The organism is Mycolicibacterium stellerae, from assembly GCF_003719305.1.
GTDB classification, from domain to species: domain Bacteria; phylum Actinomycetota; class Actinomycetes; order Mycobacteriales; family Mycobacteriaceae; genus Mycobacterium; species Mycobacterium stellerae.
In genome coordinates, this window is record NZ_RARC01000002.1 from 227,925 (window position 1) to 283,886 (window position 55,962).

Below are 55,962 nucleotides of genomic sequence, written 5' to 3' on the forward strand. Positions count from 1 at the left end.
ATGTGACGCCCTCGGCGACGTGCCCGCCCGCCGCCAGCTTCGCCGCTTCCAACGACTCCCCCGCCCCGAGCCGGGAACCGAACGTCCGGTTGCGCGAATGCGGTGATGTGCACGTCGCGACGAGGTCACCGACCCCGGCCAGCCCGGCCAAGGTGGCCGGTTTGGCGCCCAGCGCGATTCCCAGCCGCATGATCTCGGCCAGCCCGCGGGTGATGATCGCCGCAACCGAGTTCTCGCCCATCCCGACGCCAGCCGCCATACCGCAGGCCAATGCGATGACGTTCTTGCATGCGCCGCCGACCTCGGCACCGATGACGTCTGCGTTGGTGTACGGGCGCAAGTACTTGGTGGAAAGCGCGCGCTGCAATGTCACCGCTCGCCCGGAGTCGGAGCAGGCGACGACCGTCGCCGCTGGTTGCTCTTCGGCGATCTCGCTGGCCAGGTTGGGGCCGGTGACGACGGCGACTCGGGACGGGTCGGCTCCGGTCACCTGAATCACCACCTGGCTCATCCGCATCAGCGTGTCCAGCTCGATGCCCTTGGCAAGGCTGACCAGCGTCACGTCGTCGCCGAGCTGGGTGGCCCAGTCCGCGAGATTGGCTCGAAGCGTCTGCGACGGCACCGCGAGCAGCACCGTGCACGCGCCGTCCAGCGCCGCGGCGGAGTCGCTGGTGGCGCGGATCGACTTGGGCAGTTCGACGTCGCCGAGGTATTCGAGGTTGCGATGGGTGTCGTTGATCTCGTCGGCCAGTTCCTGGCGGCGGGCCCACAGCGTGACGTCGTTGCCCGCATCCGCCAGCACCTTGGCCAGCGCTGTCCCCCACGCACCGGCCCCCATCACCGCCGCATTTACCACCGTTTCAGCCTAGCGGGGCGACGATCAAGCGGCGTGAGCCGCGTTGAGGAGGCCCGCCATCCAACCGAGCGGGGCGACGATCAAGCGGCGTGAGCCGCGTTGAGGAGGCCCGCCATCCCATGCAGCGGGGCGTGGTGGCAAGACGCCGCGGCAGCACAGCCGGCCGCGACTGGCAGGATGGAAACTTATGAGCGGCACGCATACGGGCGCGCCGGCCGACATTGGACTGGTCATCGCGGTCAAGCGGCTCGCGGCCGCCAAGACGAGACTCGCTCCGGTGTTCTCCGCGGCGACCAGGGAAGCCGTGGTGCTGGCCATGATGGTCGACACCATCAGGGCCGCGCTCGCGGTACCCGCGCTACGGTCGGTCACCGTCGTCACCCCGGACCAGGTTGCTGCCGACACCGCACTGGAGTTGGGGGCGCAGGCACTCACCGACCCAACGCCGGACGGTCACCACAATCCGTTGAACAACGCGATCGCCGCCGCCGAGGTGGTCGTTCGCGAGACGACACCGAATGTCGTTGCGCTGCAGGGCGATTTACCTGCCCTTCAACCACAGGAACTCGCCGACGCGATCGCGGCCGCCCGCAGCTACCCACGCAGTTTCGTCGGCGACCGGCATGGCACCGGCACCTCGGCGTTGTTTGCCTTCGACGTTCCGTTGGAACCTCAGTTCGGGGCCGACTCGGCCCGCAGACACCAGCACTCCGGAGCCATCGAGTTGACCGGCGCCTGGCCGGGTTTGCGCTGCGATATCGACACGCCCGACGACCTGATGGTGGCCCGCCGATTGGGCGTTGGCGCTGCAACGGTGCAGGCCATCGGGGGACGACCAAGGTAAACAGCACTTGAGGATTTGGCCGTCGGTAGGAGTTCCGCTCGCCGATGAGGAATGATCGAGGGAATGACCGAAGCCGAGGCACAAGTCCGACCCAGCGACACCGATATGGTGCCGGGTCATTCGGCGCCGGAGGCGCCACCCGCGGCGACGGCGCCGACCGTCGACAACGCATTGCCCGAGGAGCGGTACCTCAACCGCGAGCTGAGCTGGCTGGACTTCAACGCCCGGGTGCTTGCACTGGCCGCCGACACCTCACTTCCGCTGCTGGAGCGGGCGAAGTTCCTCGCGATCTTCGCCTCGAACCTCGATGAGTTCTACATGGTTCGGGTGGCGGGCCTGAAACGTCGAGACGAGATGGGTCTATCGGTGCGCTCGGCGGACGGGCTGTCCCCCCGCGAACAACTGCGCCGAATCAGCGAACGCACTCAGCAGATCGCCAGCAGGCAGGCGCATGTGTTCCAGGACTCGGTGCGCCCCGCGCTCGCGGACGAGGGAATTCTGATCGTCACGTGGCTGGAACTCGACGACGACGAGCGGGGCAGGCTGTCGACCTACTTCCACGAGCAGGTGTTCCCGGTACTGACACCGCTGGCCGTCGACCCATCACACCCGTTCCCGTTCGTGAGCGGGCTCAGCCTGAACCTGGCCATCACAGTCAAGCTTCCCGACGACGGCGGCCAGCATTTCGCCCGAATCAAGGTGCCCCCCAACGTCAACCGGTTCGTCGAACTGGACAGCCGCGACGGTGCGTTGCGCTTCCTGCCGATGGAGGAGCTGATCGCGGCGTTCCTGCCGGTGCTGTTCCCCGGCTTGGAGATCGTCGAACACCACGCGTTCCGCATCACCCGCAACGCGGATTTCGAGGTCGAAGAAGACCGCGACGAGGATCTGTTGCAGGCACTGGAGCGCGAATTGGCCCGTCGACGCTTCGGCTCGCCGGTGCGGCTCGAGGTCGCCGACGACATGACCGAGAACATGTTGGAGCTGCTGTTGCGCGAGCTCGACGTGAACCCCGGTGACGTCATCGAGGTGCCGGGGCTGCTGGACCTTTCGTCGCTGTGGCAGATCTACGGCGTCGACCGGCCGCAGTTGAAGGATCCGCCGTTCGTGCCAGCCACCCCACCGGCGTTCGGCGAGCGGGAAACACCGAAAAGCATCTTCGCCACGTTGCGCGACGGAGACGTCCTTGTCCACCACCCGTACGACTCGTTCTCGACCACCGTGCAGCGGTTCATCGAGCAGGCGGCCGCCGACCCGAATGTGTTGGCGATCAAACAGACGCTGTACCGAACGTCGGGCGACTCCCCAATAATCAATGCACTCATCGACGCCGCCGAGGCCGGCAAGCAGGTCGTGGCACTGGTGGAGATCAAGGCGCGGTTCGACGAACAGGCCAACATCAAGTGGGCGCGCGCACTCGAGCAGGCCGGCGTGCACGTGGCATACGGATTGGTCGGCCTGAAGACCCACTGCAAGACGGCGCTCGTGGTGCGACGGGAAGGCTCGGCGATCCGGCGCTACTGCCATATCGGCACCGGAAACTACAACCCGAAAACCGCTCGGCTGTATGAAGATGTCGGCCTGTTGACCGCCGCCCCCGATATCGGCGCCGATCTCACCGACCTCTTCAACTCGCTAACCGGCTATTCACGCAAGGACTCCTACCGCAACCTGCTCGTCGCGCCGCACGGCGTTCGCAGGGGCATCATCGAGCGCATCGAGCGCGAGGTCGCTGCCACGCGGGAGGGCGCCGAGGGCCGAATCCGCCTCAAAGCGAACGCGTTGGTCGACGAACAGGTCATCGACGCGCTTTATCGGGCCTCGCAGGCCGGTGTGCGGGTCGAGGTGGTGGTACGCGGCATCTGCGCACTGCGACCCGGGGTCGACGGCTTCTCCGAGAACATCGTGGTGCGCTCGATTCTGGGCCGATTCCTCGAACACTCACGAGTTATTCACTTCCGCGCCATCGACGAGTTCTGGATCGGAAGTGCCGACATGATGCATCGTAATCTGGACCGCCGCGTCGAAGTGATGGCGCAAGTGAAGGATCCGAGGCTGAAGACGCAATTGGACGAGGTATTCGATTCGACGATGAATCCGGCCACCCGGTGCTGGGAACTGGGAGCTGACGGAAGCTGGACCGCGAAACCTCATGAGGGCCAGACCGTGCGCGATCACCAGGTGTGGCTGATGGAACGCCACCGGCATCGCTGAGGTTCCCGCGGTTTCAATGAGCTGCAGGAGTTGAGGTGGGAAGCGATTCCTCCGCCAGTGACGTGGCGCCGCCGAAGAAGGTCGAGCTCGCGGCGGGCGCGGTCGTGTGGCGCCCCAGCGACGACGGCACGGAGCCCGAAGTCGCGGTCGTTCACCGGCCGCGCTACGACGATTGGTCCCTGCCCAAGGGCAAGGTCGAAGCCGGAGAGAGCGAGCCGGTAACCGCCGTGCGCGAAGTGCACGAGGAAACGGGTTACACCGCGCACCTCGGCAGACGGCTGACATCGGTGACCTATCGGATCGAGACGCAGGGCATCAAGAAGGTGCAGTATTGGGCGGCCCGCATCGTCGACGGCGAGTTCACACCGAACGACGAAGTCGATGAATTGAAATGGCTGCCCGTTTCGGCGGCGATCAAGCAGCTCCAGTACCCATCCGACCGGAAGGTGTTGCGCCGGTTCGCCAAGCTGCCCGCCGACACCAAAACCATGTTGATCGTCCGACACGGCACCGCTGGCAGCAAGTCCCGATACAAGGGCGACGACCGGTTACGCCCTCTGGACAAGCGCGGCCGCGCCCAGGCCGAGTCATTGGTGGGCCAACTGCTTGCGTTCGGCGCTGACACGCTCTATGCGGCCGATCGCGCGCGCTGCGAGCAGACCCTCGAACCGTTGGCTGAAGAACTCGGTGTCGCGATTCACAGCGAACCGCTGCTGACGGAGGAGGCCTACGCGGACGACCGCAAACCGGCCCGCCGCCGCATCCTCGAGATCGCCGCCGCGGGAGGCACACCTGTGATCTGCACCCAGGGCAGGGTCATACCGGATCTGATCGCGTGGTGGTGTGACCGCGAAGGTGTGCGTCCCGACAAGTCACGCAACCGCAAGGGCAGCACGTGGGTGATGTCATCATGGCAAGGCCATTTGGTGGCCGCCGACCACATCGGAAGTCCGCTCGCCTCCAGGAAGTAGCGCTGCGCGACGGGCCGCAGTCCGCGGATGCGGTCGCCGAGACCGTCGACGCGAATCCAGACGCCGTGTATCGACTGATGCGGCTACTCGCCAGCCGCGGGATTCGATGCGCGGCTATGTGTTGTTCGTCGGTGATCCGTTGCACTGGGAACACTGGGGCCAGCTGTCGCAGTCGGTGCGCACGGGCCGGTGGTCGTGTCCGCGTACGACTTTTCGCGGTTCGGCACGATCGTCGATGTGGGCGGCGGTCACGGCCTGTTGCTCTCGGCGATCCTGCGTCAATCACCGAACAGCCGTGGGATTCTGTTCGACGCCGAATCGGTTGTGGAGGGCGCACCCGCCGTTCTCCAGCCCGCAGGCGTATCGGATCGATGCACCGCTGTAGGGGATCTTTTTCGAGTCGGTGCCCGGCAGGCGGCGACGCTCATGTGCTCAAGCACATCATTCACGACTGGGACGACGAGAAATCGTTGCAGATCCTTCGCAATGTGCGCGCCGCGATGAATCCCGACGGAAAAGTGTTGATCGTCGGAACAGTGGTGCCCGACGACGATCATGAGCACCTCTCGAAACTGCTCGACCTGGAAATGCTCGTCGCGGCGAACGGCAGGGAGCGCACGGAAGCGGAGTACGCCAAGCTCTTGAGCGAGGCCGGCTTCCGACATACCCGAACCATCGGAACGGTCGGACCGGCATCGATCGTCGAAGCCGCAGGGGTCTAGCCGATCCCGCTACGCGCAGATACGCCGTGGGTCGCGAAGACCCACGGCGTATCTGACTAAAAACTAGCGACGGCCCTTCTTGGCCGGCGCACGACGCACGGCCTTCTTGGCCGGGCTGCGCTTCACTGCCTTCTTGGCGGCGGTGCGCTTGGTCGCCTTCTTGGCGGCGGCAGCCTTCACCGTCTTCTTGGCGGCTGCACGCTTCACCGTCTTCTTGGCGGCTGCACGCTTCACCGTCTTCTTGGCGGCTGCACGCTTCACCGTCTTCTTGGCGGCTGCACGCTTCACCGTCTTCTTGGCGGCTGCACGCTTCACTGCCTTCTTGGCGGCGGTACGCTTCACCGCCTTCTTTACGGCCGCCTTCTTGACGGCCTTGCGGGCCGTACCGGTTCCACTTCCACGCTTCACTGCAGGTCCTTCCGCCGAGAGGCGCTGTGCGCCAGAGACAACCGCTTTGAATTGAGCACCGGGCCGGAAAGCCGGCACGGATGTTGGCTTCACTTTCACTGTCTCGCCGGTACGCGGATTGCGCGCGACCCGAGCTGCACGGCGCCGCTGTTCGAAGACGCCGAAACCGGTAATGGTGACACTGTCACCCTTATGCACCGCACGCACGATTGTGTCGACCACATTTTCGACCGCGTCCGTTGCCGTCCGGCGATCAGTGTCGAGCTTCTTCGTGAGTACGTCGATCAGCTCTGCTTTGTTCATGCAAAACCTCCACACCAGTGATCCACCTTGGATCAACTAGTAGGACACGGTAATACGTCACACCACTGATTTCCAAGAGCCACGCGCAATTTCAAGCGTTGCTGGCACCATTTTTCGCAATCCGGTTGCCGCGCTTGACCGCTGGCGGGGGGGTCGGCGGAGCGGTTCGGTGACCCCTAATTTCGGTTGCTTTCGCCGCTATCCGCGGGCGGGCAGGGTGTGTGGTTTCCACTCCGGGCGGTTGGATTCATACAACTCGATTTTATCGAGTTTCCGCAGGCTAAGCCCTATATCGTCAAGTCCTTCGAACAATCGCCAGGCCGTGTAATCGTCAATCTTGAACGGCAGCATGACCGTTCCTGCGGCCACGTTCCGATCTTGAAGGTTCACAGTGATTTCCAGACCCGGCTGTTGCTCGATCAGCTTCCACAGCAGTTCCACATCATCTTGTGAAACTTCTGCCGCCAACAACCCCGCCTTGCCCGCATTCCCGCGAAAAATGTCGCCGAATCGAGATGAGATAACCACCCTGAAGCCGTAGTCCATGAGCGCCCACACCGCGTGTTCGCGCGACGAACCCGTACCGAAATCGGGTCCGGCAACCAATACCGACCCCTTGTCGAACGGGCTCAGATTCAAGACGAACGACGGATCGTTACGCCACGACGCGAACAGTCCGTCCTCGAAACCCGTTCGGGTGACCCGCTTCAAGTACACCGCCGGAATGATCTGATCGGTGTCGACATTGGACCGGCGCAGCGGAACACCGATGCCCGTATGCGTGCGGAACGGCTCCATGGTGTGTCTCCTTTTAAAGGTTCAAGTCTGCGGGCGAGGACAACGTGCCGCGCACAGCGGTCGCGGCGGCGACGGCGGGCGACACCAGATGCGTTCGCCCACCCTTGCCTTGGCGGCCCTCGAAATTCCGGTTCGATGTCGCCGCGCACCGTTGTCCCGGCGACAGCTGGTCGGGGTTCATGCCGAGACACATCGAGCAACCGGCTTGTCGCCACTCCGCGCCCGCGGCGGTGAATATCTCACCCAGACCCTCCGATTCGGCCTGAGCGCGCACCCGCATGGAACCGGGCACCACGAGCATCCGCACACCGTCAGCCACCTTGCGGCCGCGCAGTACGTCGGCCACCACACGCAGGTCTTCGATCCGCCCATTGGTGCACGAACCCACGAAAACAACGTCCACCGGGATATCGCGCATGGCCGTGCCGGGTTGAAGATCCATATACGCCAATGCCTTCTCGGCGGATTGACGTTCGTCGTCGGACAACATCAACTCGGGGTCGGGCACGGCTTCCGACAGCGGCACGCCCTGCGCAGGGTTGGTGCCCCACGTGACGAACGGGCTCAACGTCGCCGCGTCGAGATACACCTCGGTGTCGAATTCGGCGCCCTCGTCCGTGCGCAACCGGTCCCACGCCGCGACGGCCGCATCCCAGTCCGCACCAGTCGGCGCGTGCGGACGTCCGCACAGAAATTCATACGTCGTCTCGTCGGGTGCGACCATGCCTGCGCGCGCGCCGGCCTCGATGCTCATATTGCAGATCGTCATCCGGCCTTCCATCGACAGCGCCTCGATCGCACTGCCCCGGTATTCGATGACGTGACCCTGTCCGCCGCCGGTGCCGATCTTCGCGATCACCGCGAGAATGATGTCCTTCGCGCTGACTCCGGCAGGCAGCTTGCCGTCGACGTTGACCGCCATCGTCTTGAACGGACGCAACGGCAGCGTCTGTGTGGCGAGCACATGCTCGACCTCCGACGTGCCGATGCCCATCGCGATCGAACCGAATGCACCGTGGGTGGACGTGTGACTGTCACCGCAGACGATCGTCATACCGGGCTGAGTGAGACCGAGTTGCGGTCCGATGATGTGCACGATGCCCTGCTCGAGATCGCCCATCGGATGCAACCGGATGCCGAACTCTTCGCAGTTGCGTCGCAGCGTTTCGACCTGAGTGCGGGAGATGGGATCGGCGATCGGCTTGTCGATGTCGATCGTCGGCACGTTGTGGTCCTCGGTTGCGATCGTCAGATCCGGTCGCCGGACGCCGCGGTCGGCGAGCCGAAGCCCATCGAACGCCTGTGGGCTGGTCACCTCGTGGACGAGGTGTAGGTCGATGTAGATCAGATCGGGTTCGCGGGCCTCGCCGGTGCCCTCGCCCATCGCGACGACGTGGTCGTCCCATATCTTCTCCGCCATCGTGCGTGGCCGCGCGTCACTCGTCATACTTGACTGTCTCACAATCTGGAACGCTAGTATCTCCTTGTGAGACAGGATAGCGGAATCGGCGTGCTCGACAAAGCGGTGGGCGTGCTGCACACGATCGCCGAATCGCCGTGCGGACTTGCGGACTTGTGCGAGCGGACGGGTCTGCCGAGGGCCACCGCGCACCGACTCGCCGCGGGCCTGGAGGTTCACCGGCTGCTCGCCCGCGACGACGAGGGCCGCTGGCGGCTCGGGCCCGCACTCGTCGAGTTGGCCGGTCAGGTCAACGATCCGTTGTTGGCTGCGGGCGCCGCCGTGTTGCCGAGGCTGCGGGAGATCACCGGCGAGAGCGTGCAGCTATACCGCCGCGAGGGCACGTCGCGAATCTGCGTTGTCGCTTTGGAACCACCTGCGGGCCTGAGAGATACGGTGCCCGTCGGCACCCGCCTGCCGATGACGGCTGGGTCGGGAGCCAAGATCCTGCTCGCCTACAGCGATGCAGCCACCCAGCAGGCGGTGCTGCCAACGGCCAAGTTCACCGATCGCGCTCTTGCGGAGGTGCGCAAGCGCGGCTGGGCGCAAAGCGTCGCAGAACGCGAGCCAGGCGTTGCGAGTGTCTCTGCGCCGGTGCGCGACGGGCGCGGCCAGGTGATCGCGGCGGTGTCGGTGTCAGGTCCGATCGACCGGATCGGCCGCAGGCCGGGAGCACGGTGGGCGGCAGACCTGTTGGCGGCCGCCGACGCGTTGACAAGAAGGTTGTAAGAGTCTGCCCGTCGGCTTTAACTCTTGTGATCCTCGCGCGTTCTCCGAACGCGCTCGTCAACAAGCTCAATCGCCTCGGACACCGAGAGCAAGCTCTCGTGTCTCTCGGCTCACTCGCTTGTACCCCCGATGGGATTCGAACCCACGCTACCGCCGTGAGAGGGCGGCGTCCTAGGCCGCTAGACGACGGGGGCTAGAACTTTCGAAGGGTCAGCATAGCTCAGGAGCCAAAGCCGACCCAATTCGTTCGCGCTGCTGGGGTACCAGGACTCGAACCTAGAATGGCGGTACCAGAAACCGCTGTGTTGCCAATTACACCATACCCCATCGGCCGCCTGTAACCGCTGGTCACACGCTATTTTCCGACTCCGCAGACAGTTGAAGGGCAACATGCCTGTGATGCCGGGCCGACGTGCAGATTACCAAAGATTCCGGATCGGTTTTCTCACCCGTCGGCCGCTGCCGCCGCGGCACGTTCGCGACCTGCGGCGAGCCGGTGCAGGCTGCGGTCGCGGCCGAGCAGCTCGAGCGACTCGAACAGCGGCGGGCTGATCGATGCTCCGGTTGCGGCAACCCGGACCGGGCCGAAGGCCTTGCGCGGCTTGACCGCCAAGTTCTCCAGCAGCGCAACCTTGAGGGCCTCTTCGATTTTGTCGGTCTTCCACTCGTCGACGCCCCCGAGTGCGCTGATCGCGGCGTCGAGCACCGGGCCCGCCTCGGCGCGCAGCTCCTTGGCCGCCGCCTTCTCGTCGAGCGCGAACTCGTCGTCGTTGAGGAACTTCAACAGGTCCCACGCGTCGGCGAGCACGACGATGCGGGTCTGCACCAGCCGCGCGGCCTCGGCGAACTGTTCATCGTCGCATCCGGTGTCATACGCGTGGGCCTCGAAGTACGCCCTCAGCCGTTGGGTGAAGTCCTGCTCGCTCAGCAGCCGAATGTGATCGGCGTTCAGCGCATCGGCCTTCTTCTGATCGAAGCGGGCCGGGTTGGAGTTGACGTCGGTCACATCGAAGGCCGCGACCATCTCGTCGAGGCTGAACACGTCGCGGTCGTCGGCGATCGACCAGCCCAGCAGCGCCAGGTAATTCAGCAGCCCCTCGGGGATGAAGCCACGGTCGCGGTGCAGGAACAGATTTGACTGCGGGTCGCGCTTGGACAGTTTCTTGGTGCCCTCGCCGAGCACGGCGGGCAGATGCCCGAACTCCGGGATGCGTTCGGCCACACCGATGCGCATCAGCGCCCGGTACAGCGCGATCTGCCGCGGCGTGGACGACAACAGGTCTTCGCCGCGCAGCACGTGGGTGATCTTCATCAGCGCGTCGTCGACCGGGTTGACCAACGTGTACAGCGGATCCCCGCTGCCACGGGTCAGCGCGTAGTCCGGCACGGTGCCTGGCGCGAATGTCGTTTCGCCGCGGACCAGGTCGGTCCAGGTGATCGCGTCGTCGGGCATCCGCAGCCGCAGCACCGGCCTGCGGCCCTCCTTGCGCAGGGCGGCACGCTGTTCATCGGTGAGGTCGCGATCGAAGTTGTCGTAGCCGAGTTTCGGGTTGCGGCCCGCGGCGAGATGGCGGGCCTCCACCTCCTCGGGTGTGGAGTACGCCTCATACACCTCCCCCGCCGCAACCAGTCGCGCCAGCACGTCGCGGTAGATGTCGCGGCGCTCGGACTGGCGGTAGGGACCGTGGGGTCCACCGACCTCTGGGCCCTCGTCGTAATTCAGCCCAAGCCAGTTCAGCGCGTCCAGAAGCGCGAGATAGCTTTCCTCGCTGTCGCGTTCGGCGTCGGTGTCTTCGAGCCGGAACACGAAGTCGCCACCCGTGTGGCGTGCGTACGCCCAGTTGAACAACGCGGTGCGGATCAGGCCGACGTGCGGTGTGCCGGTCGGCGACGGGCAGAACCTCACCCGAACTGTCGTATCGCTGCGTGCTGCGTCCGCAGCTGTCATGGCTTCGCCTTGCGCACAACGGGATTGGTCAACGTCCCGATCCCCTCGATGGTGATGCTCACGGTGTCGCCGTCCTCGATCGGTCCGACGCCATCGGGCGTCCCCGTGAGGATGAGGTCACCGGGCAGCAGCGTCATCACCGCCGAGATCCATTCCACGATCGCGCCGACGTCGTGGATCATGTTCGACGTCCGGCTGTCCTGCTTGACTTCGCCGTTGACCTCGGTGCGGATCGCGAGGTCGCTCGGATCGACGTCGGTCGCGATCCAGGGCCCGACGGGACAGAAGGTGTCGTGGCCCTTGGCGCGAGTCCACTGGCCGTCCTTTTTCTGCTGATCGCGTGCCGAAACATCGTTGGCGATGGTGTAGCCGAGGATGTTCTGGGCCACCTGGGCTGCGGGCACGTCCTTGCACGGCCTGCCGATGACAGCCGCCAGCTCCCCCTCGAAGTGCACCGGGTTTGCGTCGGCGGGCAACTGGATCGGTACATTCGGCCCGACGATCGCGGTGTTGGGCTTCATGAAGATGATCGGGTCGGCGAACTCACCGCCGCCCATCTCCGCGATGTGTGCGGCGTAGTTCTTGCCGATGCAGACCACCTTGCTGGCCAGGATCGGCGCGAGCAACCGGACGTCGGCCAGCGGCCATTGCCGCCCCGTGAAGGTGGGGTTGCCGAACGGATGCTCGGCGATCTCCCTGACGACGGCTGCGGGGTCGTCGGGCGATCCCTCGACACTGACGAAGGCGACCCCGTCGGGGCTGGCGATTCGGCCTAGGCGCATCGTCCCAGCCTAGTGGGCGGCACCGCGGCCGTCGGCAGCCACTCCTTGCTTCGCTGTTCTCACTATTTGAGATTGCTGTTCAATATGCTGAGACGCTTATGCGACGATATTCGGCATGACGGTGGAGAACATCGGCACCGCGCGGCGCTGGTCGATGCTCGCGATCGCACTGACGGCGACGTTGTTCGCGAATGTGTTCATCAACGGTGCGGCATTTCTGATTCCGACGTTGCACACCGAACGCGGACTCGACCTGGCCGCGGCGGGCTTGTTGTCGTCGATGCCGAGCTTCGGCATGGTGTTCACCCTGATCGCGTGGGGCTATGTCGTGGACCGGATAGGCGAACGCGTCGTGCTGGCCGTTGGCTCCGCGCTGACCGCGGCTGCGGCGTTCGCGGCGGCATCTGCGCACTCGCTGGTCGGGGTCGGCGCGTTTCTGCTTCTGGGTGGAATGGCGGCAGCAAGCAGCAACACCGCCAGCGGCCGGCTGGTGGTGGGTTGGTTCCCGCCGCAACAGCGCGGCCTCGTGATGGGCATCCGGCAGACGGCCCAACCGTTGGGAGTAGGCCTGGGCGCCTTGGTGATTCCACGGCTGGCGGAGAACTACGGCGTTTCGACCGCACTGCTGTTTCCGGCCGTGGTGTGCGCGGTGGCCGCCGTGGTAAGCGCGGTGGCCGTGAAGGATCCGCCCCGCCCGCCGCGCGCGGAGGCCGCCGAGCACGAGCTCGCCAATCCGTATCGGGGCTCGACGACACTGTGGCGTATCCATGCGGTATCGGTGCTTCTGGTTGCGCCGCAGGTGGTGGTATGGACGTTTACGTTGGTCTGGTTGATGGTCGAACGCGGCTGGTCGGCGAGTTCGGCAGGCCTGCTTGTGACGCTCGCGCAGGTGCTCGGCGCGGCGGGCCGGATAGCGGCGGGCCGGTGGTCGGACGTCGCGGGCTCGCGGCTGAAGCCGATCCGCGTCATCGCGCTCGCCGCGGCCGCATCGATGGGCCTGTTGGCGGTGACCGACTGGCTGAACTCGCCGATCAGCGTCGCGATGGTGATCGTCGCATCGGTGATCACCGTGTCCGACAACGGGTTAGCGTTCACCGCGATCGCCGAGATCGCCGGACCGTTCTGGAGCGGGCGGGCCCTCGGCACGCAGAACACCAGCCAACTCCTGACCGCGGGCATCGCACCCCCGTTGTTCGGCGCGTTGATCGGCGTCGCGGGGTATGCCGCCGCGTTCGCGGTGTGCGCACTCTTCCCGGTGATCGCGATACCGCTGGTTCCCGTCGCTGCCGATCCGCTTAGCGATCGCGGCTAGGAGACCGGCGCGTCGGGACCATGTAACTGTCGCAAATAGTCCAAGGTTTGTGATCAGACTGCACACCAGCGTCGACACGATATGGCAGAGTGCTCCGCAAACGTAGTGGCAATAGCCCGCACTAGGAGGTAGCAATGCGGCGACTTGTCGGTTCGATGGCGTGGGCCGCTGCTGCGGTGGCGACCGCAGTGGCGTGCTCCTTCTCCGCCGGGAGCGGCGTCTCGGTGGACAAGAACGACCTCGCCAAAGAGATCTCGGCCCAACTCGAGAAACAGGTCGGGCGAGCGCCCGAATCCGTCGATTGTCCCGACGACCTCAAGGGCGAAGTCGGCGCCACGACCCGCTGCACCCTCAACGACGCGGGCAAAACCTACGGCGTGGACGTGAACGTGACCAAGGTCGAAGGCACCGACGTCAAGTTCGACCTCAAGGTGGACGACAAGCCGCAGTAGGACACGCCTACTCGGCCTCCAGGTTTTGAGCGCACCGGTCAAGGGATGCACTCAGTTGGCGTTGCGCACTCACCGAGATTCCCTCGAGCATGCGCGATTCCACCGCCATCACCGCGGTGTGGGCCGCGCTCAGCGCGTTGGCGCCGGTCGGAGTCAACTCAAGGGAGCGCGCGCGACCGCGCGGTGGCACCTTGGCATCCCTGACGAATCCCGACGACCTCAAGCCTGCGAGCAGATCCTGTAGCGATTGTCGCGTCACGAAGCACAGCCGAGCCAACTCAGAAGCCGATGCTTCCGGATGATCGGCAAGCGCACGCATCGCGGCGTACTGGGCCATCGAAAGTCCCGTTGGCCGCAGCGCGGCATCACATCGGCGGCGGACGGACTGTTGCACGCGTTTGACGAGATACCCGACTGCTCGTTCGGTATCGGACACCCTCATGACAGGAACCTTACATCAGTGGTACCGTGATGTTGTAAGGAACCTGACATAGGAGCGAGCATGACCACAATCCGCGAGAACAGCGACTGCGCAACCCTCATCAACGTTTTCACCGTCGATCCGCAAAGGGCAGACGAGCTGGCCACGTTGTTGGCGTCGGCGACCGAGGACGTCATGGCGCATCAGCCGGGGTTTCGGTCGGCCAACATCCACCTGAGCACCGATCGCACCCGTGTCGTCAATTACGCGCAGTGGGACAGTGCCGAGGCCTACCAAGCGATGTTGTCCGACGCCACCGCGCGCAAGCACATGGCGACGGCTGCCGCATTGGCGGTCAGCTTCGACCCGCACCTGTACACCGTCGAGTCCGTGCACGAGCGCTAGCGTCGGCCTGCGTCTTTGGGCTCAGTTCCTCGCGGCAGCACCTCCAGCGCCGCCACCAGGAAACACAGTGCACCGACGAAAGTGCCCGCGTTGGCCAACACCGCGTCCTCGGTCACACCGGAGTCGGTGACGAACGCGCCGAGCGCGGAGACGCCGAAGGCCACGCAGCCGATCATGTTGATCCACTCCGCTTGCCAGTCGCGGGATTTCAGCTCGATGTATCCGACGACCGCCGCCACCGCAACGACCCCGAGCACTCCGCTCACCAAGAAGGCGAACGAGCCGAACATGTCGGGCGCCCACACCAGTCGCCGTTCGGGTTCCACCGCGTGTGCCCACAGCGAAGCGCCGGTGCTGATGTTGAACAGGATCGTGCCGACGAATTGCGTTGCCGCCGAGAACCACCCGATCCCGAGCGCAGGCCGGGCCAATACCAGCTGCATCCATCCCGCCGTCGTGAAGAACCATGAGCCGATGAAACACAGCAGGTTGCACAACCCGGCACCCACAGTCGCAGACATCCCAGGCAGCGTGGCGATCGCGAACAACGTCGAACCGATCGCAAACAGCCAGCACTGTCGCCGCAGCGTCGCCACCGGCGCGCCTACAGGCTTGCGATGATCCGTTCGCTGACCTCCGTCGTCGACAACTTCGCGTCACCGCGAGTCGCCAGATGTTGCTCGACGGCCTTGTCGACACGCGCCGCGGCGTCGGCCTCACCGACATGCGATAGGAGCAGAGCCACCGATGTGATCGCCGCCGTCGGGTCGGCGATACCCTGACCGGCGATGTCGGGCGCGCTTCCGTGCACGGGTTCGAACATCGACGGATTGGTGCGGGTGGCGTCGATATTGCCGCTGGCCGCCAGCCCGATACCGCCGGACACCGCGGCGGCCAGGTCGGTGATGATGTCGCCGAAAAGGTTGTCGGTGACGATGACGTCGAACCGGCCCGGATCGGTCACCATATGGATGGTGGCCGCGTCGATGTGCTGATAGGCGACCTCGATGTCGGGATAGTCGCGGCCCACCTCGTCGACCACGCGCGACCACAACCTGCCCGCGAAGCTCAGCACGTTGGTTTTGTGCACCAGCGTCAGGTGCTTTCGGCGCGCAGCCGCGAGCGCGAAGGCGTAGCGGGCGACGCGCTCGACACCGAACGCGGTGTTCAGGCTGACCTCGGTGGCCACCTCGTGCGGTGTGCCGACACGGATGACGCCACCGGTGCCGGTGTAGGGGCCCTCGGTTCCCTCGCGCACGACCACGAAGTCGATCGGCGGATTACCCGCCAGCGGGCTGTCGACGCCCGGATACAGCTTGGATGGACGGAGATTCACGTGGTGGTCGAGTTGGAAACGCAACGTGAGCAACAACCCGCGTTCGAGCACACCGCTGGGCACGGAGGGATCGCCGATGGCGCCCAACAGAATCGCGTCATGAGCCCTCAGCTCGTCGACAACACCATCTGGCAGGGCCTCCCCCGTCGCGTGGTAGCGCCGAGCCCCGAGGTCGTACTCCGTCTTCTCGACGCCGGGCAGCACCACGTCGAGCACCTTGAGCGCCTCGCCGATGACCTCAGGTCCGATACCGTCGCCGGCAATCACCGCCAATTTCATGCCAGGTCCACCACTTCCAGCAGGTTGGCACCGACGGCGTCGGCGATCTCCGCACGCAGATCCGCAGGGACGTCCCGGTCGATGCGCATCAGGATCGTCGCGCTCTCACCCTCGGTGTCCTCGCTGAGCTGTGCGGCGTGGATGTTGACCCCGGCGGAACCGAGCAGCGTGCCGATCTTGCCCAGCGTTCCCGGTTGGTCGTCGTAGTTGATGATCAGGTTGATGCCCTCGGCGCGCAGGTCGAAGTTGCGGCCGTTGATCGCGACGATCTTCTCGACCTGCTGCGGACCCGACAACGTGCCAGCCACATTGGCGACCTGGCCGTCGGAGCACACGGCGCGCACGTCGACGACGCTGCGGTGATTAGGGCTCTCGGTGGCGGTGCTGATACTCGCCTCGACACCGCGCTCGGCGGCCAACGCGGGTGCGTTGACGAATGTCACCGGGTCCTCGATCACCGAGGAGAACAGCCCACGCAACGCTGAAAGTCGCAGCACCCCAACATCTTCGGCGGCAAGTTCACCGCGCACCTGAACCGAAATCGACACCGGCAACTCGGCCGAGAGCACGCCGATCAGGAGCCCAAGCTTGCGCACAAGGTCCAGCCACGGCGCCACTTCCTCGCCGACGACGCCGCCGCCGACGTTCACCGCATCCGGCACGAACTCGCCTGCCAGTGCCAGCTTCACACTTTCGGCGACATCGGTGCCGGCCCGGTCCTGCGCCTCGGCTGTCGATGCGCCGAGGTGCGGGGTGACGACGACCTGCGGGAGGTCGAACAGCGGGCTGTCGGTCGTCGGCTCGCTGGCGAACACATCCAGCCCCGCGCCACGAACATGACCGCTGGAGACCGCTTCGGCGAGCGCCTCCTCGTCGACGAGACCTCCGCGTGCGGCATTGACGATGATGACCCCCGGCTTGGTCCTAGCCAGGGCCTCCTTGCCGATGAGGCCGGCGGTCTCCGGCGTCTTCGGCAGGTGCACGGAGATGAAGTCCGACCGCGACAGCAGCTCGTCGAGCGACACGAGTTCGATCCCGAGCTGCGCGGCGCGGGCGGACGACACATACGGGTCGTAGGCCAGGATGTGCGTACCGAATGCCGCAAGGCGCTGGGCGACGAGCTGCCCGATCCGTCCGAGCCCGACTACGCCGACGGTCTTGCCGTAGATCTCGGTGCCCGAAAACGACGACCGCTTCCAGGTGTGTGCACGCAGCGACGCGTCGGCGGGGGCGATCTGGCGCGCGGCGGCCAGCATCAGCGCGAGCGCGTGCTCTGCGGCGCTGTGGATGTTCGACGTCGGCGCGTTCACCACCAGCACGCCGCGCGCGGTGGCGGCGTCGACATCGACGTTGTCCAGGCCGACGCCGGCCCGCGCGACGATCTTGAGTTTGGGCGCCGCGGCCAACACCTCGGCGTCGACGGTGGTTGCGGAGCGGACCAGCAGCGCGTCGGCCTCTGGCACCGCGGCCAGCAGCTTTTCGCGATCGGGGCCGTCCACCCAGCGGACCTCCACCTGGTCACCGAGCGCTGCCACAGTGGATTCGGCCAGTTTGTCGGCAATTAGTACAACGGGAAGACTCACCCGGCCAGCCTAATAGGCTCGAATCTTTGGTCGGGGGGCGGGAGAATCACAAGCGTGGACGTGACCGTCGTCGGCAGTGGACCCAACGGCCTGGCCGCGGCCGTCATTTGCGCGCGAGCAGGCCTGTCGGTGCGGGTGATCGAGGGACAGCCGACCGCGGGTGGTGGTGCCCGCAGCGCGCCCGACCCCGAATTCCCCGGCGTGCTCCACGACGTCTGCTCGGCGGTGCATCCGCTGGGGCTGGCCTCGCCGTTCTTCGCCGAGTTCGACCTCGCGGCGCGCGGCGTGCAGCTCGTCGCACCGGAGACGTCCTACGCCAATCCCCTGCCCGACGGGACCGCCGCGGTGGCCTACCGATCGCTGGATCGCACCTGTGAGGAGCTCGACGACGGCGCGTCGTGGCGACGACTCTTCGGCCCGTTGACCGAACACGTGGACGGAGTGCTGGGATTCTTCCTCGGCGACAAGCGGTCCCTGCCGCCGGATCTGCCGACGACGGTGCGCGCCGGTCTTCGGGTGCTCACCCAGGGCAGCCCCGCATGGAGTCTGCTGCGCGGCGAGGACGCCCGTGCACTGTTCACCGGCGTTGGCACGCACGCCATTTCGACGATGCCGTCGCCGGTCAACAGTGGTGCGGGGGTCATGCTGGGCACGTTGGCGCACACGGTGGGCTGGCCGGTGCCGGTTGGTGGAACGCAGATGATCCCCGACGCGTTGATCGCCGATCTGCGCTCCCACGGTGGCGAACTGGTGGTGGGTGAACCCGTCACCGCCCCGCCAGAGGGCGTGGCGATCTACGACACCGCACCAACGGCGCTGCTGGATATCTATGGCGATGCTGTTCCGTCACGGTATGCGAAGGCATTGCGCCGCTATCGATTCGGGCCCGGCGTATGCAAGGTCGACTTCGTGCTGTCGGGCGAGATCGGATGGCGTGACACGCGGGTCGGCCAGTCGCCGACCGTGCATCTGGGTGGGACGAGGGCACAGATGGCCCTTGCCGAACGTGAAATCGCGGCCGGACGGCACGCCGAATGGCCGATGACACTGGTCGCGCTGCCGCACCTGGCCGACCCGTCGCGCATCGACGATCAGGGCCGCAGGCCGTTGTGGACGTATGCACACGTGCCATCGGGGTCAACCGCCGACCTCACCGAGACGATCACCGGGATGTTCGAGGACGCCGCTCCGGGGTTTCGGGATCTGGTGGTTTCATCGCATTGCGTGCCCGCCTCCCAGATGTCGCATCACAACGCGAATTACGTCGGAGGCGACATCATCGTCGGCGGCGCTACCCTGTTCGCCGCGATGATCGGGCCGACGCTGCGCATGAATCCGTGGACGACCCCGATTCCGAAGGCGTACCTGTGCTCGTCGGCGACGCCACCCGGCACCGGCGTGCACGGCATGGCGGGCTACTACGCCGCGCGCACGGTGTTGCGGAAAGAGTTCGGTATCGGAGCACTGCCGAAGCTGGCACCGTGACGGCCGACCGGGAGGACCTGTCGTGGCAGTTGTTCGGTTCCGCCGCAGACGAATTGGCGGCAGGCGTGGCAGCAGACGGCTTCGCGCCCGACCTCATCCTCGCGGTCGCGCGCGGCGGACTTTTCGTTGCGGGCGCGCTCAGCTACACGTTGGGCGTGAAGAACGTCGCCGTCATGAACGTGGAGTTCTACACCGGGGTGGATGAGCGCCTTGACGTGCCGGTCGTGCTCCCACCGGTACCCAACACCGTCGACCTTGCCGGCGCGCGCGTGCTGATCGCCGATGACGTCGCCGACACCGGCGAGACGCTGCGTCTGGTGCGCGATTTCTGCGCCGACCATGTCGCCGACGCCCGCTGCGCGGTGCTGTACCAGAAGCCGCGGTCGAGCATCGACTGCGAATACGTCTGGCGCCACACCGACCGCTGGATCAACTTCCCGTGGTCGTCCCCCGCCTGATTGCGATTTCGGCGCGCTCATCGACGCTCAGCGCACGCGAGCGCGCCGAAATCGCTGAGACGGCTACGCGGTTTCGGTGATGGGGCGGTCGACCCAGCTCATCAGGTCGCGCAGCTTCTTGCCGGTCACCTCGATCGGGTGCTCGGCGTTCTGCTTGCGCAGCTCCTCGAGCTGCTTGTTGCCGCCCTCCACATTGGCCACCAGCTTCTTGACGAAGGTGCCGTCCTGGATCTCGGAGAGGATCTGCTCCATCCGCTTCTTGGTGTCGGCGTCGATGACCCGCGGACCCGAGAGATAGCCGCCGAACTCCGCGGTGTCAGACACCGAGTAGTTCATCCGGGCGATGCCACCCTCGTACATCAGGTCGACGATCAGCTTCAGCTCGTGCAGCACCTCGAAATACGCCAACTCGGGGGCGTATCCGGCCTCCACCATCACGTCGAAGCCGGTCTTCACCAGCTCCTCGGTGCCGCCGCACAGCACTGCCTGCTCGCCGAACAGGTCGGTCTCGGTCTCGTCCTTGAACGTGGTCTTGATGACGCCGGCGCGAGTACCGCCGATGGCTTTGGCGTAGGACAGTGTGAGCGCCTGGCCCTCGCCCTTGGGATCCTGTTCGACGGCGATGAGGCACGGCACGCCCTTGCCGTCGACGAACTGCCTGCGCACCAGGTGGCCCGGCCCCTTCGGCGCGACCATTCCGATGGTGACGTTGGCCGGCGGCTTGATCAGGTCAAAATGGATGTTGAGGCCGTGCCCGAAGAACAGCGCATTGCCGTCCTCGAGATTCGGCTCGATGTCGCTGGAGAAGATTTCGGCCTGCGCGGTGTCGGGTGCCAGCAGCATGATGACGTCGGCCCACTTGGCGACCTCGGCGGGGGTGTCCACGTCGAGGCCCTGGTCGGTGACCTTCGCCCGGGATTTCGAGCCTTCCTTCAGCCCGACCTTCACCTCGACGCCCGAATCGCGCAGGCTCAGCGAGTGCGCGTGACCCTGGCTGCCATAGCCGATGACGCCGACCTTGCGCCCCTGGATGATCGACAGGTCCGCGTCGTCGTCATAGAACATCTCAACTGCCACTGTATTTCCTTCTCTTCCAACTGATTTCGGGTTACTTGATGGTGCCGATGCCGCGCGGGCCGCGCGATAGCGACACCACTCCGGACTGCGCGAGTTCGCGGATACCGTATGGCTCCAGCACTCGCAGAAACGCTTCCAGCTTTGCAGGCGTGCCGGTCGCCTCGATCGTCAATGACTCCGTCGACACGTCGACGACCTTGGCGCGGAACAGGTTCACCGCTTCGATCACCTGGCCGCGGGTGGTGGCGTCGGCGCGCACCTTGACCAGGGCCAGTTCGCGCGAGACGTTGTTGTCATCGTCCTGCTCGACGATCTTGATCACGTTGATCAGCTTGTTGAGCTGTTTGGTGATCTGCTCGAGCGGCGACTCGTCCACGCTGACCACGATGGTCATCCGCGACATGTTCTTCTGCTCGGTGGCGCCGACGGCAAGCGACTGAATGTTGTAGCCGCGCCGCGAGAACAACGATGCCACGCGGGCCAGCACGCCGGGCTTGTCCTCGACGAGAACCGACAGCGTATGTGTTGGAGCTGTGCTCATGCCGCGACTCCCACTCGTCCTCGGGTGCTCATCACGCGTGCCCTTCTTCGGGATCGTCGAACAGCGGCCGGATTCCGCGGGCGGCCTGGATCTCGTCGTTGCTCATACCTGCGGCCACCATCGGCCACACCTGCGCGTCGGCGCCGACGATGAAGTCGATCACCACCGGCCGATCGTTGATGGCGCGGGCCTGGTTGATCACGTCGACGACGTCTTCGGCGCGCTCACAACGCAATCCGACGCAGCCGAGGGCCTCGGCGAGCTTGACGAAATCGGGGATGCGATGGCTGTGGGTGGCCAGGTCCGTCTGGCTGTACCGCTCTCCGTAGAACAGCGTCTGCCACTGGCGCACCATGCCCAGGTTGCCGTTGTTGATGATGGCGACCTTGATCGGAGCGCCCTCGACAGCGCAGGTGGCCAACTCCTGGTTGGTCATCTGGAAGCAGCCGTCCCCGTCGATCGCCCACACCTCGGCATCCGGGCGTGCGAACTTCGCGCCCATCGCGGCGGGAACCGCGTAGCCCATGGTGCCGAGGCCGCCGGAGTTCAGCCACGTCCGCGGATTTTCATACTTGATGAACTGCGCCGCCCACATCTGGTGCTGCCCAACACCTGCCACGTACACGGCATCGGGACCGGCGATCTTGCCCAGCTGCTCGATCACGTACTCCGGCGACAGGCTGCCGTCACTCTGCGGCCCGTAGCTCAGCGGGAACGTCGACTGCACGCCGCGCAGATACTCCCACCAGTTGTCCATCTTGATGGACCCGACGACCGTCCCGTCGCGACGCAGCGCCTCGATCAGATCGGTGATGACGGCCTTGACGTCACCCACGATCGGGACGTCGGCGTTGCGGTTCTTGCCGATCTCGGCGGGGTCGATGTCGGCGTGAATGACCTTGGCCTCCGGCGCGAACGAGTCCAGCCTGCCAGTGACCCGGTCGTCGAATCGAGTGCCGAGCGCAATCAGTAGATCGCTGCGCTGCAGCGCGGCCACCGCGGCGACCGTGCCGTGCATGCCCGGCATGCCGAGGTTCTGCGGGTGGCTGTCGGGGAACGCGCCACGCGCCATCAGGGTGGTGACCACCGGGATGCCGGTCAGCTCCGCCAGATCCATCAGCTCGTCGGTGGCTTCGCCACGGATGACGCCGCCGCCGACGTAAAGGACGGGCTTGCGGGCCGCGGCGATGAGCTTGGCCGCTTCGCGGATCTGGCGATTGTGCGGCTTGGTGTTCGGCTTGTAGCCCGGCAGCTCGAAGCGCGGCGGCCAGCTGAACGTGCACTGCCCCTGCAACACGTCCTTAGGAATGTCGACCAGCACCGGACCGGGACGCCCGGAGCGGGCGATGTGGAAGGCCTCGGCCATCACCCGCGGGATGTCGTCGCCGTTGCGCACCAGGAAGTTGTGCTTGGTGATCGGCATCGTGATGCCCGAGATGTCGGCTTCCTGGAAGGCGTCGGTACCGATCAGGGCGCGTCCGACCTGACCCGTGACCGCGACCACAGGAATCGAGTCCATGTGCGCGTCGGCGAGCGGCGTCACCAGGTTGGTGGCGCCGGGCCCCGACGTCGCCATGCACACACCGACCTTGCCGGTCGCGTGAGCGTATCCACTGGCCGCATGTCCCGCGCCCTGCTCGTGGCGGACGAGGACGTGACGGAGCTTCTGCGAGTCGAAAAGCGGATCGTAGACCGGCAACACGGCTCCGCCGGGAATGCCGAAGATGACCTCGACGTCGAGCTCCTCCAACGACCGGATGACCGACTGAGCTCCGGTCAGTTGTTGCGGGGCAACCTTCTTGGGCTGGCTTGACTGGCCGTGACCGGCTGCCTTCGCCGCGGATTGCGCAGCGTTGGCCTCGGCCAAATCCCCGTACGGCGGGTTCGCCGACCGATCCGGGGGTCGTGTGGTTGGTGCGCTCACGATGTCCTCATTTGCTGGAACTGCCTGGATTTTTTTGTGGACTCTCAAATCACTGCTGGGGCAACAAAAAACCCCCGTCAGCGAGGCCGCTGTACGAGGGTTGCGCGCTGATACTTGTGACTATGCCCGAGTCAGGGCTAGCGCGGTATCAACGCGCAACCCAATTACTACGAGCAAGCCCAGGTTCTGCACAACAGATGACCGTAGTCTCCGCACTGGTCAGCCGTCAAATTCCGTGCTGCGCGCGACGCAATGCGACGATGGCAGGCGTGACTTCGCAACCGCCGTCTGCATCTGTTGACCCGGTCGTGATCCGGATATCCCCGATGGCGCACTTCGCGGTCGGTTTCCTGGCGCTGGGCCTGCTGGTGATCGTGACGGGCGCCACCTGGACCGCGCCGCTTCTGATCATTCCCGTGATTCTGTCGGCCTACATCGTCCGTCTGCGCACCATCGCCAACGGTGACACCGTGACCGCGCGGGGCCTGCTCGGCGGCCGAACCGTGCGCTGGGAGGACATCGATGGCCTTCGATTCACCAAGGGTTCCTGGGCGCAGGCCCAGCTCAAAGACGGCGGCGAGCTGCTGCTTCCCGCGGTGACCTTCGCGACGCTGCCGCAGCTGACCGAGGTCAGTGCGGGCCGCGTGCCCAACCCGTACGACTGAGTGAGCCTCAGCCCAGTGGGTTGGCCCCGTTGAGGAACACCCAAAGCGCGATGCCGCCGCCGATGCCGATCAGCAGCGCGGCGAAGGAACCGACAAACGGTCGACGGGCCCAACCGCGGCCGGCGTCGAGCCCGTATCGGCCTGGCCCGGCGAGGATGATCGCGACGACCGCGGCGACCAGAATCACCCTGTACTCGTGTCCGTCGGTCAGGAAATCCGACAGCCGGGCGTCTTGGTGGGCCGCGCTCACTTCCACCAGCAGGCCGTTGAGCAGGTACGCCAGCGCGCCCGCGGCGGCCAACGGCGTGAACAGACCCAGGATCAGGAGCACGCCTGCGAGGATCTGGCCGCCGGTGGCGATGTAGGTCAGCATGTCTGCGTATTTGAAGCCGGTCGCGGTCAGCGAGTCCTCGAAGCCGTCGAGGCCGGGTCCGCCCCACCAACCGAACGCCTTCTGCAGGCCATGTGCGACCAACAGTGCGCCGACGGCCCAGCGGAGCAGCATCAGGCCGAGATCCTGGGTACCGCGCCGGTCGTCTGCGCGATGGTCGTCGTAGCCGGGCGTGATATCGGCAGGTCGGGCGTAGGTGCCCATGGAATGGCTGTCGCCCGACTGCGCGTACGGCAACGGTTCGGGGTCACCGATCAGGCCGAATCCGGGCTGGGAGCCGGTCTTGTAGTTGGGGATGGCGGTGGTTTCGAAGTCACCGGCGTAATTGGACGAGGGCAGATCGTCCTCGGGGTCGACCAGGCTTGCCGACGTGGGCCGGCCCAGGTCGTCGGGCCGCTGCCAATTGGGATTACTGGTCACCAGCTCAGGGTAAGTGCTGATGACCGGTGAATCGAGGATTGGCGCGGCGCTTCGCCCGCCGTGTTCGCGGGTCGACAAGGCAGGCACGAACGCACCGGCGTGGCGCGCACCGCGCAACAATCCGTAACCTGGCGGGCATGAGACTGCGCGGGCCCATGCGATGCTTCGCCGCATTGTCGTGTGCCGCGTTGCTCGCGGTGTCCGGGTGCGCGCGATTCGACAACGCCCAGTCGCAGCCGTTCACCACGCAGCCCGAGTTGCAGCGGGGGCCCAGCTCGACTCCCCCGCCGCCCCCTCCGCTGCCGCCCAAGCCGTTTCCCAAGGAGTGCCCGGCGCCCGGGGTGATGCAGGGTTGCCTGGAAAGCACCAGCGGGCTGGTCATGCTGCCCGACAGCCAGTCGGCGTTGGTCGCCGAACGCGTGACCGGCGCCGTCAAAGAGGTCTCCGTCCGGGCAGAACCCAAGATCAAGACCATGATCCCGGTCGACGGGAGCGGTGACGGCGGGCTGATGGACATCGTGCTGTCGCCGACGTACTCGCAGGACCGGCTGATGTATGCCTACATCAGCACGCCGACCGACAACCGGGTGGTCCGCATCGCCGACGATGACATCCCCAAGCCGATATTCACCGGCATTCCCAAGGGTGCGACCGGCAATATGGGCGCCCTCCAGTTCACCAGTCCCACCACGCTCGCCGTGCTCACCGGCGATGCCGGCGACCCCGCATTGGCGGCCGATCCGGCGTCGCCGGCTGGCAAGGTGCTGCGCATCGAGCAGCCCACGACCGTCGACCAGGCACCTCAGACCACCGCATTGAGCGGGCTGGGTTCCGGTGGTGGCCTGTGCATGGATCCGTCGGACGGCTCCCTCTACATCACCGACCGCACGCAGACGGCGGACCGGCTTCAGCGCATCACCAAGGACTCGAAGGTCTCCACCGTGTGGACGTGGCCCGATAAGCCCGGCGTGGCGGGCTGCGCCGCGCTGGACGGCACGGTGCTGGTCAACCTGATCAACACCAAGCAGACGGTGGCGGTGCGGCTGGCACCCGACACGGGTTCGGTCACCGGCGAGCCGGAAGTGGTCCGCCAGGACGTGCACGGCCACGCATGGGCCCTGCAGACGTCACCGGACGGCAACGTGTGGGGCGCGACGGTCAACAAGACCGCAGGTGACCCCGAGAAACTCGACGACGTCGTGTTCCCGGTGTTCCCGTCGGGCGGCGGCTTCCCGCGCAGCAACGCCGACAACACGTAGAGCCGCGCGCCGGCTGGGTCGATCTCGCAGAGAAACGGCGTGAGGTGGCGATTCCGCTAGCCGGCGCCGAAGTAGCGGACACGCGATACTCCAACTGCCGCACTGCGGATTTCACAGAAAACCACACCGCGTCCGGCCGGGGTTTCCACAGAGACGCTGACGGTGTCTCCGGTGGCGATCATCTTGAACCACCGGCCGCCGCGCACGCTGTCGACGAACTGACCGACCGCGATCGATGTGTCTTCGCCGAGGCTCACGACGGCGCCGTCGCACAACGCGCGCCTCGCCGCAAGCTCATCACCCGCGGCAGCAGCGTCGAGAAGCATTGCGACACAGCGCCTAACGCGACGTCCTGGCCGCCGAAAACCCGCCAGATATCCAGCGCTGCCACCCAGCCCTTGGTTTCGGAGCAGTTCACGGAGCAACCGCAGGGACGGCGGCAGCGACTTCACGCCGTGCCGCAGCATCGGAAACACCATCGTCGGTAGCTCCCAATACGCGCGCAATCGCTCGATGGCCCAATCCCCGTTGGACCGTCGAAGGTCATAGCGCAGATGCATCGCAACATCCAAAGCCACTTCGGGGGCCATCACGATTTCGAGCGTCAGGTCGCGCACCACCGCGGCGCCGACGGTCACGTCGACATCGCGGTGGAAGATGATCTGCCGCGGAGCGATGAAGGTGTCGTAGAACCGGCCGATCTCCTCATGCCCGACGTGGGGTTGGGACCCGTACGGGTCCTCGACACGAGCATCGATTGTGAATATCTCGACCCAGGCCGAGCGGTCGTGGGCGGCGGTTGCGGTTGGTGAGCGCTCCACCGCCGCAATCAGTTCAGCGTCGAGCGCCGCCACTAGGTGCAGGCCGCCAACACCAACTCGCGCACGCGCGCCGCGTCAGCCTGACCCTTGGTCGCCTTCATCACGGCGCCGACGATCGCACCGGCGGCTTGGATCTTGCCGCCGCGAATCTTTTCTGCCACATCGGGGTTGGCGGCAAGCGCTTCGTCAACGGCTGTCTGGATCAGCGAGTCGTCTCGCACCAGTTCCAGGCCGCGCGCCTCCATCACCTCGGCGGGCTCACCCTCGCCAGCGAGCACCCCCTCGATGACGCCACGGGCCAGCTTGTTGGACAGCTTACCCTCGTCGACCAGCACGACGACCGCGGCAACCTGTGCGGGCGTGATGTTCAGCCCGTCGAGCTCGACGCCCGCCTCATTGGCCTTCTGCACCAGGAAGTTTCCCCACCAGGCCCGCGCGGCCTCGCTGGATGCGCCCTGTTCGACGGTCGCGGCCACCAGGTCGATGGCACCCGCGTTGACGAGGTCACGCATGACCTCGTCGGAGATGCCCCACTCCTGTTGAATGCGATTGCGCCGCAACCACGGGTACTCCGGAATGGTCTTGCGCAACTTCTCGACGAACTCCGCGTCGGGTGCGATCGGCTCCAGGTCGGGTTCGGGGAAATAGCGGTAGTCCTCCGACGTTTCCTTGCTGCGGCCCGGCGATGTGTAGCCGTCCTCGTGGAAGTGCCTGGTCTCTTGGTGAATCTTGGCACCCGAGTCGAGAACCGCTGCCTGTCTGCGCATCTCGTAGCGGACGGCGACCTCGACACTCTTCAGCGAGTTCACGTTCTTGGTCTCGGTGCGGGTGCCGAACTCGGTCGCGCCGGTCGGTTTGAGCGAGACGTTCGCGTCGCACCGCATCGAGCCCTGGTCCATCCGCACATCGGAAACGCCCAAGGCGCGCAACATGTCCCGTAGCGCGGTCACGTAGGCGCGGGCGATCTCGGGCGCACGCTCACCGGTACCCTCGATCGGCTTGGTGACGATCTCGATCAGCGGCACGCCGGCCCGGTTGTAGTCGATGAGCGATGTTGTCGCGCCCGCGATCCGACCGGTGTCGCTGCCGAGGTGGGTGAGCTTGCCGGTGTCCTCCTCCATGTGCGCGCGTTCGACCTCCACCCGCCAGGTGGAGCCGTCGTCGAGCGGAACGTCGAGGTACCCGTTGATCGCGATGGGCTCGTCGTACTGCGAGATCTGGTAGTTCTTCGGCATGTCTGGGTAGAAGTAGTTCTTCCGCGCGAACCGGCACCACGGCACGATCTCGCAGTTCAGCGCGAGCCCGATCCGCATCGCCGACTCGACGGCGAGCTGGTTGAGCACAGGCAGCGAGCCGGGCAGGCCGAGGCATACCGGGCACACCAGCGTGTTGGGCTCGGCGCCGAAGCGGTTGGCGCAGCCACAGAACATCTTGGTCGCCGTCGACAGCTCGACGTGCACTTCGAGGCCGAGGACCGGGTCGAAACGTGCGACGACGTCGTCGTAGTCGACCAGTTCGGCCGTGGATGCAGCGGTCATGGTGGCGAGTTTAGTGGGACGGCCTAGACGAGTTTGGGGTGTACACCCGGGATCAGCCCTGCCGCCGCGGACATCCGCTGCAGGTCGCGCAGCACGATCTTGCGCTCTGCGGCGGTGAGCGACGCGGTGATCTCGTCCTCCTGGGCGCGCCCCTCCGCATCGAGTGCGGGCAGCAGCTTACGGGCCTTGTCGGTCAAGGTCACCGCAAACGCGCGCCGGTCCCCCGGGTGCGGCATCCGCTTCGCCAGTCCCTGGTCTTCCAGTTTGTCGATGATCGCGACCATCACGTTGCGATGGATGCTGAGCTGGCTGGACAGCTGACGCTGCGACTGCCCGTCGTCCTCGATCAACGCCTTGAGAACCGCATATGTGCGGGGTTCGACGCCGAACGGTGCCAGCCGGCGGACAAAATCGTCAGCGAGATAGACGCCCAGCTGAGACAGCAGAAACGGGATGCGCTGGTGCAACTCGGCGATGCCGGTCGGGCGTTCGGCCATCCGCAACTCTAGCACCGTGAATGATAGTCACGTAATGTGATAATCACTTACTGGGACTAATGAGGAGTACCTGATGCGGATAGTGATCTTCGGCGCCAACGGGCGCACCGGCCGACTGGTGACGCGACTGGCCCTCGAACACGGTCATCACGCCGTCGCCGTGACGCGGCGTCCGAATGAGTTCCCGTTCACCGACCATCGGCTGACGGTGGCAGGTGGCGACGTGCGGGATCCCTCGTCTCTGACCGGCATCCTCGACGGCGCCGACGCGGTGTTGTCGAGCCTGGGCGTGCCGTTCAGCCTTCGCCGCCTGGACACCTACTCGGTGGGTGCGGCCAACATCATCGGCGCAATGCGTGACACGGACGTGCGACGCGTGGCCGTCGTAAGCTCGACGGGCGCCTATCCCTATCCGAACCGCATCGATCCGCCCGCGGCTCTGCGATTCGTCGAACCCGTCATCACCCGCACGATCGGCAAGAGCACCTACGACGACCAGCGCCGGATGGAGGACGTCGTCCGCGGCAGCGGCTTGAACTGGACGATCGTGCGGCCGTCTGGACTGTTCGACCTGCCGAAACCAACGAATTACGTTGCAGGCGATGTCGATCCGGTTGGCGGCTATACCGCTCGGATCGACCTGGCGGACTACCTGGTCACGCTCGCTGCCGACAGTTCCTGCGCAGGCAAGACCGTCGTCGTCTCCACGACGAAAGACACCCCGACGATGTGGCAGATGATCCGTCGCGAAGCCTTCAGTACCGCGTGACGGCCGCTTGACTACCCGAAGAATTCCGCGGCGTCGTCGTATCGGCTCTGCGGCACCAGTTTCAGCTGGCGGACGGCATCGGCGAGCGGGACGCGGCCGATCTCCTGGCCCCGCAGCGACACCATCGTGCCGTATTCGCCCGCGTGGGCGGCGTCGGCGGCGTTGACACCGAAGCGGGTGGCCAGCACACGGTCATACGGGGTCGGCGTGCCGCCGCGCTGCACGTGGCCAAGAACGGTCACCCGCACCTCTTTGTTGATCCGCTTCTCGACCTCGTAGGCCAGCTGCTGGGCGACGCCGGTGAACTTCTCGTGCCCGAACTCGTCAACACCGCCCTCGCGCAACTTCATCGAGCCCTCAGAGGGTTTGGCGCCTTCGGCCACCACACAGATGAAATGCGCATCGCCGCGCACGAAGCGCTGCTTGATCAGCCGGCACACCTCCTCGACGTCGAAGGGCTGCTCGGGAATCAGTGTCATGTGCGCACCAGAGGCCAGACCGGCGTTCAGCGCGATCCAGCCGGCGTGGCGCCCCATCACCTCGACGAGCATCACCCGCTGATGAGATTCGGCCGTGCTGTGCAGCCGATCGATCGCCTCGCTGGCGACACCCAACGCGGTGTCATGGCCGAACGTGACGTCGGTGCAGTCGATGTCGTTGTCGATGGTCTTTGGCACACCGACGACGGGAACGTTCTCCTCGGACAGCCAGTGCGCCGCTGTCAGGGTGCCCTCGCCGCCGATCGGGATCAGCACGTCGATCCCGTTGTCGTCGAGCGTCTGCTGGATCTGCTCGAGGCCCGCCTTCAGCTTGTCGGGGTGCACCCGCGCGGTGCCGAGCATCGTGCCGCCCTTGGCGAGCAGCCGGTCGTTGCGGTCGTCATTGCGCAGCTGGATGCGACGGTCCTCGAGCAGACCGCGCCAACCGTCGAGAAAGCCCACCACCGAGGAGCCGTACCGCACGTCACACGTGCGGACGATTGCCCGTATCACCGCGTTCAGGCCAGGACAATCGCCGCCGCCGGTCAGAATTCCGATGCGCATGGTGTTTATCTTGCCCGGTAACCGGCGGCTTCACACGGCCGCGGGCAGTGGCCCGCGGGCCGCCTCGTATGCGGCGCCGACGCGGTAGAGCCGGTCGTCGGCCAGCGCAGGGGCCATGATCTGCAGTCCGACCGGCAGATTGTCGTCGGGTGACAGACCCGACGGCACCGACATCCCGCAGTGCCCGGCCAGGTTCAGCGGCAGCGTGCAGAGGTCGAACAGATACATCGCGAGCGGATCGTCGACCTTCTCCCCCAGCGGGAACGCGGTGGTCGGGGTCGCCGGTGAGACCAGCACGTCGACCTTCCGATAGGCCTCGTCGAGATCACGGGCGATCAGCGTGCGCACCTTCTGAGCCTGGTTGTAGTAGGCGTCGTAATAGCCCGCCGACAGCGCGTATGTGCCAATCATGATGCGGCGCTTCACTTCTGGACCGAAACCGGCCGCGCGCGTCAGCGCCATCACCTCCTCGGCACTGTGTGTCCCGTCGTCGCCGACCCGAAGGCCGTACCGCATGCCGTCGAACCGGGCCAGGTTCGACGACACCTCCGACGGCAGGATCAGGTAGTAAGCGGGCAGCGAGAAGTCGAAGTGCGGGCAGTCGACTTCGGACACCTCGGCGCCCAGCTCGGTGAGCTTGTCGACCGCTGCGTTGAACGACGACAGCACGCCTTCCTGATAGCCGTCACCTCGCAGCTGTCGGACCACGCCGACCTTGACACCGCGCAGGTCGCCGCCTGCGCCCGCCTTCGCCGCGGCAACGATGTCGGGCACCTCAGCGTCGATCGAGGTCGAATCCCTCGGGTCGTGACCGGCGATCACCTGGTGCAGCAGCGCGGTGTCGAGCACCGTGCGGGCGCACGGGCCGCCCTGATCCAGCGACGACGCACACGCGATCAGGCCGTAGCGCGACACCGTGCCGTAGGTGGGTTTGACCCCGACCGTCGCGGTCAGCGCGGCGGGCTGGCGGATCGAACCGCCCGTATCCGATCCGATCGCCAACGGGGCCTGGAACGCAGCAAGCGCCGCCGCACTGCCGCCGCCGGACCCGCCGGGCACCCGGTCGACGTCCCAGGGATTGCGCGTCGGCCCGAACGCCGAGTTCTCGGTGGACGAACCCATCGCGAACTCGTCCATGTTCGTCTTGCCCAGGATCGGGATCCCCGCGGCACGCAGGCGCGTCGCGACCGTCGAGTCGTAGGGCGACGTCCAGCCCTCGAGGATCTTCGACCCGCAGGTGGTCGGCATGTCGGTGGTGGTGAAGACGTCCTTGAGCGCCAACGGAACACCGGCGAGCGGTGACGGCAGCTCATCTCCGGCGGCGACGGTGGCGTCCACGTCGGCGGCCGCGGCCAGCGCCTGCTCCTGCGCGACGTGCAGGAAGGCCCGGTACCGGCCGTCAGTTTCGGCGATCCGGTCCAGGTAGGCCCTGGTCACCTCTACCGACGACAGCTCCTTTGCGGCGATCTTGGCCCCCAGCGTTGCCGCGTCGAGCCTGGTCAACTCGGTGCTCATGCCTCGACTCCCGCTCGCTCCGGTGCTCGCTGCGCTGCGATCCTCACTCGCGCTCGCCTTCGGGTGCTCATTCGGCCTCCCCCAGAATCCGCGGTACCGCGAATCGGCCCTCGGCCGACTTCGGCGCCTGCGCCAGCGCCTGCTCCTGCGACAGCCCAGGCTCGACGACGTCCGGCCGGGTGACGTTGACCGATTTCAGCGGGTTGTCGGTGGCCGCGACTCCGGTCACGTCGACGGCCTGGATCTGACCGACATGCTCGAGGATGGCGCCGAGCTGGCCGGCGAAGCTTTCCAGCTCGTCGTCGGTCAGGGCGAGTCGAGCCAGGCGGGCGAGGTGGGCTACCTCGTCTCGGGAGATCTGCACGACTCCCAAGCCTAGTCAAGCGCCGCGCACGGCTGTCGACTCCTCCCGCAAGCGGTCGTCGGCCGGAATGCCGACCCCGTGCCCCTGTGCAACAGTGTGCGCGTGCCTTCGTATCTGCTGCGGGTCCAGCTGGAGGATCGACCGGGCAGCCTCGGCTCGCTGGCCGTGGCGCTCGGCTCGGTAGGCGCCGACATCCTGTCCCTCGATGTGGTGGAGCGCGGCGCGGGCTTCGCCATCGACGACCTGGTCGTCGAACTGCCACCAGGGGCGATGCCCGACATGCTGATCACCGCAGCGGAGAACCTCAACGGGGTGCGGGTGGACAGCATCCGGCCGCACACCGGGCTGCTTGAGGCCCATCGGGAGCTGGAACTGGTCGACCACATCGCCGCCGCGCCGGACAGGCACGCGAGACTGCAGGTCCTTGCCGACGAGGCGCCACACGTGTTGCGTGTCGGCTGGTGCACCGTGGCGCGGCTGACCGAATCGGGCATCGAGCGCATCGTCGGCAGCCACGGCGCCCCGGAGACGCACACCGATGAAGTGCCGTGGTTGCCGATCGAGTCCGCCACGGCGCTCGACGGTGACGCCGATTGGGTGCCTCAGGTGTGGCGGGACATGGGCACGACGTTGGCCGCCGCGCCGTTGGGCGATCAGCACACCGCGGTGGTGCTTGGCCGGCCGGGCGGTCCGGCGTTCCGGCCGTCGGAGGTCGCGCGGCTGGGCTACCTCGCCGGGATCGTCGCGACTCTCCTGCGCTGAGCCGTCACACCCCGTCCGGGCCGCTCTCCAGCAATCGGGCGAAGCCGGCCTCGTCGAGGACGGGCACGCCGAGCTCGACGGCCTTGTCATACTTCGAGCCTGGCGAATCGCCTGCCACCAGGTACGCCGTCTTCTTCGACACCGAACCCGCCGCCTTTCCCCCGCGTGCGACGATCGCCTCCTTGGCGTCGTCGCGGGAGAACCCGGTCAGCGAACCGGTCACCACGATGGAAAGACCCTCCAGCGTGCGTTCGATGCTGGCATCGCGTTCATCGGCCATCCGCACGCCCGCGGCCTTCCATTTGTCGATGATGGCTCGGTGCCAGTCGACGGTGAACCACTCGGTGACGGCGGCGGCGATGGTCGGGCCAACCCCTTCGACCGCCGACAACTCCTCCTCGGAGGCCGCCATGATCGCGTCGAGGCTGCCGTATTCGGTTGCCAGCGCGCGCGCAGCCGTCGGGCCGACGTGCCGGATCGACAATGCGACGAGCACCCGCCACAACGGTTGCGCCTTGGCTTCGTGCAGGTTCACCAATAGGCGCTTGCCGTTGGCCGACAGGTTGCCGTCCTTGGTCGTGAACAGCTCGGTGCTCAGCAGATCCGCGCTGCCGAGGGTGAAGAGGTCCCCTTCGTCGGTGATGACGCCGGCCTGAAGTAGCGCGACCGCCGCTTCGTAACCAAGGCCTTCGATGTCGAACGCTCCGCGCCCCGCGACGTGGAAGACCCGCTCCCGCAGTTGCGCCGGGCACGACCGGGTGTTGGGGCAGCGGATGTCGGCGTCGCCCTCCTTGGCCGGGGCAAGCTTTGTACCGCACTCGGGACACGCTGTGGGCATGACGAATTCGCGTTCGGAGCCGTCGCGCAGGTCGACGACGGGCCCAAGCACTTCGGGGATGACGTCGCCCGCCTTGCGGATGACCACCGTGTCGCCGATCAGCACCCCTTTGCGCTTGACCTCCGATGCGTTGTGCAGGGTGGCCTGGCTGACCGTCGACCCGGCGACCTTGACGGGTTCCATGAAGGCGAACGGCGTGACCCGGCCGGTGCGCCCCACGTTGACCTTGATGTCGAGCAGCTTGGTGGTCGCCTCTTCCGGCGGGTACTTGTAGGCGATCGCCCACCTCGGCGCCCTCGACGTCGACCCGAGCCGCCGTTGCAGCGCCACCTCGTCGACCTTGACAACCACACCGTCGATTTCGTGTTCGACGTCGTGGCGATGTTCGCCCCAGTAGGCGATGCGTTCGGTGACGGCGTCGATGCCCTTGACCTTCGTGGTGTGATCCGACACCGGCAGGCCCCACGACTTGAGGGCCAGATACGCGTCGTGCAGCGTCTTCGGGCTGAAGCCCTCCGAATGACCGAGGCCGTGGCAGATCATCCTGAGCTTGCGGCGCGCAGTGACCGCGGGGTTTTTCTGCCGCAGTGAGCCGGCGGCACTGTTGCGCGGATTGGCGAACGGCGGCTTGCCCTCTGCAACCAAACCGGCGTTGAGGTCCTCGAAGTCGGCGACCCGGAAGAACACCTCGCCGCGCACCTCGAGCACCCGCGGTACCGGGAACTCCTTTGAGCCGCTCAGCTTCTCGGGTATGTCGTCGATTGTGCGGGCGTTGAGCGTGACGTCCTCACCGGTGCGGCCGTCACCGCGGGTCGCTGCGCGCTGCAGCTTTCCGCCTCGATACACCAATGCAAGCGCGACACCGTCGATCTTCAGCTCGCACAGGTAGTGGGCGTCGTCTCCGATCTCACCCCTGGTGCGCGCCGCCCACGCCGCGAGCTCCTCGGGAGTGAAGACGTTGTCCAGGCTCAGCATCCGCTCGAGATGGTCGGCGGAGGTGAATTCGGTCGCGAAGCCCGCGCCGCCGACGAGCTGCGTCGGCGAATCGGGGGTACGCAGCTCGGGGTGGTCGTCTTCGAGCGCCTGCAGTTCGCGCAACATCGTGTCGAACTCCGCGTCGGAGACGATCGGCGAGTCCCTGACGTAGTAGCGGAACTGATGGTCACGCACCTCATCGGCAAGTTCCTGCCAACGGCGGCGCAGATCGGCGTCGGGGGCGTCTTCGGACTGCTCGGCAAGTGCCTTGCGCGCGTCGGTTGCCTTGGGGCTCACCCTCGCAGGCTATCGGAGGACTGTGACACGAAAGTCCACCAGACCAGACGGCTCCACCTGCGCATTTGACATTATGCAGGTAAATACCTGCATAATGATCGGGTGGCGGACGACCAGATGGACATGGTCTTCAAGGCACTCGCGGATCCGGGCCGCCGGTTGCTGCTGGACCGGCTGCGTAAGGACAACGGCCAGACGCTTGGCCAACTGTGCGAGTACCTCGAAATGGCACGCCAGTCGGTGAGCCAGCATCTTGCGGTGCTCGAGTCCGCCAATCTCATCAGCAGCGTGCGGCGTGGACGGCTCAAGTTGCACTACTTGAATCCCGTTCCGCTGCAGGAGATTACATACCGCTGGATCCAGGAGTTCGAACACCAACGGCTTCACGCGCTACGCGCGCTGAAGCGACAGGCAGAGGAGGCGGAAATGGCCGCGACGGACGGCAAGCCATCGTTTGTGTACGTGACCTACATCCACAGCACCCCCGAGAAGGTCTGGGAGGCGCTCACCGACGCCGACCTCACCGCGGATTACTGGGGACACAGCAATGTGTCGGACTGGCAGCCCGGATCGCGTTGGGAGCACCGGCGCACCGACGGTTCGGGCATCGCCGACGTCGTCGGCGAGGTGATCGAGGCGACGCCGCCGCACCGTCTCGTCATGACGTTCGGCGGCTCCGACGAGTCGGGCGCGCCGTCGGTGGTGCGCTTCGACATCGAGCCGCACCACGACATCGTTCGGCTCACTGTGACGCATGACGGGCTCACAGACCCGTCCGACCTGCGGGCCGTGTCGGCAGGCTGGCCCGCGGTGCTGTCGAACCTGAAATCGCTTCTGGAAACCGGCCGGGTGCTGCCGCAGGCGCCGTGGGAGATGCACGAGGACATCCGCGCCGAGCAGATGTCGCGCAACGGGTAGCTTGTCGGCATGCCCCACCCGGTCATGTTCCGCGACGACGACCTCGGGCTGGCGCAAGTGCGGACCATCGCCCTTGGTTTCCCCGACGCGTTCGAAAAGGTCTCCCACGGCAGGCCCGCCTTCTTCGTGTCGAAGATGTTCGCCATGTACGGCGGCAGCGTCAAGCCCGAGACCAAGGGTGACTACATCCAGTACCCGCACTCGATCATGGTCAAGGTCGACGAGAGCGACCGCAGGGCACTCGAGCAGGACAAGCGATTCTTCTACCCGGCGTACCTTGGCCCGTCGGGCTGGCTCGGGCTGGATCTCAGCGCGACGAAGAAGGTCGACTGGGGCGAGGTGCGCGAGCTCATCGATGCGTCGTTTCGAATGGTCGCGCCGAAGAAGCTCATCCAACGGCTCGACGAAGTCTGAACCGGCGCACGGCCGACATGGTTCTATCGAGGCCATGAGCTTCGCGAGCCCGTTCCCCGACGTCGAGATCCCGGCAGCCAGCGTCTACGAATACCTGTTCGGCAACATCGACGACATCGACGCCGACCGCGTCGCGCTGGTGGATGCGAAGACCGGCAGCGAAACCAGCTACCGCGACGCAGTTGGCAAAATTGATTCATTCGCCGGTGCGTTGGCTGATCGCGGCATCGGCGTCGGCGACGTAGTCGGATTGCTGGCGCCGAACAGCACGGCGTTCGCGATCGCATTCCACGGCATCCTGCGCGCCGGTGCGACCGCAACCACGATCAATGTGTTGTTCACCGCCAAGGACATCGTCAAGCAGCTGACCGACTCGAAGGCCAAGATGCTCATCGTCGTCAGCGCGCTGCTCCCCCAGGCCAAGGAGGCCGCCGCGGCGTTGGGCATGTCCGACGACCAGCTGGTGGTGCTCGACGGCGCGGACGGCCACCCGAGCGCCGCGGACCTTCTCGGTGCGGGGGCGGCCGCGCCGGAGGTCAACTTCGACCCCGCGACCCACCTTGCCGTGCTGCCCTACAGCTCCGGCACGACGGGCAATCCCAAGGGCGTGATGCTCACGCACCGCAACCTGGTGGCCAACGTCGCTCAGACCCGCCCTGTGCAGGACGTCCAGCCCGACGACGTGGTGATCGCGATCATGCCGTTCTTCCACATCTACGGAATGACGGTGTTGCTCAACGCCGTTCTGCATGCGCGGGCACGCCTGATCATGATGGGAAGCTTCGATCTCGAGGAGTTCCTTGCCAACATCGCCAACCACAAAGTGACGGTTGCCTACATCGCGCCGCCGGTGGCGGTTGCGCTGGCCAAGCATCCGCTGGTGAACGACTATGACGTGTCGACGCTGCGCGCGGTGCTGTCCGGCGCCGCACCGCTGGACGAGGATCTCGGCCACGCCGTCGCCGACCGAATCGGTTGTCGCGTGGTGCAGGGCTACGGCATGACCGAACTCAGCCCCGTCAGCCACTGCACTCCGCTGGACGGCGGTCAACGTCTCGTCGGGTCCGTCGCCCCCATCGGCGCCGCAGGCTGGACCGCGGCGAACTCGGCCTCCAAGCTCATCGACCCCGACTCCGGCGATGAAATCGACCTTCCCGCAAAGGGTCTCAGCGAGACCGGCGAACTGTGGTTCAAGGGCCCGAACGTGATGGCCGGCTACCTCGGCAACGACGAGGCCACCAGCGAAACCATCGACGACGACGGTTGGCTGCGCACCGGAGATATGGCCCGCGTCGATTCCTCCGGCTGCGTCTACATCGTCGACCGGCTCAAGGAACTCATCAAGTACAAGGGCTACCAGGTGCCGCCTGCCGAACTGGAGGCGCTGCTACTCACCCATCCCGCGATCGCCGATTCCGCGGTGATCGGGGTGCGCGACCCCGAATCGGGTGAAGAGGTGCCAAAGGCGTTCGTGGTCAAGCAGTCAGGAGCCGAGCTGACCGAGGACGAGGTGATGGACTTCGTCGCCGCCGAGGTCGCACCCTACAAGAAGGTTCGTCAGGTGGCGTTCATCGACGCGATCCCCAAATCGGCATCGGGCAAAATCCTGCGCAAGGATCTGCGCCAAGACTCACGTGCGGAGTGAGTCCCGCAACGACTGGGCCGCCCTCGCCTGCCGGAAGCCGAGTACCGCCCCGATGGCCGGTAACAGGATCAACCCGGCGAGCCCAGCCAGCGGATCGGTCACCGTGTCGGTCGTCGAGGTACCCAACTGCCCGGTGACCATCTCGGCAGGTCCGATGAACTCAACCGGCGGCAGCGGTGGCGGCAGGGGCGGAATGTTGATCTCGATCGCGGCGGGCGCGGGTGGCGCGGCCGCCGGCGAAACCAGGGTGTCGTGCAGAAGTACCGCGCTTGGCGCGGGACCCGGCCGCCGAACGTGCGTACCGGGTGTACGGCCGTTGCCGATGGTGACCCGCGGTGCCTGGAACGACGTCACGGGCCGGCCCGAATAGCCGCCCCCAGAGCGCGGTGCGGCGGCGGCTACGTTATCGCCTGCTGGCGCCGCGACCACGGCCGCAGATCGCATGGCGATTGGCTCTTCGGCAGAGAAGCTGCTCACGGTGGGGACGTCCTCGAGAACGCTGCCGCCGGTTCCGAGATCCATCGGCGGAGGATCGAGATTCGGTTTCGGGTCTTTATCCCCGATCCCCAAAACGCTGGGGACGTCGTTGACCCAATTCGACACGGGACGTTTGAGGCCGTTACTTTGGCCGCTCGAGCCGATGTTCTGGTAGTCGTCGTTGGCGTACGGGCCTAGGGCGTGCCCGTCGGCCTGCGCCTGCGCGGGGTTCGGGCCGCCGATCAACAGAGAGGCGACGACGCCGGCTCCCGCCGCAAAGCGAACAGTCGAGTGCGCCACGATCCCTTTCCTGACCCACTGGGTTTTGCCAAACCCAGGTTCCCCGGTTGCATTGTCGCACAGACCTTTGCCTGGCAAACACTATTTCAAGATCGCGGCGGGGTCGTCTGCGATGGCGTCGGCCGCCTTCTGTGCGAGTTCGATCGCGGTGCGGGCCCATTGGGGGGTCGCGCCTGCCATCCCGCATGTCGGCGTGACGCCGACCCGGTCAGGCAGCGACGCACGGGGGAAGCCAAGTCGATCGGTGAAGTCGACCACCAAACCGGACACCTCCTCGGCGGACGGGCGGTTGCCGGGCGCAGCGGTAGGCACGACGCCGAGCATCACAACGCGACCCGATTCGACGAACTCGCCAACGCCGTCGAGGTCGGCAGCCGTAAGTGTCGACAGGTCGAACGACACCGCGCGCAGAGCGCTGCGCCCAAGCATCGGCCAGGGCAGCCCGCCCGAACAGCTGTGCAGCGCCACCTCGCCACCGACCACCGCCGCACATTCGTCGAGCAGCGCGGCCGCCACCGGTTCGTCGACCGGGTGCACCGGCGACAGGCTGGACACGCCGGTGAGCCTGCCCGCCAGCGCCGCGGGCAGTGACGGCTCGTCGAACTGGACGACGACGTGGCATTCCAGTCGGCGGGCAACCTCGGCGCGGTGTGCCGCCACGCCTTCGGCCAGCGACCGCGCCAGGTCGCGCACGGCGCCTGGATCCGTGATCGCCCGGTGGCCGCCGCTGAGTTCCAGGTGCGCGGCGAGCGTGATCGGCCCCGGCGCCTGCACCTTGATGGTGCGCTGCGCCCCGCGCAGGCCAGCCTTCTCCCACGCCTCCTCGAGTGCGTCGATGTCTTCGGCCAGCAAGCTGGCCGCCCGCCGGGTCACGGCACTGCGCCCTGCGGCGACGCGGTAACCACGGGGCACGGTGTCGATGGTGATGTCGACGAGCAAAGCACCGGCCCGCCCGATCAGGTCGGCGCCGATTCCGCGGGCCGGCAACTCCACCAGGTGCGGCAGTCGATGCAACTCACCGACCACGATCTCGGCGGCCTCCCGCGCCGATGCGCCCGGCCAGGATCCGATGCCGGTACCCGCGGCGAAGGCGTGTTCGGGAGGAGCGAGATCACGATCTTCAGTCACTTCACCAACACTATTCGCCACACGCGCCACACGCGTTAGTCTGCGAAACAGGAAGGAGCCGACTCCATGTCCTCTGCGGCAGCCCGACTGGCGGCGTTGAGTGCCGCCACCCTGCTGGCCGCCGGGTGCGCGCAGACCATCGCGGGCTCGGCAACGCGGGCCGCTCCCGGCATCGACGACGAATCGCATTCGCCCGTGGACGTCGAGTCGGTGATGCTCGACCAGGCTCAGATGCGGGCGATCACGGGCGCGGGCGAGAGCCTAACGATCGTGCCGAGCATGGACGGCAAGATCCCCGTCGACGTCAGCGACCTGATGAACGGCACGCCCAAGGAGTGCCAGTGGTACTTCGCCGAGACGCAGACGTTCGGCCAGGAGGTCGAGGAGTTTCACAAGACGACCTTCCAGAATCCGCCCGACGGCGGGCTGATCTCCGAAGGCGCCGCCGCATACCGCGATCCGGAGACCGCGCGGCACGCATTCGCCGATCTGGTCGGCCGGGTATACGACTGCGGGTCAACGGAACTCGGGTCGACATTCATCGGTGACTGGACAGCCGATGCCAACACGCTGCGGATGCGGTCTTCGGGTACGTGCGGTCGCGACTACCGAATCAAGAACGTGGTGCTGGCCGAGGTTTCCTTCTGTTCTTTCCCCGACTCGGTTCCCGACATCATCATGACGAACATCATGGACAAGGTGCCCGACTAGGCACTGCGCGCGATCGTGGCGCTGCCGATCACTTCGTCGCCCTCGACATCGGGGCGGTAGAGCACCATCGTCTGGCCCGGGGCAACACCAAGCAGCGGCGCGCGCAGATCGGCGACCAAGTCGCCGTCGCGCAGTTCGGCAACGGCGTCGGCGATGCCGCCGTGCGCCCGCACCTGCACCGAACACTCCACGGGTCCGCGCGGCGCGGCGCCCGAGGTGAACACGGGGTTAGCGCCGGTCAGGGCCCACACCTCGAGGTCGGCGGCGGCGCCGACGTGCACGGTCGCGGTGTCGGCGTCGATGGCCGTCACATAACGGGGCCGCCCGTCGGGGCCTGGGCCTGCAATACCGAGACCCTTGCGCTGGCCGATGGTGAAGCCGTGCACGCCGTCGTGTTCGGCGAGCACCGTTCCGCCCGCGTCCACCAATGTGCCGCGGCGCACGCCGATTCGGCTTCCGAGGAATGCCTTGGTGTCGCCGGACGGGATGAAGCAGATGTCGTGACTGTCGGGCTTCTCGGCGACAGCCAGGCCGCGGCGTGCGGCCTCCTCGCGGATCTGCGGCTTGGGCGTGTCACCGATCGGGAACAGGGCATGGCGCAGCTGCTCGGCGGTCAGCACACCGAGTACGTACGACTGGTCCTTGTCACCGTCGACGGCGCGCCGCAGCCTGCCATCCGACAGCCGCGCGTAGTGCCCGGTCGCGACGGCGTCGAACCCGAGCGCGAGCGCGCGGGCCGATAGCGCGGAGAACTTGATCCGCTCGTTGCACCGCACGCAGGGGTTCGGGGTCTCTCCGCGGGCATAGGACGACACGAAATCGTCGATGACGTCCTCTTTGAATCTGTCCGCGAAATCCCATACGTAGAAGGGAATTTCGAGAATATCGGCGACCCGGCGCGCATCGCCCGCGTCTTCTTTTGAGCAGCACCCCCGTGAGCCGGTGCGCAATGTTCCCGGCGCCGCCGACAGCGCCAAGTGCACGCCGACCACATCGTGGCCCGCGTCGACCATGCGTGCGGCGGCCACAGACGAATCAACGCCCCCACTCATCGCGACGAGAACCCGCACTACTCGACCGCCCCCGAGCTGGCCAGCGCCGCCTGCCGCGCCCGGTCCACCGCGGCGGGCAGCACATCGAGTGCGGCGTCCACATCCGACTCGATGCTGGTGTGGCCCAGCGAAAGCCGCAGTGATCCGCGGGCACTTGCCGGATCGGCGCCCATCGCGATGAGCACATGCGAAGGCTGCGCGACACCAGCCGTGCACGCCGAACCCGTCGAGCATTCGACGCCTTTGGCGTCCATCAGCATCAACAACGAATCACCCTCGCAGCCGCGGAACGTGAAGTGCGCGTTGCCGGGAAGCCGGTGCGCACCTGTCGCGCCGTTGAGCACTACATCGTCGATGCTCGACAACACCCCGTCGACAAGGCGGTCGCGCAGCGCCTGCACGCGGGCGCTGGTGGACTCCATGCTTTCGATCGCCACCTCTGCGGCCTTGGCCATCGCCACCGCGCCTGCAACATCCGGTGTGCCCGAACGGACATCGCGTTCCTGACCGCCGCCGTGCAGAAGCGGCACGCACGCGGTATCGCGTCGCAGCAGCAGCGCGCCGACACCGGTCGGGCCGCCGAACTTGTGCGCCGCGATGCTCATCGCCGACAACCCGCTCGCGGTGAAGTCGACCGGTATCTGGCCGACTGCCTGCACCGCGTCGCTGTGCATCGGAACATCGAATTCTGCGGCCACCGCGGCCAGCTCCGGTAACGGCATGATGGTGCCGACCTCGTTGTTGGCCCACATCACCGATACCAGAGCCACATCGTCGTGCTCCTGCAGGGCGTCCCGGAGTGCGGCGGGGGCGACCGATCCGTCGGATGCGATCGGCAGCCAGGTCACCTCGGCGCCTTCGTGTTCGGCCAGCCATTCGATCGAGTCGAGCACCGCGTGATGTTCGACGGCGGTGGTGATGATGCGCCGACGACGAGGTTCGGCGTCGCGGCGCGCCCAGTAGACGCCCTTGATCGCCAGGTTGTCGCTCTCGGTGCCGCCCGCGGTGAAGATCACCTCGGACGGCCGCGCGCCGAGCAGCTTGGCTAGCTTCTCTCGCGATTCCTCCATGCGCCGGCGCGCCGCGCGGCCAGTGCCGTGCAGCGACGAGGCGTTGCCGACCGTCGCGAGCACGCCCGTCATCGCCTCGATGGCAGCGGGATGCATCGGGGTGGTGGCGGCGTGATCCAGGTAGACCGGCGATGAGTCGCTTGCGCGAAGAGCATCGGGCCGAGTGTCGGTGGTCATAACCGTTCCATGCTAGCCGCCGCACGGCGACCGCCCTGACTCCCCGCTCAGGCGACCAGCGCGTGCCCGTGTGCCGGTCGCCCGGTGCCCCCGCGAACCGCGGCTTCGCAGCGGGTGGCCAGGTCACGTCGGTCCGTTCCCGGTAACTGCAGCGACTCGACCTGCACATGCACGATGGTGCGGCGCGCGGTGACGAGGCGGCGGATCGACGCAGGCAAGGTGTCATCGCCCACGTAGGCGGCCACCGTGGACGGCGTGCCGTCGCGGTGGTGGTAGGCCAGCCGCAGGGGCTGAACCGGCCTGCCCGCGTCGACGGCGGCCTGGAACATCGCGGGCCGAAACGATCCGTAGGCCAGGCCGCACCACGTGGTGCCCTCGGGGAACGCCACCACGGTCTGGCCCGCGCTCAGTCGCGTGGCGACCATCCCCACGACGTCGGGCAACCGCCGCAGGCTCGCCCGTTCGATCGGGATGACCTTCATCAACCGCGCCGCGACACCGAGGCCAGGCCAGCTGATCATCTCGGCCTTGGCAACGAACGAACCGGGCATCACGGCGCCGATCGAGAAGATGTCCACCCATGACACATGGCCGCTGACCACCAGCACACCGCGCAGATTGCGAATTGGCCCGCCGGACACCGTGATTCGAACGCCGAGCGCGCGCAGCATCAGCCGGCAGTAACCGCGCTGGATGTGTGACCGGCCGGGCATTGGGATCGCCAGCAGCGGAACCGCCGACAGCAGGACGACCGCGAGCGTGGCCCGAACCGCCACCCGTACCGCCACGACGATCGGCCTGCCGCTTGGCGCGCCGCCCGCGGCCACGCAACTGGCGTCGCATGTCGCGCGCGGCACCCATGGGCTGGTAACGGCGGTCACGACGCGAACCCGTCGGCCATCTCGCTCGCCGCGGCGACCGACCGCAGCCGTTTCAGGTATCTCGTGTCGGCCCTGCGTTTGTCGAGCAGTGCCGGGAAGTCGCCGACCCCGAATTCGGGGTCGTGAGCGGGTTCACCGCACACCTGGGCACCGAGGCGCAGATAGCCGCGCATCAGCGGAGGAACGGCCACCCGTGCGGGCGGATCGATGGCGTCGAGACCCTTGCCGCCGACCATCACCGGCCGGTAGGGGTGCACGGTGTACTCCGAAGGGGCGGCGTGCCTGCGCAGCACGAAATCCCTGACACCGCGGATCTGGCTGCCGGGGGCGTCCGAGCTGCCCGGTGCGTCCGAATCCTCAACGGGCACCGAGACGCAGCCGGTGACGTAGTCGTAGCCGCACCGGTCGAGATAGGCCAGGATGCCCGCCCACATGAGCAGCACCACGCCGCCGTTGCGGTGGTCGCCGCGGACCACGGCGCGGCCCATCTCGACCAGCGACGGCCGCAGCCCATCCAGCCCTGTGACGTCGAATTCGGTTGCGGTGTACAGCCCGCCTGCGGCGATGGCGCCCGGCGGCGGAAGCATCCGGTAGCAGCCGACCAGCTCGCCGGTGTTGTCCTCCCGGACCAGCAGGTGATCGCAGAACTCGTCGAACCGGTCAGCATCTCGGCCGTCGCTCGCTCCTGCGAGCGCGAAACCCGGTTCGGTGGTGAACACGTCATGGCGAAGGCGCTGAGCGGCTTCGATGAGCGCGGGGTCGGTGGACAGCAGCAAGGTGTAACGCGGCGCCGACGACGAGGTCGTCGGTCCGCTCGGTTGGTCAGCGGCTATCAGAACAGAGGCGGTGCTCACGACTGCACGGTCGCCCAGCCGCCTCTCGAAACGGCATCGTCGCGGTGACGTGTCCGTGCACGCTGGGTGACGAATTGAGGCGATCCGACGTCAGCTGTCCAGGAACACCACGTTGTTCTCGACGGGATTGCGCGGTACCGCGAGGTAGTTGCCGGGAAATGTGGGGTCCGGGTAGCCGATGGCAAGGCCGCAGAGCACGGTCAGCTCGTCGGGTATGTCCAGCTGTTCTCGCAGCGTCTCCGGGTAGGCGGCGATCGACACCTGTACGCAGGTGCCGAGACCGCGTTCGGTCAAGGCCAGCACCAGCGTCTGCAGGAACATGCCGACGCCGAGGCTGTCGACCGGTCCGAGATCGCGGTGCATGCACACGACGGCACCCACGGGCGCGCGAAAAAACTCCCAGTTGCGCAGCTGGGCCATCCGGCGTGCTTCCGCGTCGTGCCGCCGGATACCCATCGAGCCGTAGACCAGTGCACCGAGATCCCGCCGCAGTGGAAGGAATGCCTCCGGAAGGCCGGTAGTCACCGGCAATTCGACGGATGCCTCCTCGAGCAACGCTTCGACCAGCCGGTCGCGTCGAGGTCCCGATGTGATGAATATCCGCCACGGTTGGATGTTCGAGTTCGAAGGCGCGCGCATCGCGAGCGACACCGCTTCGTCGAGCAGCTCACGAGGCACCGCCTTGTCCCGCAGGAACATCCGCGTCGAGCGGCGTCCCCTCACGACATCGCCGAGTTCTGTCATGTCGAGGGTTGTCTCCGATCGGATTCAGGTCGGGTCAGCGCGATCCTCATACGCCCAGCCTGACGCGCGCAGCGCGCGGTCGAACCCTTGAAAGTCCTAGGCCTCGTCGGACGCTACGGGGCGATTGGCTCGTATCCGCGGATGGCCTCGACCTTGTCGGCCGACCTGCCCTGCGGGTCGAATTCATATCCCAGCCACTCGCGGGCGAGCCTGCGAGCCAACTCGAGGCCGATGACCCGCTGGCCGAGGCACAGCACCTGGGCGTCATTGGACAGCACAGATCGCTCGACCGAGAAGCTATCGTGCGCGGTGACCGCTCGGATGCCGGGCACCTTGTTGGCGCTGATGGCGACCCCGAGGCCGGTGCCGCAGACCAGCAGGGCCCGGTCGGCCTTGCCTTCGGCGATCAGCCGCGCCGCCGCGACCGCCACGTGCGGATACGCGGTGTCCTCATCGGCGCCGACGCCGACGTCTGTGACCTCGGCGACGCGGGAGTCGGCCCGCAGGTCGCCCTTGAGCGCTTCCTTGTATTCGTAGCCGGCGTCGTCGGAGCCGACGACGACGCGCAACCCACCCTGTGAGCTCATCAGCCATCTCCTTTTGCGGTCAGAGCGAAGCAGTCGGCGACGGTGTGCGCGCACATCGCCAGCGAGGTCGCCCCCGCATCGGGGGTACCCACGCTGCGCTCGGCCAGCGGGCGCGCCCGGCCCACCTTCGGACGCATTTCCGAGGTCGCGCGGGCCGATTCGGTGGCGACGTCGGCCGCCAACCGCCACGCCTCCTGCCACGGCTGGCCGTCAGCCACCCGTCGTTCGAGGTCTTCGACGAACGGCAGCAGTGCGTCGAGCATCGTTTTGTCGCCGGGCGATGCGCCGCCGAGCTGGGTCAAAGCGTCGTAACCGTCGCGCATACCCGCCGCGACGGTCTCGGAATCGGGCCTGCCGGTATCGCCGAGCCTGGCTCCGAGCGCAGACAGCATCGCCCCCCACAACACCCCGGATGTGCCACCCGCCTTCGCGGCCCATGCCTTGCCTGCGGCGGTCAGCACCGAGCCCTGTCCCGCACCCTCCTCGACGGCGTGCGCCGCCGCATCGCGCGCCGCCGCCGAACCCTTGACCATGCCGCGGCCGTGGTCTCCGTCGCCTGCGACGGCGTCGATACGGCCGAGTTCATCTTCTGCGTCGGCGAGCATGCCTGCCATCGCCTCGAGTGCGCGCGCGATCAGCTGGCCACCGCGACGGCCATCGTCGTCGGCGAGCTCCGCGACATCCCGCGACGGGGCGGCGGCCTCCGCTTCAGCATCGGAGCGTCGCTCCCCCTCCGCTGCAGAACTGGTCGCTCCCTTGCGGTACGCCGGGCTGTCTGCAGGCGCGCGCCAATACTTTTCCAGCTCCTCGTCCAGCCACATCACGGTCAGCGAACACCCGGCCATGTCAAGGCTGGTGACGAGCTCACCGACTTCGGGTTCGACGATCTCGTATCCGCGTTCGCGGATCAGTGCCGCTGCCGCACCCCATACGACGAAGAGTTCCTCGTACTTGGTCCGGCCAAGACCGTTGAGTATCACCGCGATTCGCGTGCTGTCGGTGCTGGGCTTGTCAGCGAAGACACCCTCGACAAGGGTGGCCGCCAACTCCGCCGCCGACGGCATGTCCTCGTCGGAGACCCCCGGCTCACCGTGAATGCCGAGTCCCACGCCCATCTGGCCGTCCGGCACCGTGAACAACGGCCCGTCGGCGCCGGGAAGCGTGCAGCCGTCGAATGCGACGCCAAGTGTTCGGGTTGCGGCGTTCGACGCCTCGGCGACGCGGATCACGCCTGCCAGATCGAGGCCGTCCTCGGCTGCCGCGCTGGCGCACTTGAACACGGTGAAATCACCCGCGATGCCCCGGCGTTTGGCTTCCTCGCCCTTTGGTGCGCTTGCGATGTCGTCGGTGACGGCGAAGTAGTGCGCTTCGATACCTTCGCTGCGCAACTGCGTGACGGCGAGACCGAAGTTCATCACGTCACCCGCATAGTTGCCCGTGGTCAGCAGCACGCCCGCATCACCGTGAGCGGCACGTGCAACGGATGCGGCCTCCTGCGCCGACGGAGAGGTGAAGATGTTGCCGACCACCGCTCCGTCGGCGAACCCGGCGCCCACGGTTCCACAGAACGCCGGGTAGTGGCCGGAGCCGCCGCCGATGACCACGGCAACCTTCCCGGGTGGGGTCTTGTTCGCGCGGACCACCCCGCCTGGGACACCGACGACGTATTGCGGATACGCGTCGAGGAACCCGACGAGCATGTCCTCGGTGAACCGGGCCGGGTCGTTGAACAGTTTTGTCATCGCAGACGCACTCCTGTCTCGACATCGAACAGGTATACCCGCTCGGGCGGAGCACTCACGACGACCTTCTGCTCGGGTTCATACGATTGCTGCGCGGGTGTCTGGACTACGACGCCCTCCTCCATACCCGCGACCGTGGTGGTGGCAAGACCGAACTCGAGCAGGTGCTCGAAGTAGGCGACGGTGGTGGAGATGCCCTCCGCCCCGGAGCCTTCGGCGCTCAGCGAGCAGTCCTGTGGCCGGATCCCGACCGTCACCCGCGTTCCGTCCGCGACCGAGGTCACCCCGGTCTCCAGAGATCCGCTGTCCGCGCCGATCTCGACGCGCGTCTTGCCGTCGGTGACCTTGGCGACTCCACGGATGACGTTGATCTGGGGTTCACCGACGAATTCCGCCACGAACAGGTTGGCCGGGTCGTCGAACACCTCGTCGGGTGTGCCGAACTGTTGCACCACCCCGGCATCCATCACAGCCAGCCGGTCGGCAAGCGACAACGCCTCAACCTGATCGTGGGTGACGACGATGGTCGTGTAGCCGAATTCGCGCTGCAGCACCTTCAGTTCACGCCGCACGCGCTGGCGGGCTGACGCATCGAGGTGGCTCAGCGGTTCGTCGAGCAGCAGCACGGGCGGGTTACGCACGAGTGCACGGGCCAACGCGACACGCTGCTTCTGTCCGCTGGACAGTCCGGCGGGCCGCAGCTCGAGCATGTCGTTCATCTCGAGCCGGTCGCAGATCGAGGCGACCATCTTTTCGGCGCCCTTGACCTTGCGGGCCTTGAGGCCGTACAGCAAGTTGTCGCGCACGGACATCGGCGGATACAGCGCATAGCTCTCGAAGCCGACCCCGATGCCACGCTTGGAGGCGGGGAGTTGCGAAACCTCCCGGTCACCGATCTTGATGGAACCGCTTGTCACCGTTTCGAGCCCGGCGATCATCCGCAGCGTGGTGGTCTTGCCGCAGCCGGACGGGCCGAGCAACGCAACCAGCTCTCCCGGTTCGATGGCGAGGTCGATGCCTTTGACGGCCGTGACCTGCTCGCGGCCGCGCGACGCATAGGTCTTCACCAGATCGGCCAGCGTGAGGCTCTGAGCCGTCTTCGGCCCCGCAGTGGGCTTGTGTGGAGCTTCTGTAGTCGTGCTCATTGTGCCGTCTCCAAAGTCTTGTCGGTCGCGGAACCGAGCCGCTCCGTGTCGCCGTCGCCGGGGGCGAATACGTGCACGTTGTCGTCGGCGACGCTCATGGTGATTTCGGTGCCTTCGTCGACGCCCTCGCGACCCGATGCCAGCACGATCACCTGCTCGCCGCCTGCCTTCACGGTCAACTCGACGTTGCGGCCCAACCGCTCGGCGAGCGTCACGGTCCCCGCCATGTGCGCCGATCCCGTTGCGGTTCCGACGTGGATGTCGCAGGGCCGCAGTCCTACTCGCACACGATCACCGCGATCACACGCGGTGCCCGCAGGGATCGGGACGTCCAGCGACCCGTCACCGAGGCGAATGCGGCCGTCGTCGACCACCCCGTCGAGGATGTTAATCTCGGGCTGTCCGAGCGAGCGGGCCACAAAGGTGTCGGCCGGTCGTCGCCAGATCTCGTCGGGCGTGCCGATCTGGACGAACCGCCCCTTGCGAAGCACCGCGATGCGGTCGCCGAGCGCCAGTGCTTCCTGGTAGTCGTGGGTGACGTAGATAGTCGTCGTGTTCGACATCGCGCTGAGCTGTTTCAACTCGGCGCGCATCGCGGCACGTAGCTTGGCGTCGAGGTGGCTGAGCGGTTCGTCGAGCAGATAGATGTCGGCAGGCCGGACCAACACCCGGCCAAGCGCCACCCGCTGGCGCTGTCCGTTGGACAGCTCACGAGGAAAGCGGTTGAGCAGGTGGTTGATTCCGAGCGTGGTGGTGACCTGGTCGATCCGTTCGGTGCGCTGTGCCTCTGAGTACTTACCTGTCCTGCCCGACTTCAGCGGCGACGCCAGGTTCTCAGTGACGGTTTTCTGCGGGTACAGCGCGTAGCTCTCGAACGCCATCGCCACGTTGCGGTGGTACGGCTCGACGAGGGTCATGTCGACACCGCCGATGTGCACCGATCCCTCGTCGATGTCCACTAGGCCGGCAACCGATTTCAGCGTGGTCGTCTTGCCTGCACCGCTGGGGCCGAGGATGACGAAGAACTCGCCGTCGGCGATGTCGACCGACAGGGCGTCCACTGCGACCGTTTTACCGAACGTCTTGCGCAAGTTGGCAAGAGAGACTGTCGCCATCAGGCTTTCACCGCCCCAAAGGAAAGGCCCCGAACCAGATACCGCTGAATAGTCAGGGCCAGTATCAGCGGTGGCAGGGCAGCTATGATCGCCGCTGCGGCGGTCAGGTTGTAGTACGCCTGGCCGCCACCGCCGAGGAACTTGGTGATCGCGACGGTGACCGTGCCCGCATTGCTGTCGGCCAGGATCAGGGGGAACACGTAGTTGTTCCAGGCGAAGATGAAGGCCAGCAGCGCAGCGGCCGCGATGCCAGGGCGCACGATCGGCAGTGCCACCATCACGAAAGCCTTTCTGCGGGTGTAGCCGTCGAGTAGCGCGGCCTGCTCGAGATCCTCAGGCAGATCCTCGAAGTAGGACCGAAGGATCCAGACCACCAGCGGCATGGTGACCAGCTGGAGCACCCAGATCATCCCGACCTTGGTGTCGAAGAGCCCGATCTGGTTGTAGATCACGAACAACGGCACGATCACCATCAGCTCGGGTGCGAACCGGAAGGACAGCATCTGGAACATCAGGTCGTTGCTGCCCTTGTACTTCCACCGGCCTGCGGCGTAAGCGGCTGGAATCCCGATCAGCAGCGAGACGATCACCGCGCCGCCACAGTTGATGAGGCTGGTCAGCAGCGAGGTCTTGAAGTCGACGCTGGTCATCTGAGTGCCCTTGTCGGACACCACGGTCGCGAAGTTCGACCACGTCGGGCTGAACTGGAAGTACGTGGTGGTCTGCTCCTCGGCGTTCTTGAGCGCCAGGATCACCATCCACACGATCGGGAACAGCGAAAAGATGAACCAGCCGATGAGGCCGATGTCGGCGGCCACCGGCCCGATGCCCAGCCTTCGCTGTCCCGGAAGGAGTTCGCTTCTGCGCAGTGAAAATGCCATGGCCTATGACTCCGCTCCGGCAGCACGACGCTGCGCCTTGCCGAGCACGCTCACCAGGTAGCGCGCGGTGATGAACACGATGATCCAGAGCAGCAACATGTAGGTACTGCCACGGGAATAGTCGAGGTTGATGATCGAGTCCTCGAAGGCGCCGATCTGCAGCGTCCTGGTTGCCACGCCGGGACCGCCTGCGGTCAGGACGTAGATGTGGTCGAACACCTTGAGGTTGTCCATGAATCGGAAGATGACTGCCACCAGGATGTAGGGCCACAGCATCGGCAGCATCAGCTTGCGGAACATGTAGAACCAGCTCGCGCCGTCGACCTCGGATGCCTCGAACGGCTCCTTGGGCAGCGAGCGCATGCCAGCCAGCACCAGGATCGCGACGAACGGCGTGAAGATCCAGAGGTCGACCAGGATCACCGACCACAACGCGGTCCCACTGGACAACCAGTCGAAGGTGTTTCCCAGTCCCAGAATGTGATTGAGGATCCCGAACTGCGGGTTGAACATCAGCTTCCAGATCACGCCCGCGATCACCGGTGCGATCATCAGGGGAAGGATCAACACCTTTTCGAAGATCTTTCCGACGATGGACGACCTGTTCAGCAGCAGCGCCAGGCCGACGCCGAGAACCGTCTCCACCGCGGTCGCCAACACCGCGAAGATCGCGGTAACCTTGACGCTCTGCCAGAAGACCTGGTCGCCGAGGACTGATTTGAAGTTGTCGAACCAGATGAAGTGCGGGTTCGGGTTCACCGCGGCGTAGTTGAGGAACGCGTAGTAGGCGCCAACCACGAACGGGTAGAGGATCCCGATCACGATCACCAGCGCGGGGATGGACAGTAGATAGGGCCGCAGCTTGCGCCGCCATCTCGGCACCTCGGGCAGCGTGCGGCGGGGCGCCTTCGGCTGCTGCTCCGGCGAGGTGGCCGTCGCCTTGTCGGTCTGAGTCGTCATGTGTGCCAGAGCTCCTAGAGGTTGACCTTGGAGGTGTTGGTCTTCGCGAGACTGCGCAGGCGCGAGGCGGCGTCATCTCCGCCGTAGATGTCCTGCAGTGCGACGGCCCAGTTCTGTGTGGTGTCGAAGAACTTCTTCTGCGGCGTGAACTGGATCTTCGACTGACCGATGACGGTCTCGAACGTCTCCAGGTAGCCGAACTGATCGGCGGCGACCTTCTTGAAGGTGGTGTCGAACACCGACTTCCGTACCGGGTCGGCGTAGGTACCGCCCTGGACGGCCTTGTTCATCGACTCCTTACCGGTGGCCCATTGGATGAACAGCCACGCGGGGAGCTTGTTGCGCGAGTTGGCGCTCATCGCCCAGCTCCATGTCCACAGGTTGGTCTTGTAGTTGCCATCTGGTCCTGCGGGCCCCGGATACCACGCCAGGTTGCCGGCTTCCTTGCTGGCGCCGGGCTTGTTCTTCGGGTAGGTCGCGCTGTCGGCGTCGAACACCATCATCGCCTTACCGTCGCCGAGATCGCCTGTGGCGTTGGGATAGTCGTAGGTGGTCCACGACGTCGGCCCTGCCTTGTGCTGCATCTCGATCCACTTCTCGGTGAACGCGATCGCCTTGTCGCTGTCCATCTCCGCGATCAGGTCGGATCCGTTGAACGTGTAATCCACCGCTCCCTCGCGGGTGTACTGCGTCATGAACCCGGGGTGGATGGTGGCCCACGATTTCGACCCGCGGGTCGAGATGCCGTACCGGTTCTGCGAACGATCGGTCAGGTCGACGGCCAGCTGGATGAAGTCGTCGAGCTTGTCGGGCAGCTTTGTGATGCCCTTCTCGTCGAAGATCCGCTTGTTGTAGGCCACCACGTTGTTCTCGAATCCCCACGGGATCGCCCACTGACCGCCGGTGCCCAGCGGGTTGCCGAGGGTGAAATCCCAGCGGGTGGAGGTACGCAGGCCGTCGAAGATGTCCTCGAAGTCATACTCGGCGTTGGTCGCAGAGCTGTTCTTCAGCCATGGGTCGAGATTCTCGATCCAGCCCGGTGGGCCGTACTGCCAGATGAAGTAGGCCCCGAGCATGAACGCGTCGTGCTTGCCTGATCCGCCTGCCAACTCGGTGTTGAGCTTGGTGAAGTAGTCCGCCTCCGGCACCAGGTCGACGTTGACCGTGATCCCCGTGAGCTCGGTGAACTCTTTGAGCAGCGGCTGATACGACAGCTGGTAGGGGTGCGGGGTCTGCAGGATGTTGATCGTCGAGCCCGATGCCTTCTTCCAGTCGAATCCGCCGGTGACGGCATCGGCACCGTTGGGCAGACTGGCTTTCCCACCTACGCCGCAGGAGCTCAGGATCGGGGCGCTCGCAGCGGCCGCGCCGGCAATGCCCAATGCCGCCAGCATGTTTCGCCGCGACATCTGCGGCCCGGAGAATCCTCGACTCATCTGCTTAGGCCCTTCGTATCGGAGGTCACGCCGGGATCAGCGAGACTTTGACCGATTCCTTGCCGCTGGCCACCAGATCGAGGCCTTGCTGGAATTCGGTGAGCGGAAGCTGGTGGGTGCAGATCTTGTCCATCGGCAGCACGCCGGATTCGATCATCTTGATGGCCGCGGGCCAGCAGTAGGGGCCGAGATGCGCGCCGAGGACATCGAGTTCCTTGTCGTCGCTGATGATGCTCCAGTCGACCGAGACGTCGCTGCCGAAGACGCCGTACTCGACGTAGCGACCCAGCTTGCGCAACGCGTTGAGGCCCTGGGGAACCGCTGACGGATGGCCGGTGCCTTCCAGGTAGACGTCGGCGCCGTAGCCGTCGGTCAGATCCTTGATCATCGCGACGGCGTCCTGTTCGGCGATGTTGATCGTGACATCCGCGCCGCAGCCCTTGGCCAGCTCCAACTTTTCAGGGGCCATGTCGAGCGCAACCACGCGCATGGGGTTCTTGGCCCGCGCGCCGGCAATCATGCCGAGGCCGATCGGTCCGCAGCCGGCCACCACAACGGTGTCCTCGAAGGTGATAATCGCCCGCTCGACGGCGTGCAGCGAGCAGGACAGCGGCTCGGCGAACGCGGCGTGCGCGGGCGGGATGTCGCCGGAGACCTTGTGCACCAAGGCTTCCACCGGATAGGTCATGTAGCTGGCCATGCCCCCGGGGGTGCGGCGCTTGAACCCGTAGAGGTCGTGCGGCTGGCACATGTGGTACTGCCCGCGCTTGCAGAAGCGGCACTCCCAGCAGGGCACGATCTGCTCGGACACCACCCGGTCGCCGACGGCGATCCCCCACCGGGATGCGGCCTCGTCGTCGAGTTCGACCACCCGGCCCGCGAATTCGTGGCCCGGTATCACCATCGTCTCCGCCCATGCGGGGCGGTTCTCGTCGCCCCAGAACTTCGCGGCGCCGTGGTAGCACTTGAGGTCGCTGGCACAGATGCCCACGGCTTCGACACGGACCAGCGCCTCGCCCGGTTTGCGCACCGGGACCGCCACTTCCTCGAGTCGGTAGTCCTCGGGCCCATGACAGACGACGGCCTGCATTTTTTCTGGGATCTGGTCGGTCATCAGCAGCTCCTTCGACTGTGGTTGGAGTCACACTATCGAGGCGTTGCACATTTGTCCAGAACGATTGTTCAGCAAGATTCTTTCCAGAACCGATGTTCAGATGCCATACTCACCTCATGCCTCGATCGGCCACGCCAGCTACGGGTGAACAGGCCCGGGACAGTGGCGCGGACACCGGCCTGGCCGAGGCCGAGGGCAGCCACTTCTCCGCGTCTCTGCTGTACACCGCCGCGCGCCTCTACTACGAGGACGACGCCACCCAGGCCGAGGTCGCCGCGAAGCTCGGCACCAGTCGGGCCACCGTCAGCCGGCTCCTCGCGGAGGCAAAACGGCAGGGCATCGTCCGGATCGAGGTGGTGCCACCGGCGGAGGCGCGCGCAGGCGATCTTGCCGATCAGCTGGCCAGGGCGCTGCATCTGGAGAACGTCTACCTCGCGCCTCCCCTCACCGCAGCGGGCGCGGGGCGATCATTGGCCGACGAGATGGGTCGCCCGCTGGCCCCCGCTGTTGGCCGCGCGCTCAGCGAAGCCGGACTGCTGCCCGGCGACATCCTTCTGGTGTCGTCGGGCCGCACCGTCTACGAGGTTGCCCAGCACGAACTGACCCCTTTGCCGGGCGTCATCATCGCTCCGACGGTAGGCGGCAACGATCAGGCCGAGGAGTGGTATCAGACCAACGAGATCACCCGACTGGTCGCCAATCGAGTCGGCGGCAGAGCGAATTACCTCTTCGCCCCTGCGTTGCCCGGACCCGAGCTTTACCGTTCGCTGCTCAACGATCCCAGCATCCAGCGCGTGCTCGACCTGTGGCCGCACGCGCGCTGCGCTCTGATGGGTGTCGGCGCTCCTCCGCTGATGCGGTCCGACATCCCAGGGTTCGTGCCGACCGCGTCGTCGTCGCTGCGATCCGCGGTCGGCGACGTGTGCTCGCGATTCTTCGACCGCAACGGAGAGCCGGTCAGCTTCGAGGGCGCCGAGCGGCTGATCGCGGTGGAACTCGAAGCGCTCAGACATATCCCGGTCACCGTGGGGGTGGCCGTCGGCAAAGAGAAGGTGGAGTCCATCATCGGAGCAGCGCGCGGAGGATACTTCAACCGTCTGGTCACCGACCCCAAGACTGCGGCCGACATCCTGGCCAGTCCGAACGTCGC

Annotated in this window: 55 protein-coding genes, 2 tRNA genes and 1 pseudogene (2 of these 58 running past the window's edge); 20 read left to right on the top strand and 38 right to left on the bottom strand. The window is 66.2% G+C overall.

Going from position 1 to position 55,962, the window contains the following annotated elements; genetic code table 11:
- Positions 1 to 838, bottom strand: the 5' portion of a protein-coding gene (locus tag D6M19_RS03925; protein ID WP_123024126.1) for an NAD(P)H-dependent glycerol-3-phosphate dehydrogenase. 143 nt of this gene lie to the left of the window's left edge; 838 of the gene's 981 nt are visible here — the first part of the coding sequence; the start codon lies at positions 836 to 838; its stop codon lies off the left edge, out of view.
- A gap of 205 nt (positions 839 to 1,043) precedes the next feature.
- Between D6M19_RS03925 and cofC the strand changes: the two genes are divergently transcribed.
- The 5 genes and pseudogenes from cofC to D6M19_RS35085 all read left to right on the top strand — a co-directional run bounded on the left by cofC (position 1,044) and on the right by D6M19_RS35085 (position 5,607).
- A complete protein-coding gene (gene cofC / locus D6M19_RS03930; protein ID WP_123023855.1) occupies positions 1,044 to 1,700 on the top strand; it encodes a 2-phospho-L-lactate guanylyltransferase in 657 nt (218 codons plus the stop codon).
- A gap of 63 nt (positions 1,701 to 1,763) precedes the next feature.
- On the top strand, positions 1,764 to 3,914 hold the full coding sequence (locus D6M19_RS03935; RefSeq protein ID WP_123024127.1) for an RNA degradosome polyphosphate kinase: 2,151 nt from the start codon (positions 1,764 to 1,766) through the stop codon (positions 3,912 to 3,914).
- A 35-nt stretch (positions 3,915 to 3,949) separates the two neighbouring features.
- A complete protein-coding gene (gene mutT1, locus D6M19_RS03940) occupies positions 3,950 to 4,885 on the top strand; it encodes an 8-oxo-(d)GTP phosphatase MutT1 (RefSeq protein WP_123023856.1) in 936 nt (311 codons plus the stop codon).
- Between the two features lie 237 nt (positions 4,886 to 5,122).
- A pseudogene (locus D6M19_RS35220) lies at positions 5,123 to 5,200 on the top strand (hypothetical protein); the annotation flags it as partial.
- 56 nt (positions 5,201 to 5,256) lie between these two features.
- A complete protein-coding gene (locus D6M19_RS35085) occupies positions 5,257 to 5,607 on the top strand; it encodes a methyltransferase (protein ID WP_407665290.1) in 351 nt (116 codons plus the stop codon).
- A gap of 63 nt (positions 5,608 to 5,670) precedes the next feature.
- On the opposite strand, the gene D6M19_RS03950 is transcribed toward D6M19_RS35085, so the two are convergent.
- From D6M19_RS03950 to leuC, 3 genes are all read right to left on the bottom strand, one after another.
- Positions 5,671 to 6,318 (bottom strand): HU family DNA-binding protein, encoded by a 648-nt coding sequence (locus D6M19_RS03950; protein WP_123023857.1) that lies wholly within the window; start codon positions 6,316 to 6,318, stop codon positions 5,671 to 5,673.
- A 198-nt stretch (positions 6,319 to 6,516) separates the two neighbouring features.
- Positions 6,517 to 7,116, bottom strand: coding sequence for a 3-isopropylmalate dehydratase small subunit (gene leuD, locus D6M19_RS03955; protein WP_123023858.1), 600 nt, complete (start codon positions 7,114 to 7,116; stop codon positions 6,517 to 6,519).
- A 13-nt stretch (positions 7,117 to 7,129) separates the two neighbouring features.
- Complete coding sequence (gene leuC / locus D6M19_RS03960; RefSeq protein WP_206428441.1) at positions 7,130 to 8,563, bottom strand: 3-isopropylmalate dehydratase large subunit; 1,434 nt, start codon at positions 8,561 to 8,563, stop codon at positions 7,130 to 7,132.
- Between the two features lie 39 nt (positions 8,564 to 8,602).
- Between leuC and D6M19_RS03965 the strand changes: the two genes are divergently transcribed.
- Positions 8,603 to 9,304: an IclR family transcriptional regulator gene (locus tag D6M19_RS03965; RefSeq protein WP_123023860.1), complete on the top strand. Its 702-nt coding sequence runs from the start codon at positions 8,603 to 8,605 to the stop codon at positions 9,302 to 9,304.
- A 121-nt stretch (positions 9,305 to 9,425) separates the two neighbouring features.
- Here the strand turns inward: D6M19_RS03965 and D6M19_RS03970 are convergent.
- The 4 genes from D6M19_RS03970 to D6M19_RS03985 all read right to left on the bottom strand — a co-directional run bounded on the left by D6M19_RS03970 (position 9,426) and on the right by D6M19_RS03985 (position 12,034).
- A tRNA-Glu gene (locus D6M19_RS03970) sits at positions 9,426 to 9,498 on the bottom strand.
- 61 nt (positions 9,499 to 9,559) lie between these two features.
- Positions 9,560 to 9,631, bottom strand: a tRNA-Gln gene (locus D6M19_RS03975).
- Between the two features lie 118 nt (positions 9,632 to 9,749).
- Positions 9,750 to 11,252 carry a glutamate--tRNA ligase gene (gene gltX / locus D6M19_RS03980; RefSeq protein ID WP_123023861.1) on the bottom strand — a complete coding sequence of 501 codons (1,503 nt, stop codon included), beginning with the start codon at positions 11,250 to 11,252 and terminating at the stop codon, positions 9,750 to 9,752.
- A complete protein-coding gene (locus tag D6M19_RS03985) occupies positions 11,249 to 12,034 on the bottom strand; it encodes a fumarylacetoacetate hydrolase family protein (RefSeq protein ID WP_123023862.1) in 786 nt (261 codons plus the stop codon). The genes gltX and D6M19_RS03985 overlap by 4 nt, the downstream gene beginning before the upstream one ends.
- A 115-nt stretch (positions 12,035 to 12,149) precedes the next feature.
- Here D6M19_RS03985 and D6M19_RS03990 point away from each other — a divergent pair, with 115 nt between their 5' ends.
- Both D6M19_RS03990 and D6M19_RS03995 read left to right on the top strand, forming a co-directional pair.
- Positions 12,150 to 13,346, top strand: coding sequence for an MFS transporter (locus D6M19_RS03990; protein WP_123023863.1), 1,197 nt, complete (start codon positions 12,150 to 12,152; stop codon positions 13,344 to 13,346).
- A 134-nt stretch (positions 13,347 to 13,480) separates the two neighbouring features.
- Positions 13,481 to 13,798: a DUF4333 domain-containing protein gene (locus D6M19_RS03995; RefSeq protein ID WP_123023864.1), complete on the top strand. Its 318-nt coding sequence runs from the start codon at positions 13,481 to 13,483 to the stop codon at positions 13,796 to 13,798.
- Positions 13,799 to 13,805: 7 nt separating this feature from the next.
- Here D6M19_RS03995 and D6M19_RS04000 read toward each other — a convergent pair whose 3' ends face one another.
- On the bottom strand, positions 13,806 to 14,240 hold the full coding sequence (locus D6M19_RS04000) for a MarR family winged helix-turn-helix transcriptional regulator (RefSeq protein WP_123023865.1): 435 nt from the start codon (positions 14,238 to 14,240) through the stop codon (positions 13,806 to 13,808).
- Between the two features lie 60 nt (positions 14,241 to 14,300).
- Here D6M19_RS04000 and D6M19_RS04005 point away from each other — a divergent pair, with 60 nt between their 5' ends.
- Positions 14,301 to 14,624, top strand: coding sequence for an antibiotic biosynthesis monooxygenase family protein (locus tag D6M19_RS04005; RefSeq protein ID WP_123023866.1), 324 nt, complete (start codon positions 14,301 to 14,303; stop codon positions 14,622 to 14,624).
- Here D6M19_RS04005 and D6M19_RS04010 read toward each other — a convergent pair.
- From D6M19_RS04010 to serA, 3 genes are all read right to left on the bottom strand, one after another.
- Positions 14,621 to 15,145, bottom strand: a complete 525-nt coding sequence (locus D6M19_RS04010; RefSeq protein WP_234834689.1) for a hypothetical protein — start codon at positions 15,143 to 15,145, stop codon at positions 14,621 to 14,623. The genes D6M19_RS04005 and D6M19_RS04010 overlap by 4 nt on opposite strands.
- An 83-nt stretch (positions 15,146 to 15,228) precedes the next feature.
- Positions 15,229 to 16,239, bottom strand: coding sequence for a 3-isopropylmalate dehydrogenase (locus D6M19_RS04015; protein ID WP_123023868.1), 1,011 nt, complete (start codon positions 16,237 to 16,239; stop codon positions 15,229 to 15,231).
- A complete protein-coding gene (gene serA / locus D6M19_RS04020; protein WP_123023869.1) occupies positions 16,236 to 17,822 on the bottom strand; it encodes a phosphoglycerate dehydrogenase in 1,587 nt (528 codons plus the stop codon). The genes D6M19_RS04015 and serA overlap by 4 nt, the downstream gene beginning before the upstream one ends.
- Before the next feature lie 54 nt (positions 17,823 to 17,876).
- On the opposite strand from serA, the gene D6M19_RS04025 reads away from it, so the two are divergent.
- Both D6M19_RS04025 and D6M19_RS04030 read left to right on the top strand, forming a co-directional pair.
- On the top strand, positions 17,877 to 19,307 hold the full coding sequence (locus D6M19_RS04025) for a phytoene desaturase family protein (protein WP_123023870.1): 1,431 nt from the start codon (positions 17,877 to 17,879) through the stop codon (positions 19,305 to 19,307).
- The gene (locus tag D6M19_RS04030) at positions 19,304 to 19,765 is read left to right on the top strand and encodes a phosphoribosyltransferase (RefSeq protein ID WP_123023871.1); all 462 of its coding nucleotides are present in this window, start codon (positions 19,304 to 19,306) and stop codon (positions 19,763 to 19,765) included. The genes D6M19_RS04025 and D6M19_RS04030 overlap by 4 nt, the downstream gene beginning before the upstream one ends.
- 63 nt (positions 19,766 to 19,828) lie before the next feature.
- Here D6M19_RS04030 and ilvC read toward each other — a convergent pair whose 3' ends face one another.
- The 3 genes from ilvC to D6M19_RS04045 are packed head-to-tail and all read right to left on the bottom strand — an operon-like array spanning position 19,829 to position 23,307.
- The gene (gene ilvC, locus D6M19_RS04035; RefSeq protein ID WP_206428450.1) at positions 19,829 to 20,830 is read right to left on the bottom strand and encodes a ketol-acid reductoisomerase; all 1,002 of its coding nucleotides are present in this window, start codon (positions 20,828 to 20,830) and stop codon (positions 19,829 to 19,831) included.
- Positions 20,831 to 20,873: 43 nt separating this feature from the next.
- On the bottom strand, positions 20,874 to 21,383 hold the full coding sequence (gene ilvN, locus D6M19_RS04040; protein WP_123023873.1) for an acetolactate synthase small subunit: 510 nt from the start codon (positions 21,381 to 21,383) through the stop codon (positions 20,874 to 20,876).
- 31 nt (positions 21,384 to 21,414) lie between these two features.
- The gene (locus D6M19_RS04045) at positions 21,415 to 23,307 is read right to left on the bottom strand and encodes an acetolactate synthase large subunit (protein ID WP_123023874.1); all 1,893 of its coding nucleotides are present in this window, start codon (positions 23,305 to 23,307) and stop codon (positions 21,415 to 21,417) included.
- Between the two features lie 260 nt (positions 23,308 to 23,567).
- Between D6M19_RS04045 and D6M19_RS04050 the strand changes: the two genes are divergently transcribed.
- Positions 23,568 to 23,972, top strand: coding sequence for a PH domain-containing protein (locus D6M19_RS04050; protein WP_123023875.1), 405 nt, complete (start codon positions 23,568 to 23,570; stop codon positions 23,970 to 23,972).
- Between the two features lie 7 nt (positions 23,973 to 23,979).
- Here the strand turns inward: D6M19_RS04050 and D6M19_RS04055 are convergent, their stop codons facing one another.
- Entirely contained in the window at positions 23,980 to 24,783 is an 804-nt protein-coding gene (locus tag D6M19_RS04055) for a DoxX family protein (RefSeq protein ID WP_234834690.1), read from the bottom strand.
- Between the two features lie 137 nt (positions 24,784 to 24,920).
- Between D6M19_RS04055 and D6M19_RS04060 the strand changes: the two genes are divergently transcribed.
- A complete protein-coding gene (locus tag D6M19_RS04060; protein WP_123023876.1) occupies positions 24,921 to 26,042 on the top strand; it encodes a PQQ-dependent sugar dehydrogenase in 1,122 nt (373 codons plus the stop codon).
- A 56-nt stretch (positions 26,043 to 26,098) separates the two neighbouring features.
- On the opposite strand, the gene D6M19_RS04065 is transcribed toward D6M19_RS04060, so the two are convergent.
- From D6M19_RS04065 to D6M19_RS04075, 3 genes are read right to left on the bottom strand one after another with little or no spacing between them, the layout of a single operon-like run.
- Complete coding sequence (locus D6M19_RS04065; protein WP_123023877.1) at positions 26,099 to 26,896, bottom strand: ketosteroid isomerase family protein; 798 nt, start codon at positions 26,894 to 26,896, stop codon at positions 26,099 to 26,101.
- On the bottom strand, positions 26,896 to 28,401 hold the full coding sequence (gene gatB, locus D6M19_RS04070) for an Asp-tRNA(Asn)/Glu-tRNA(Gln) amidotransferase subunit GatB (RefSeq protein WP_123023878.1): 1,506 nt from the start codon (positions 28,399 to 28,401) through the stop codon (positions 26,896 to 26,898). The genes D6M19_RS04065 and gatB overlap by 1 nt, the downstream gene beginning before the upstream one ends.
- A 23-nt stretch (positions 28,402 to 28,424) precedes the next feature.
- On the bottom strand, positions 28,425 to 28,898 hold the full coding sequence (locus D6M19_RS04075; RefSeq protein ID WP_123023879.1) for a MarR family winged helix-turn-helix transcriptional regulator: 474 nt from the start codon (positions 28,896 to 28,898) through the stop codon (positions 28,425 to 28,427).
- Positions 28,899 to 28,971: 73 nt separating this feature from the next.
- Here D6M19_RS04075 and D6M19_RS04080 point away from each other — a divergent pair, with 73 nt between their 5' ends.
- Positions 28,972 to 29,667, top strand: coding sequence for an NAD(P)-dependent oxidoreductase (locus D6M19_RS04080; protein WP_123023880.1), 696 nt, complete (start codon positions 28,972 to 28,974; stop codon positions 29,665 to 29,667).
- A gap of 11 nt (positions 29,668 to 29,678) precedes the next feature.
- Here the strand turns inward: D6M19_RS04080 and D6M19_RS04085 are convergent, their stop codons facing one another.
- From D6M19_RS04085 to gatC, 3 genes are all read right to left on the bottom strand, one after another.
- Entirely contained in the window at positions 29,679 to 30,710 is a 1,032-nt protein-coding gene (locus D6M19_RS04085; protein ID WP_123023881.1) for an ATP-dependent 6-phosphofructokinase, read from the bottom strand.
- A 30-nt stretch (positions 30,711 to 30,740) separates the two neighbouring features.
- Positions 30,741 to 32,225: an Asp-tRNA(Asn)/Glu-tRNA(Gln) amidotransferase subunit GatA gene (gene gatA, locus D6M19_RS04090; RefSeq protein WP_123023882.1), complete on the bottom strand. Its 1,485-nt coding sequence runs from the start codon at positions 32,223 to 32,225 to the stop codon at positions 30,741 to 30,743.
- A gap of 67 nt (positions 32,226 to 32,292) precedes the next feature.
- On the bottom strand, positions 32,293 to 32,589 hold the full coding sequence (gene gatC / locus D6M19_RS04095; RefSeq protein WP_407665291.1) for an Asp-tRNA(Asn)/Glu-tRNA(Gln) amidotransferase subunit GatC: 297 nt from the start codon (positions 32,587 to 32,589) through the stop codon (positions 32,293 to 32,295).
- Between the two features lie 102 nt (positions 32,590 to 32,691).
- On the opposite strand from gatC, the gene D6M19_RS04100 reads away from it, so the two are divergent.
- Positions 32,692 to 33,351 (top strand): ACT domain-containing protein, encoded by a 660-nt coding sequence (locus D6M19_RS04100; protein ID WP_123024129.1) that lies wholly within the window; start codon positions 32,692 to 32,694, stop codon positions 33,349 to 33,351.
- A 4-nt stretch (positions 33,352 to 33,355) separates the two neighbouring features.
- On the opposite strand, the gene ligA is transcribed toward D6M19_RS04100, so the two are convergent.
- A complete protein-coding gene (ligA, locus tag D6M19_RS04105; RefSeq protein ID WP_123023884.1) occupies positions 33,356 to 35,461 on the bottom strand; it encodes an NAD-dependent DNA ligase LigA in 2,106 nt (701 codons plus the stop codon).
- A gap of 123 nt (positions 35,462 to 35,584) precedes the next feature.
- Here ligA and D6M19_RS04110 point away from each other — a divergent pair, with 123 nt between their 5' ends.
- The 3 genes from D6M19_RS04110 to D6M19_RS04120 are packed head-to-tail and all read left to right on the top strand — an operon-like array spanning position 35,585 to position 38,438.
- Positions 35,585 to 36,379, top strand: a complete 795-nt coding sequence (locus tag D6M19_RS04110; protein ID WP_206428451.1) for an ArsR/SmtB family transcription factor — start codon at positions 35,585 to 35,587, stop codon at positions 36,377 to 36,379.
- Positions 36,380 to 36,388: 9 nt separating this feature from the next.
- On the top strand, positions 36,389 to 36,793 hold the full coding sequence (locus D6M19_RS04115) for an MmcQ/YjbR family DNA-binding protein (RefSeq protein WP_123023885.1): 405 nt from the start codon (positions 36,389 to 36,391) through the stop codon (positions 36,791 to 36,793).
- 34 nt (positions 36,794 to 36,827) lie between these two features.
- Positions 36,828 to 38,438 (top strand): 4-coumarate--CoA ligase family protein, encoded by a 1,611-nt coding sequence (locus D6M19_RS04120; protein WP_123023886.1) that lies wholly within the window; start codon positions 36,828 to 36,830, stop codon positions 38,436 to 38,438.
- On the opposite strand, the gene D6M19_RS04125 is transcribed toward D6M19_RS04120, so the two are convergent.
- Together D6M19_RS04125 and D6M19_RS04130 are read right to left on the bottom strand one after the other, a co-directional pair.
- A complete protein-coding gene (locus D6M19_RS04125) occupies positions 38,424 to 39,215 on the bottom strand; it encodes a hypothetical protein (RefSeq protein ID WP_123023887.1) in 792 nt (263 codons plus the stop codon). The two genes, D6M19_RS04120 and D6M19_RS04125, sit on opposite strands and share 15 nt — an antisense overlap.
- Positions 39,216 to 39,296: 81 nt before the next feature.
- A complete protein-coding gene (locus D6M19_RS04130) occupies positions 39,297 to 40,343 on the bottom strand; it encodes a uroporphyrinogen decarboxylase/cobalamine-independent methonine synthase family protein (protein ID WP_206428458.1) in 1,047 nt (348 codons plus the stop codon).
- 66 nt (positions 40,344 to 40,409) lie between these two features.
- On the opposite strand from D6M19_RS04130, the gene D6M19_RS04135 reads away from it, so the two are divergent.
- A complete protein-coding gene (locus D6M19_RS04135; RefSeq protein WP_123024131.1) occupies positions 40,410 to 41,054 on the top strand; it encodes a sensor domain-containing protein in 645 nt (214 codons plus the stop codon).
- On the opposite strand, the gene mnmA is transcribed toward D6M19_RS04135, so the two are convergent.
- The 13 genes from mnmA to eltD form a co-directional block, all read right to left on the bottom strand.
- Positions 41,051 to 42,124, bottom strand: coding sequence for a tRNA 2-thiouridine(34) synthase MnmA (mnmA, locus tag D6M19_RS04140; RefSeq protein ID WP_123023889.1), 1,074 nt, complete (start codon positions 42,122 to 42,124; stop codon positions 41,051 to 41,053). The two genes, D6M19_RS04135 and mnmA, sit on opposite strands and share 4 nt — an antisense overlap.
- A complete protein-coding gene (locus tag D6M19_RS04145) occupies positions 42,124 to 43,353 on the bottom strand; it encodes a cysteine desulfurase family protein (RefSeq protein WP_123023890.1) in 1,230 nt (409 codons plus the stop codon). The genes mnmA and D6M19_RS04145 overlap by 1 nt, the downstream gene beginning before the upstream one ends.
- Before the next feature lie 47 nt (positions 43,354 to 43,400).
- A complete protein-coding gene (locus D6M19_RS04150; protein ID WP_123023891.1) occupies positions 43,401 to 44,234 on the bottom strand; it encodes a lysophospholipid acyltransferase family protein in 834 nt (277 codons plus the stop codon).
- Entirely contained in the window at positions 44,231 to 45,088 is an 858-nt protein-coding gene (locus D6M19_RS04155) for a GNAT family N-acetyltransferase (RefSeq protein WP_123023892.1), read from the bottom strand. Before D6M19_RS04155 ends, D6M19_RS04150 begins: the two co-directional genes overlap by 4 nt.
- A 90-nt stretch (positions 45,089 to 45,178) precedes the next feature.
- On the bottom strand, positions 45,179 to 45,832 hold the full coding sequence (locus tag D6M19_RS04160) for a nitroreductase (RefSeq protein ID WP_123023893.1): 654 nt from the start codon (positions 45,830 to 45,832) through the stop codon (positions 45,179 to 45,181).
- Between the two features lie 113 nt (positions 45,833 to 45,945).
- Complete coding sequence (gene derI1 / locus D6M19_RS04165; RefSeq protein ID WP_123023894.1) at positions 45,946 to 46,419, bottom strand: D-erythrulose 4-phosphate isomerase DerI1; 474 nt, start codon at positions 46,417 to 46,419, stop codon at positions 45,946 to 45,948.
- Entirely contained in the window at positions 46,419 to 48,161 is a 1,743-nt protein-coding gene (gene derK / locus D6M19_RS04170; RefSeq protein WP_123023895.1) for a D-erythrulose 4-kinase, read from the bottom strand. The genes derI1 and derK overlap by 1 nt, the downstream gene beginning before the upstream one ends.
- On the bottom strand, positions 48,158 to 49,306 hold the full coding sequence (locus D6M19_RS04175; protein ID WP_123023896.1) for an ABC transporter ATP-binding protein: 1,149 nt from the start codon (positions 49,304 to 49,306) through the stop codon (positions 48,158 to 48,160). The genes derK and D6M19_RS04175 overlap by 4 nt, the downstream gene beginning before the upstream one ends.
- Positions 49,303 to 50,421: an ABC transporter ATP-binding protein gene (locus D6M19_RS04180; RefSeq protein WP_123023897.1), complete on the bottom strand. Its 1,119-nt coding sequence runs from the start codon at positions 50,419 to 50,421 to the stop codon at positions 49,303 to 49,305. The genes D6M19_RS04175 and D6M19_RS04180 overlap by 4 nt, the downstream gene beginning before the upstream one ends.
- Positions 50,421 to 51,302 carry a carbohydrate ABC transporter permease gene (locus tag D6M19_RS04185; RefSeq protein WP_123023898.1) on the bottom strand — a complete coding sequence of 294 codons (882 nt, stop codon included), beginning with the start codon at positions 51,300 to 51,302 and terminating at the stop codon, positions 50,421 to 50,423. The genes D6M19_RS04180 and D6M19_RS04185 overlap by 1 nt, the downstream gene beginning before the upstream one ends.
- A 3-nt stretch (positions 51,303 to 51,305) precedes the next feature.
- A complete protein-coding gene (locus tag D6M19_RS04190) occupies positions 51,306 to 52,262 on the bottom strand; it encodes a carbohydrate ABC transporter permease (protein ID WP_123023899.1) in 957 nt (318 codons plus the stop codon).
- A 14-nt stretch (positions 52,263 to 52,276) separates the two neighbouring features.
- Entirely contained in the window at positions 52,277 to 53,698 is a 1,422-nt protein-coding gene (locus tag D6M19_RS04195) for an extracellular solute-binding protein (RefSeq protein ID WP_123023900.1), read from the bottom strand.
- Positions 53,699 to 53,723: 25 nt separating this feature from the next.
- Complete coding sequence (gene eltD / locus D6M19_RS04200; protein WP_123023901.1) at positions 53,724 to 54,812, bottom strand: erythritol/L-threitol dehyrogenase; 1,089 nt, start codon at positions 54,810 to 54,812, stop codon at positions 53,724 to 53,726.
- Between the two features lie 116 nt (positions 54,813 to 54,928).
- Here eltD and D6M19_RS04205 point away from each other — a divergent pair, with 116 nt between their 5' ends.
- Positions 54,929 to 55,962, top strand: partial view of a sugar-binding transcriptional regulator gene (locus tag D6M19_RS04205; protein ID WP_123023902.1) — the 5' portion only. The gene runs 16 nt beyond the window's last position; the window shows 1,034 of its 1,050 coding nt (coding positions 1–1,034); it begins with the start codon at positions 54,929 to 54,931; the stop codon falls past the right edge of the window.

Coding starts and splice junctions, on each gene's coding strand:
- D6M19_RS04135 (WP_123024131.1), top strand. CDS start 40,410: ATGTCCTCTGCGGCAGCCCGACTGGCGGCGTTGAGTGCCGCCACCCTG.
- D6M19_RS04185 (WP_123023898.1), bottom strand. CDS start 51,302: ATGGCATTTTCACTGCGCAGAAGCGAACTCCTTCCGGGACAGCGAAGG.
- D6M19_RS04175 (WP_123023896.1), bottom strand. CDS start 49,306: ATGAGCACGACTACAGAAGCTCCACACAAGCCCACTGCGGGGCCGAAG.
- D6M19_RS04190 (WP_123023899.1), bottom strand. CDS start 52,262: ATGACGACTCAGACCGACAAGGCGACGGCCACCTCGCCGGAGCAGCAG.
- ilvC (WP_206428450.1), bottom strand. CDS start 20,830: ATGTTCTATGACGACGACGCGGACCTGTCGATCATCCAGGGGCGCAAG.
- D6M19_RS04120 (WP_123023886.1), top strand. CDS start 36,828: ATGAGCTTCGCGAGCCCGTTCCCCGACGTCGAGATCCCGGCAGCCAGC.
- D6M19_RS04145 (WP_123023890.1), bottom strand. CDS start 43,353: ATGACCACCGACACTCGGCCCGATGCTCTTCGCGCAAGCGACTCATCG.
- D6M19_RS04110 (WP_206428451.1), top strand. CDS start 35,585: ATGGTCTTCAAGGCACTCGCGGATCCGGGCCGCCGGTTGCTGCTGGAC.
- D6M19_RS03950 (WP_123023857.1), bottom strand. CDS start 6,318: ATGAACAAAGCAGAGCTGATCGACGTACTCACGAAGAAGCTCGACACT.
- D6M19_RS03990 (WP_123023863.1), top strand. CDS start 12,150: ATGACGGTGGAGAACATCGGCACCGCGCGGCGCTGGTCGATGCTCGCG.
- ilvN (WP_123023873.1), bottom strand. CDS start 21,383: ATGAGCACAGCTCCAACACATACGCTGTCGGTTCTCGTCGAGGACAAG.
- gltX (WP_123023861.1), bottom strand. CDS start 11,252: ATGACAGCTGCGGACGCAGCACGCAGCGATACGACAGTTCGGGTGAGG.
- cofC (WP_123023855.1), top strand. CDS start 1,044: ATGAGCGGCACGCATACGGGCGCGCCGGCCGACATTGGACTGGTCATC.
- gatA (WP_123023882.1), bottom strand. CDS start 32,225: ATGAGCACCGAGTTGACCAGGCTCGACGCGGCAACGCTGGGGGCCAAG.
- D6M19_RS04015 (WP_123023868.1), bottom strand. CDS start 16,239: ATGAAATTGGCGGTGATTGCCGGCGACGGTATCGGACCTGAGGTCATC.
- D6M19_RS04060 (WP_123023876.1), top strand. CDS start 24,921: ATGAGACTGCGCGGGCCCATGCGATGCTTCGCCGCATTGTCGTGTGCC.
- D6M19_RS35085 (WP_407665290.1), top strand. CDS start 5,257: ATGCACCGCTGTAGGGGATCTTTTTCGAGTCGGTGCCCGGCAGGCGGC.
- leuD (WP_123023858.1), bottom strand. CDS start 7,116: ATGGAGCCGTTCCGCACGCATACGGGCATCGGTGTTCCGCTGCGCCGG.
- D6M19_RS04005 (WP_123023866.1), top strand. CDS start 14,301: ATGACCACAATCCGCGAGAACAGCGACTGCGCAACCCTCATCAACGTT.
- D6M19_RS03985 (WP_123023862.1), bottom strand. CDS start 12,034: ATGCGCCTAGGCCGAATCGCCAGCCCCGACGGGGTCGCCTTCGTCAGT.
- D6M19_RS04010 (WP_234834689.1), bottom strand. CDS start 15,145: ATGTCTGCGACTGTGGGTGCCGGGTTGTGCAACCTGCTGTGTTTCATC.
- D6M19_RS03935 (WP_123024127.1), top strand. CDS start 1,764: ATGACCGAAGCCGAGGCACAAGTCCGACCCAGCGACACCGATATGGTG.
- leuC (WP_206428441.1), bottom strand. CDS start 8,563: ATGACGAGTGACGCGCGGCCACGCACGATGGCGGAGAAGATATGGGAC.
- D6M19_RS04115 (WP_123023885.1), top strand. CDS start 36,389: ATGCCCCACCCGGTCATGTTCCGCGACGACGACCTCGGGCTGGCGCAA.
- D6M19_RS04180 (WP_123023897.1), bottom strand. CDS start 50,421: ATGGCGACAGTCTCTCTTGCCAACTTGCGCAAGACGTTCGGTAAAACG.
- eltD (WP_123023901.1), bottom strand. CDS start 54,812: ATGACCGACCAGATCCCAGAAAAAATGCAGGCCGTCGTCTGTCATGGG.
- D6M19_RS04160 (WP_123023893.1), bottom strand. CDS start 45,832: ATGACAGAACTCGGCGATGTCGTGAGGGGACGCCGCTCGACGCGGATG.
- D6M19_RS04080 (WP_123023880.1), top strand. CDS start 28,972: ATGCGGATAGTGATCTTCGGCGCCAACGGGCGCACCGGCCGACTGGTG.
- D6M19_RS04075 (WP_123023879.1), bottom strand. CDS start 28,898: ATGGCCGAACGCCCGACCGGCATCGCCGAGTTGCACCAGCGCATCCCG.
- D6M19_RS04195 (WP_123023900.1), bottom strand. CDS start 53,698: ATGAGTCGAGGATTCTCCGGGCCGCAGATGTCGCGGCGAAACATGCTG.
- D6M19_RS03995 (WP_123023864.1), top strand. CDS start 13,481: ATGCGGCGACTTGTCGGTTCGATGGCGTGGGCCGCTGCTGCGGTGGCG.
- D6M19_RS04085 (WP_123023881.1), bottom strand. CDS start 30,710: ATGCGCATCGGAATTCTGACCGGCGGCGGCGATTGTCCTGGCCTGAAC.
- D6M19_RS04050 (WP_123023875.1), top strand. CDS start 23,568: ATGGCAGGCGTGACTTCGCAACCGCCGTCTGCATCTGTTGACCCGGTC.
- derI1 (WP_123023894.1), bottom strand. CDS start 46,419: ATGAGCTCACAGGGTGGGTTGCGCGTCGTCGTCGGCTCCGACGACGCC.
- derK (WP_123023895.1), bottom strand. CDS start 48,161: ATGACAAAACTGTTCAACGACCCGGCCCGGTTCACCGAGGACATGCTC.
- gatB (WP_123023878.1), bottom strand. CDS start 28,401: ATGACCGCTGCATCCACGGCCGAACTGGTCGACTACGACGACGTCGTC.
- D6M19_RS04000 (WP_123023865.1), bottom strand. CDS start 14,240: ATGAGGGTGTCCGATACCGAACGAGCAGTCGGGTATCTCGTCAAACGC.